Raw genomic sequence first — 55,904 nt, 5'->3', positions numbered from 1 at the left:
ATCGATGAACGCGCCGCCCGACGCCCGCGTCTCCGCTCGGCCCAGCGCCGGAGCCAAATGCACCTTCAACTCGTCAAGCGCCGCTCGCCAATCAACAAGCGTCCCAGCCCACTGCGCAATCCCCATCACCCAACCCTCCGCCGACCACGCACAGAGAATCAGAACTCAGCAACAAATGCAACTGTAGTATTAGTCAACAATGCGGGTTATGGCGATGTTGGCTCCGTCGAGGACACAACGCTGGCCTCCTTCCGGCGACAGATAGAGACCAACCTTTTCGGCACCATCATCATGACCAAGGCCGCGATCCCGATCATGCGGGAACAGCGCTCCGGACATATCATTCAGTTCTCATCCGTGGGCGGCAGGATCGGCGCACCGGGACGTGCCCCCTACTCGGCTGCGAAATGGGGGGTAGAGGGTTTCTCCGAGGTGCTTGGCAAGGAGATGGCGCTGATCGGAGTGCGGGTAACGATCGTCGAACCCGGCGGCTTCCGTACCGACTTCGCAGGGGCTTCGACGACGATTGAGGAAGGTCGGGCGGAATATGACGCGGTGGTCGGGGCTGCCGCCCGAATGCAACGGGCCTATGATGGAAAGCAGCCGGGCGACCCTCGCAAAGGCGCGGCGGTGATCTTGGAAATCGCGGGCTTAGACGAACCACCGCTCAGGCTTCCGCTTGGGAAACACGCCGTCGCGGCGATCGAGGCATCCGATAGCGCGCGCCTCGAGGAGCTGGCTCGATGGCGTGCATTGAGCGAGTCCACCGACTTCGACTGAGCTGCAACATGCATAGTGCCGCCGATCAAGAACAACTCGCAGGACATCCAATGTGCCATTGTTGATATCCCGCAGGGTGAAGCGACATAGCTCGTCCAAACCGCGCCCTAACGCGAAGCCAGGAGCAAAACATGAAGGCGATGGTCATCGGTTCCCCTGCAACCCTGGACACGCTGGCGTTCGCGGATCGGCCCGATCCAGGCCAGCCCGGCCGCGGCGAGATCCGCGTCGCCCTGCGTGGCAGCTCGCTCAATTTCCATGATCTGGGCGTGCTGACAGGCCGCATGCCGGCCGCTGCCGGGCGCATCGCGTTGGCGGACGCGGGCGGAACGGTGGAAGCGGTGGGAGAAGGCGTCACCGAATTTGTGGTCGGAGACCAGGTCGTCTCCTGCTTTTTTCCTTCCTGGCAGGACGGAGCGCCGACTATCGGCGATTTCTCACAGACCCCTGGCGACGGCATCGACGGCTTCGCCACGGAGTTTGCCGTGGCGCCGGCGAGCGCCTTCACGCTTGCGCCGCGCGGCTACGACGCGGTGGAGGCTGCAACCATCACCACCGCCGGCCTGACTGCCTGGCGGGCGCTGGTTGGCGATGGCGGTCTGAAGGCCGGCGATACCGTGCTGTTGCTCGGCACGGGCGGCGTTTCGATCTGGGGCCTTCAGATTGCAAAGGCGATGGGAGCGACGGCGGTTGTGACGTCCTCTTCCGGCGAAAAGCTCGAGCGTGCTCGAGATCTCGGAGCGGACCACGTCGTCAATTACCGCGAGGTGAAGGATTGGGGTCGAGCCGTCGCCGATTGGACCGGCGGCCGCGGCGTCGACCATGTGCTTGAGCTGGGGGGCGCAGGCACGCTCTCCAATTCCATAGCGGCCGTCCGGGTCGGGGGACATATCGCACTCATCGGGACGGTGACCGGAGTCGCTGGCGACGTTCCCACCGCCGCGCTGATGGCCAAGCAAGCCCGGTTGCAAGGACTGATCGTGGGATCGCGGCGCCAGCAACAGGAATTCGTTCGCGCCATCGAGAGCGCAGGAATCCGACCCGTTATCGACCGCCGCTTTCCCCTTGCCCAACTCCCCGAGGCATTCCGCTTCCAGCAGTCGTCCGGCCACTTCGGCAAGATCGGCATCGAGTGGTAGTCCTCTCGCAGAGCAGCTAAGTTAAAAGTCCAACGCGGGTCTGACCAGCTTCGCCAAACTGCTCCAATAGCAGCTCGGTCAGTACGCGCACTTTCCGCGCGAGGTGCTGACCAGGCGGTCGCACGACAAAGATGCCCACCGACGGCAGATCCCAGTCGGTCATGATGGCCTGCAACCTCCCCGTTTCGACGTACGCGGCAGCAATCGCGTCGGGGAGTGCGGCGATGCCGATCCCCTCGGCCGTCCCCTCAGCGATCGCCACCGCGCTGTCGGCCTTAAACCGGCCGTGCGGATGGACCTCGACCACCTTCTTCCCCTGGCTGAATTTCCAGCTCTCAGACGCGATCATCACGGCCGGATGATCCGCAATCTCGTGCGGCACTCGGGGGGGGCCGTGCTCGCACACATAGGCTGGGCTTGCGAACAGGTGGACGGTGAAATCGCCGATCCGGCGCGCAACGAGGTTCGAGTCAGGAAGGTAGCCGACGCGTATGCCGCAGTCGAAGCCCTCGCTCACCAGATCCACGTAGCGATCGCTAAAACGTGTGTGAACGCTTAGAAGCGGGTGCCGCTTCGCCAGACGCGCGAGTGTGGGCGCGAAATATTCGGGCCCGAACGACGATGGCGCTGCCAATCGCAGGCGGCCGCGCAGTTCGCCCGCGGGGAGTATCTCCTCACGCGCAGCTTCGAACTCCGCGAACATGCGGGCCGCGTGGTCCCGAAAGGCGGCGCCCGCCTCGGTCAGCGCTGCGCCGCGGGTCGTGCGCGCAAGCAGCTGGACCCCAAGTTCATCCTCCAGCCTTGAAAGGCGCCGGCTGACGATAGACTTGGCTAGACCCAGCCGACGCGCCGCAGGCGAGACGCCACCCGCGTCTGCAACCTCCACAAACGTCTTGAGATCTTCTACGTCCACAACGTTCCCCAGTCAGCAACGGTGCTTCCCTTATCCGCTGGCTACCTGATCTAAAATGGCAACGCTACCTGTCTTTCATGAGCTCTCCGAGGGAGCCGACGAGGAGCGATCACCATGCAACCGACTAAGATCACATCATCTGTGAAGCGCGGCGACTGGGCGCACGGCTTCGGCGTCGAAGTCTTCTATCCGGGCACTGTGCTGGGCCGCTTCGATAGTGGCATCGGCGCGATCGGTCGCATCGACCGTGCGCTGATTCAGCCCGGCCACGTCATCGCCATGCACCCGCACAAGGACGACGAGATTTTTACCTACAAGCGCGCGGGTCGGATGCTTCACCTCGATACCGTCGGGAATCGAGAAGAGGTCAATCCACGCCGCCTGATGATGATGAACGCCGGCCATAGCTTCCAGCATGAGGAACGGGTCATCGGCGATGAGCCCACCCAGGCCCTCCAAATCTTTCTGCGTCCTCGCGAGGCCGACCTCGAGCCAAAAGTGCAGTTCCACGAGATGGACGCCGGGCGCAGCGAAAATGCCTGGCGCTTGCTCGTCGCACCGCAGGACGCCACCTTCGAGGTCCGGGCGCAGGCATGGGTCAGGGATGCCCATCTGGACGCAGGCCGCTGTCTATGCCTGCCCGAGCGGTCGAGCCCGGGAATAGTGCATCTGCTCTTCCTTTTCTCAGGCGAGGTACGGGTCGGCGACCAGCGAATGGAAGCGGGCGAGTTCTACCACCTCGGTGACAGCACGGCGGTAGTGGGAGCTCTAGCTGATGCCGACATCGTCCTCTTCACCACCGACACGCAGGCGCCCGTCTTCACGGGCGGGATGTTCAGCGGGAACGTGGCGCGTGGCTGAAGTCGGACCCGCTTGCGCCAGGCTTCCCTGGGGAGAAAGGAAATAATTGAGACAGACACCCCCCATGCTGTGAAATCGGTATTGAATGGCGAGGCACGTGGTTCGCCGTGCGTGTTGCGATCGTAGCGACCTAACTCGACTCGGCCATAGGGCATCTGGCCGGACTTTCAGCGGCAGTCGCTGAGCAGGCGCAATTCGGGATATCGGCGCCGGCTTTCACGGCGGTTCTGACGATCACGCTCGAGCTTGTCGGATACCTGCTGATCCTTTCCGGTCGCTGGCTCTAGCTCGGAGCTGGGATGCTAGGCTCGTTCACGCCCTAGACGCTGATAGCGTTTCATCCCACGGTCTTATTCCTATCGTTTCCTGGACCAGAGCCCCTTCGCAGGCTCTGCGTTCCCGGTGCGGCCGCGCTAAGCGAAAATTCGAAAACCATCCCGCGCCGTAGCCCTGGTTGGCCGGACGCTGCGATCTTGTCTGGACAAGAAAGTGTCTGGGGTGCCCCTAGGCGGCAATGATCTTGTCGGCACATCAGGCTAGGTCCGGCAGCTGGACATGACGGATGTGGCGCTGTCCCCGCCGTGCTCGCCACGCCGCGGCGAGCCAATCCATCTCTTCCTTCGCGTGTCGAGTTCGAGGAAGCGGCTTTGGGGGCGGTCATGCAATATCGAGATCGCTGCGCTCGCCATCATCCGTGTCGGCGGCGATCATAGGCGCCGGAATTGTTTGCTTCCACAAGACAGCTGGATTGGAGATGCGACGCTGCCGCACACACAAGAAACGCCGGTCGAGAGATCGACCGGCGTCTTGCGGGGAAACCCTCGGCGACAATCCCGAGGCGAGGATTGGTCAGGCAAGGCCCTTCGCGGTCAGATAGCCGGCAATGTTGTTGCCGGAGAACGGCAGGTATTCGCCCATCAGCTTGCCGTGCGCTTCCCCGACGGGAGAGCGCCAGTCACCGAGCAGTTCCGCACCGACGCCGACCCACGTCATCGGGATGACGCCTGCCTGCACCATCCGAGCGATGGCGGCGTCCTCGACGCGCTTGTCCCAAGTACCCGAGGCATCGAGCACAGCATAAACTTCGTAGCCGGCCTGCTTGGCCGAGAGCGCTACGAACGCGAGACAGACTTCGGTCGAAATGCCGGCCACCAGCAGCTTCTTGCGACCGGTCTTTTCGACCGCAGCGACGAAATCCGCATTATCCCAGGCGTTGATCTCACCGGGGCGGTGAACAATCGCGGCGTTCGGCAGACCCTGCGCCACCGCCGGCATGATCGGACCGTTGGGGCCATCGGCGGCGCTGGTGGTGATGACGGAGGGCAGGCCATGGACGTTTGCCAGCGCCACAAGCGCCTTCACGTTGTTGAGGAACTCGGCCGGGTGCTGGGTCTGGACGCCATTGGCGAGCCCGGTCTGGTGGTCGATGAAAAGCACTGCTGCGTTTTCGGAGGTGATGCGGTCATAGGACATGTTCAATTCCTCGATCTGATGTCACTGTCGGTCGACGTGATCGACATGCACCAAATGACGTTCCTTGAATGCGCCAGCTAGCCAGCGATTGAGGCAATCACTGTTCCTGTTTTAGGAACGATATAGCGTCTAACCTGCTGTGCTTGGGCGAACATTCGCCATGCGCCCGATCCACAGCATGCGCGGATCATGCTGGGGCACAATCCCAATCTGGAGTTGGAGATCGTCGCCACCGACCGTCTGGTTGATATCGTCGACGAGGGATTTGATGCCGGCATCTGGCTGGGAGAAAGCCTGCGCGACGGGATGACCGCGGTGAAGATGAAGCTGCGGCTGAAATTCGCGGCGGTAGGTTCACCAGCCTATTTCGAGGAGAAGGGCATACCCGAGACGCCGGCTGACCTGTCCGGGCACATCTGCGTCCGGAACATGTATCCGAGCGGTGTCGGCTATCCCTGGACATTCGGGCGCGACGGCGAGGAGATCCACGTCGAGGTCACAGGCCCGGTAGCGCTTCATGACCACGAACTGATGATCGAGACCGCGATCGCCGGCGTGGCGCTCGCCTATGTCTGGGAAGACCGCGCGAGGCCCTATGTCGAAAGTGGACGGCTGATATCCTGCCTCGCCGACTGGATCACGCCCGAGGACTGGCTCTACCTTTACTACCCGACGCGCCGTTACATCTCGGCCGGATTGCGCGCCGTCATCGATGCTCTCAGGGCGGCAAGCGACTGATGCGGAGCAGTCGCCGCACACCGTCTGTCGGTCTTATAGAGGTTTCCATAACAGCCCGGGGCGGCGGGAACAGCCCGATCTACGGCATCATTCAGGATCTATCGAAGCAGCAAAATCGCCGAAACTTCGACACAGTATCCGACGCTATTCAAATCTACGACCCGTCACTCCCACTCAATTGTTTAAAACCCAACTAGGTCGTAAGCGCTGTTTCCCACCCACCTTGCACGACGTGGTGATTGAGGCAGACGTTGGGCGGTATGGAAGCCCACAGCCTACGAGCGCACTGGACACTCGCACTGGAGTTGGTCTGGAGCCTGTCCGCCGCCCTGAGGTGCTCCGCAGCATGGCAGGTCGGCGACGGATCTGGACGCTGGAGCAGAAGCTGGCGATAGTCGGGGAGATGGCGCGTTGCGGCAACATCGCCGAGTTCTCCCGCCAGCACGACATTCGCACGTCGCTGCTCTACACTTGGCGCCGGGAGTTGCGCTATGCGTTGGAAGCGGGTCAGGCCACCAGCCATGCGGAACCGATGTTTGTGCCGGTCATGGCCGATAGCCCCAAGCCATTGTCGAGCGATGTCGCAATAGAGGTTGAGGTAGGAGGCGCCGTCGTTCGGATTGGACGTACGGCTAAGGCCGATCTGGTGGCGGCGGTGATCCAGGCGTTGCAGGTAAAGCCGTGATCGGGATCGGTCCGGGCACGCGGGTCATGGTGGCGACACGCCCGGTGGATTTTCGCAAAGGGCCTGATGCCCTGGCGGCGCTGGTGAGCGCCGATTATGGCGGCGATGCATTTTCCGGCGTTATCTATGTTTTTCGGGCCAAGCGTGCCGACCGGATCAAGCTGATCTGGTTGGACGGCACAGGACTGTGCCTGATGGCGAAGCGCCTGGAGCAAGGCGGCTTCAAGTGACCCGGCATTCAGGACGGTGTGATGCGCCTTTCCGCTGCCCAGCTTGGCGCGCTTCTGGAAGGGTTGGACTGGCGCCGGGTCCATGGCGGCCGTCGGCCGCAGGCCCCGCAGATTGCCGGTTGACGGGGCTTTGCCCTACTGATTCACTCTTTCTATGCTGACGCAAGCGGACCTGCCTGACGATATCGACGCGCTCCGCGCGCTCGTTCTGGAGCAGTCCCGGATGTTGGTGGAGGAGCGGACAGCATCTGAAGCCAGGCTGACAGAACTGGGCGTTGCCAAGGGCGAGGCAGACGCTGAGATCGAGCGCCTTCAGTCGATTATCGACGCCTTCATGCGGCACCGTTTCGGCCGCCGGTCCGAACAGCTCGATGCCGATCAGCTCCAGCTAGGGCTGGAAGATGTCGAGATCGCCCTTGGGCATGCCCGTGCTGCCAGAGAGGCTGTCGCACCGCGGTCTCGCAGCGACCAGCCCCGCAAGACTAACCGCGGCTCGCTACCCACGCATCTCGAGCGGATCGAGCAGATTGTCGATATCGAAGACAAGTCTTGTCCCTGCTGCAGCGGTCCGCTTCATCAGATCGGTGAAGACGTCGCCGAGCGGCTAGACGTCGTTCCTATCACCTTCCGCGTACTGGTGACGCGCCGCCCGCGCTATGGCTGTCGCTCCTGTGAAGGTGCGATCGTCCAAGCCCCCGCTCCGGCGCGGATAGTCGAAGGCGGGATTCCGACCGAAGCGCTGATCGCCAAGGTGCTCGTATCCAAGTATGCCGATCATGTTCCTCTATATCGGCAAGCTCAGATCTACGCTCGGCAGGATATCAAGCTCGATCGCTCCACCCTGGCAGACTGGGTCGGTCGGGCAGCATGGTATCTGCGGCCATTGCGTGACCGGACGCTGGAAGAGTTGCGCCGATCCGAACGGCTGTTTGCCGACGAGACTACTGCGCCGGTGCTTGACCCGGGGCGCGGACCGGGTCGCCAACGTCGCGCCGTAGCGTCTTCAGCCGCGCAGCGACCTCGTCCTCCGTCAGCTCGTTTTCGGTCTTCCGATCACCGACGAGGGCCTTCGCCTCAGCCGGTGGAATGTCCCTGTCAGGAATCAGCGCCACAGGCACCGGGATCGCGCTCCCGGTTCTGCGCTGCAGAATCCGACTGTATCGGAACAGGCCACGGTGGCCGACATTGACGAGCGAGACGCCATATCGGCTGAGCGAACGTCCGAGCTTCTCGGCGATCGCGGGCAGCAACAGATGCTCACCGTCACCCTCGACGACGATTAGCGCGCGGGCGAAGAAGAGGTTGGCCTTGGTCGCATCAAGGAACCGGCGCAGAAACTCGTAATCGTCCACTTCGAGCCGGGTGTGCGCGGCCGCCAGCGGGAAGGCGCGGTGACCGACGATCATCGTCATCGCCTCAAGCTCGGCGCCCGCTGCGAGTTGCGGGCTATGAGTGGTGAGCAGGACCTGGACCTGTTGATGCGTTTCGCCCTTCTTGGGGTCCGGTTTGGCGGCGCGGGCTGCAAGTACCTCCATGAACAGCGTCTGGTGCTGGGGATGCAGGTGCGCTTCCGGCTCCTCGATCAGCAGGAACGGAACCTGGTCGGGGTGCGACTGAAGCAGCAGCAGCTCGGCCGCCATTAACAGCAGATTGTTGTAGCCCAATCCGCGCTGCACGCGCTCGGTGCCTGCCTTGGCGTTGAGATAGAGCTCGAACCGTTCCAGGATCTGATTGAAGGAACCGCCTGCGCCCAGGTCCAGCGTCGCGACGAGGCGATCCTCGACGAATGACAGCTTGTCGAGAAAATCGGTGTTCACGCTGCTGGCGACCCCTCCCGCGGCGGGGTTGCCTCGAACCGCGGCATCCGCGGCAGCGAGCGTGTCGTGGAGCGTAGCGTTGGCGCCCGGCGCCGCCGGCTTGCTTTGTGGCCCCATCGTGGGCATCGCGCCGAGGATGCGCGAGAGGCGCGACCGGCGCCCCGCTCGCATTTCGCGTTCCGCGTCGCGCAACGGCTTGAGGTACCAGACCATGGGTACAATCGCTAGATAAATGGTTGTTTTGATTAAACAAAACTGCGCCCACTGACGGTGCAAAGCCTGATTTGCAATCACCGGGTAATCACCGTGTTTAATTGAAATCACGCTCCCAGTCGCCTCCACGAAGCAAGCAAAGGCGCTATTGGTTACAGGCGTCCGGTCGAGGCGGAAGCCGTCCAAGTGGACCTGCCTCGCCGGCCCTTCCCTCCGGATAATGGAGGTCGGACCCCATCCAGTAGGTGCCGCCTGGAAGAACAACCATGGCGTCCGCGCTTTGCGCGGATTGGAGCAACCGGCCTTCGACGTTCAATGAAAGGGTGTCCTCGGTCATGGCGTCCTCCTGCCGAACAACAGGTTCCTACTTCAGAGTGACGCTGACCGGTCCCATATCACCGTCGAAGGTAAAGGGGGCCTGCAAATCGGGCAGCAAAGGCACCTGGATATCGCGCCCGATCCCGACCCAGTCGTGATAGAAGGCGCGAGGTACGGTCGCAGGCAACCGACCACTTCCGGCTGCAACGCCGTCAACGGTGAGCGTGACCGTCGCAGCGCCTCCGGTCTGAGGGCCATCCGCGACCACGTTCAGCGCAAGGAGATGCTCGCCGGGGGGAAGCGGTGTGCTGGCGGCGATCCGGACAACCGGCGCCGGTTGATCGGCGTACACGAACGTTGGAGCCCCGTTCAGAATATAGAGCGCCCACCCTTGCGGATAGCCACCCTGCGCCACGATCGTTCCGTTGGAACGCGCGCCAGCGGTGACAGACACCTGGAGCGACCAGTTCCGGTTCTTGACGTCCGGAAACGCATATTGAGAGATTAGCCGGTCTGAACGATGGAAGGTGAAAGTCGACCGGCCATTCGACAGGAAGGGCTTGAGCTCGGGATTCGTCCTTTGCACGGGTCGCAGATCGACTAGTCGGAAGCCGTTTTGGCGTGCCGCCTCGGCAAAGCCTTGTTGCAATTCGCGGAGCTTTTCCGGGTGGCTGGCGGAAAGGTCTTTCGACTGCGAATAATCGACGTTCAGATTGTACAACGCCCATGTCCACTGATCTGCAGGCGGAACTTCCTTGTTTTCCCAAGGAAGTCGCGGCGGAATCGTAGATGCCATCCAGCCATCCTTGTAGAAGGAACGATTGCCCAGCATTTCGAAATATTGGCTCCGGTGCCTGGTTGGCGCCGTCGGGCTTGCAAGGGTGTAGAGGAGGCTCAGCCCGTCGAGCGGCATTTGCCTTACACCTCCCACGGCTTCGGGAGCCTGGATACCCGCAGCCTCATAGAGCGTAGGAGCGATGTCGGTCACGTAGCTGAATTGCGTTCGAAGCCCGCCGCGATCGGTTATGTGCTTTGGCCAGCTGATGACCAACCCGTCGCGAACGCCGCCAAGATGGGAAGCAACCTGCTTGAAATATTGGAACGGCGTGTCCATCGCCCACGCCCAGCCGACGGGGAAATTCTCCGAACTTCGTGGCCCGCCCAGTTCCTCAAGATGTGACATCATATATTGAAGCGAGCCGCTGGGCTTGTTCAGTCCGCCGGTGACGTGGCCGTCGACCCCGCCCTCGCCACTCGCCCCATTGTCGCCATCGATGTATACGACGAGCGTATTGTCCCACTCCCCGCTCTCCTTCAGTGCCGCAACCACACGCCCGAACTGGGCATCGAAATAGGCACGTTGCGCGGCGTGCACTTCCATCATGCGGGCAGCCAGCCGCTTCTGATCGGAGCTTAACGTTTCCCACGCGGGAATACCGGCAGGACGAGGGGTCAATATTGCGTTAGCGGGAATGATCCCTGCGTTCTTCTGACGAGCAAAGGTCTCCTCGCGGACCTTATCCCAGCCCTGGTCGAATCTGCCCCTGAAACGAGCGATCCAGTCGGCGGGTGCTTGATGAGGTTCGTGCGCGGTACCGGTCGCTAGGTAAGCGAAGAACGGCTTGTCCGGCGCGGCGGCATGTTGCTGTCGCACCCAGTCGATGAGGTGGTCGGCCAAATCCTTGTCCAAGATGTAATCGGGCCCCCGTTTGGGTTCAACCGGCACGGTGTTTTCGACAAGATCGGGTGCCCACTGATCCGTGGCTCCGCTCATGAAGCCGTAGAAATAGTCGAAGCCGAGGCCAGTGGGCCAGCGGTCGAACGGGCCGGCCGCAGTCTGGTCCCATTCCGGCGTGATATGGTTCTTGCCGAACCAGGCGGTGCTGTAACCGGCGTCCCGCAGTACCTGGCCGATCGTCGCCGCCTCCTTTGGTATAATACTGGTATAGCCCGGCTCGTTGATCGCGAAGTTGGTGATCGTGCCCATGTTGACGCGATGCGGATTACGGCCGGTCAGGAGAGCAGCGCGCGTCGGCGAGCACATCGCTGTCGTGTTGAACTGGTTAAATCTTAGGCCTTCTTGCGCCAAAGCATCATATGCAGGCGTGGGTATGGGGCCGCCGAAGGTGCTTGCCGCACCAAAGCCAACATCATCGTTCAGCACAAGCAGGATGTTGGGCGCATCAGGAGCGGCAAGGCGCTCGGGCGCCGGCAAGGGGGGCGGTGGGATGAAAACCGGCTGCCGCGCTTTGGCCGACACGGACGCGATCGCCAGCGATGCTGCACAAGCCGAAAATGTTAAGCTTTTTAAAAAGGTGATCGCCTTGCCTCTCCCCGGAAGCAACGAGGGGTTTACAAGCAAACCTCCGTTATCGGCTCCCGAGCACCTATCGGTACACACGCCCGAAGACTTAAACAGCGTCTTCAGGCGCATAGTTCGAGTAATATTATGGCATGATTCTGTCATCTTCAAGCAGTTCACAGTATTTGCCCGAGGATTAGAGCCGAGTCATTGGCTACACCATACGCTTCAAGCCCAGATCGACTCGGCATTGTCGGCGGATATTTGTGTTTCGGCGCCCGTGGATCGACGGAAAGGCAGCGTCAACAAGAACAAAACCAGCTTGAAATTCAGTAGCTTCAGTGCTTTGCGCACTTCCTCGGGCCGCAGTTCAGCTTCCATGGGCATCGCACCGAAGATGGTGCCTTTGACGATGAGCGTCGATCCACGGCGCTCCAGATTGTCGATCCTTACAAGCTCGCCTGTTTCGGCGTTGAACATTCGCATGGCACGCGCCTCCTTCAAATTTCCCTTGTTGAAGAATTATGCATCGCGGTCAAGGTCCTTAGGATCGCCACCCCAGGGCGGCGGCCCTCTACACGTGGGGGAAAGTTATTGACGCCCGATGATATTTCCCTCTATGGGGAATAATGTTACCGCCCGTGGAAAGCGGTTGAGCGTGGAGAGGACAAGTGGGTAACGGTCCGATCGAAATTAGGGCGTCTGTGGCTTCGTCGAGCGGGCCAGGGGGATGTGTCAGCTCGCGAGGCGAATTTACGCCTGACGCCGTGCGAGCCGCGCTGGGCGTGTGGATCGGATTCCTGGTTGGCCCGAACGTGATGCTTGCATCCACCAACGGCATTTTCATGGCCGATCTTGCGCGTTCTTTCGAAGTCGGGCGGGGTGCGATCTCGGCGGCGTTGGCGGCCTCCGTATGGTGCGTTGGGCTGCTGGTCCCGTTTTCCGGCCGCGCCATGGACCGTTACGGGGCACGGCCGCTCATCGTGGGAGGTGTCGTGCTTTTCGCCCTGTCGCTCGCGGCGATCGGGGCAGCGCAGAACTTCTGGCAGTATCTTGCTCTGCAATTCCTGTTGGCTGTGGCTGCATCGTTACATGGATCGGTGGGCTATTCCAAAGTGGCGGCGCAATGGTTCGATCGGCGCCGCGGCGTTGTACTCGGCCTATGCGTCGCGATGGGATCGGGCCTCGGGCAGATTCTTATGCCCAAGATCACCCTTGCGCTTATTCAGGGCTATGGCTGGCGCGGTGGCTATCTTGGCATTGCTGCGATTGTGTTTCTTCTTGGATTGCCGTTGATCGCGCTGCTGATCCGGACGCCAGGTCATGATGTGCGAATGCCGCGGCGACTGGCGGAAATCGAACAGAGTGGTTTCACACGTGCGGAGGCACTGCGTCAGCCGACCTTTTACCTTCTATTCTTCGGCATCTTTCTAGCATCTCTGTCGCTGATCGGTACGTTACAGCACGCGGTGCCGATGCTGATCGAACGGGGGCTGACGCCTGGGGCAGCGACTACGGTATTGTCGTGCATCTTTGTCGGTGTCCTGCTGGGAGAGAGTAGTTCGGGTTTCCTCGTCGATCGATTCAACTCGCCACGCGTCGTCCTGCCCTATTTTGCAGCCGCATGGCTGGGACTGATGACCGTCCATTCGGCTGCTGGCATGCCGAGCTTGATCGTCGGCGGCGTGCTGATGGGTCTGGGCCTGGGGTGCGAGACGGGGCAGAACGCTTATCTGACCTCGCGCTATTTCGGGTTGAAGTCTTTCGGAGAGATCTTCGGGCTGACTTACCTGGCGGTTTGCGCCGGGATTGGCTGCGGGTTGATCCTGATGGGCGCAATACGCGACTACTTCGGCAGCTATGATCCGACCCTGTACGTGTTCGGCTTCACCATGGCGCTGTCGGTGCTGTGCATCGCGCTGCTTAGGCCCTTTCCTTTCAAACCCGCAGCCAGGCACTGACTGCGGCAAAGGACATGACGGACATCATGAACTACGAACTAGCGATCGTTACAGGCGCCGCACGCGGCATCGGCGAGGTTGTCGCGGCGCAACTGGCTGCGGCCGGCGGCAGGGTCGTGCTCAGCGACATCAACGCCGAGGGCGTGGAAGCTGCGGCGGCCCGGATCCGTGAAGCCGGCGGTGACGCGGTGGGCATGGCGTGCGACGTCGGATCCGACGAGGACGTGACACACTTTCGCGACGCTGTTGTCGAGCGGCTCGGTGCGCCGGATCTGCTCATAAACAACGCTGCTGCCCAGCAGTTCGGATCGGGCGGAGTCGACGAACTCGACCTGTCGCGCTGGCGGGCATCGTTCGAGGTGAACGTGCTGGGCGACGTTCGCATGGTTCATGCCTTCCTGCCGGCAATGCGCGCGGCCGGGCGCGGGCACATCGTCAACACCGCGTCTTCGCTGGCCATACGGCCCAACGCGGTCGTGCAGCACCTCATGCCTTATGTCACCTCGAAGGGCGCTGTGATGACCTTCACCTACGCGCTTGCGTTCGCGCTCAAGGACACGCCGCTGGACGTGTCGCTGTTCTGTCCCGGCCTGACCAGCACGACACCTGACGGCAGCGCCAAGCCCAAGGCCATGGGCTGGATGAAAGACGTGCCCGAAGAACTGACCCGGCCAGGCACGATGACCGACGCCGCGGCCGCTCTTCTCGACGGTCTGGCATCGGGTCAATTCCTGATCTCATCCGACGCGGGATATGCTGCGGCGATCGTCCGCTTCGCCCAAGCCGGACTCGACCCGCTGTCCGATTTCAATAAGGCGCCCTGACGCCGATTTCATTCCCTCAGTTCTGGGGGCGCAAGGAGTGACCGATGGCTAATCAATATGATGTGCTGGTGATGGGCGGCGGCCATAATGGCCTCGTCGCCGCAGCATATCTGGCGAAGGCAGGAAAGAGCGTCCTCGTTCTGGAGCGCGCGCCGACCTACGGCGGCGGCGTGAGCACGCAGGAACTGACCTTGCCCGGGTTCCGCCATGACGTGCATTCATCCTCACACGTCATGCTGCTGGGTAACCCGATGATGACGAACGACGAATTGGGGCTTCAGGGCAAGTTCGGGCTCGAATACAAGATTCTCGACCAGTGCCAGGCCTCGGTGTTCCCCGACGGTAGTTCTTTGATCACGCACCGCGATTTCGACAAGACATGCGAATCGATCGCGCAGTTTTCGCGCAAGGATGCCGACGCCTACGCCAAGTTCGCGCAGATCGGTCACAAGCTGCTGCCCATGATCATGGCGGGCCTTTACGCCCCGCCGGCGCCGATGGGCGCCTTCATGGCAATGCTGCAGTCCAACCCGCAAGGGCGGGACATCTTCGAGATCATGAATCGCAGTCCGCTCGATTTCGTCGACGAATTGTTCGAAGATGATCGCGTCAAGCAACACGTGCTGCGGCCGCCGCTGGAACTGCTCCAGTTCCCCGATGAAATGGGGACTGGCATGGCCTTGTTCATGTTCCCGGCCTTGATGCACAAATACGGTTCGCCCAAGGCGGTCGGCGGGAGCGGGCGCTTCGCTGACGCGCTGGTCGCCGCGATCCACCATTTCGGCGGCGAGGTGCACGTGAATCGCGAGGTGACCAAGGTTCTGACCCGCGGTGGTCGAGCCGTCGGGCTCCGCACCGCCGATGGCGAAGAATACACGGCACGCGACGTGGTTATCGGCGCTATCCACCCCAAGCGGCTCGGTCAGTTTGTCGAAGATATCGACCCTGGCCTAGTCAAGCGTGCGGGGCGCGGCAAACCGTCCGCCCTCAACATCATGCAGGTCCACATGGCGCTGGATCGCCCCGCGACCTTCTATGCCGGCGAAGAGATCGAGCGTACGCAGATGGTGCATTACGCCCCGTCGCTGAGCTTCTCGGACTTCATGAAACAAATGGATCCGCTGCGGCACGGCGAGATAACGAAGGACCTGATCCTTTCCGGGCAGGACCAGTCACGCGTCGATCCGACGCGCGCTCCTCCGGGCAAGGGTGTCTACTTCACCCAGGCATTTGTTCCGTTCAAGCTGGCCGATGGCCTGTCGCGGTGGGATGAAATCAAGGACGAGGTTGCGCAGGACGTGCTGGCGGGCGCTCGCCGGTTCGTCTCCAACCTGGACGACAGCAACATCCTTGGTATGCATGTCAACACGCCTGCGGATTGGGAACGTCATTCGCCCAACAGCTTCGTGGACGGCGACATCCACGGCCTTGGCGGCTATTTCTTCCAGAACGGCGGTGCGCGGCCGATCGCGGAACTCTCCGACTATCGCGTGCCCAGGGTCGAGCGGCTCTATCTGGTGGGTCCCTTCATGCATCCCGGCGGCAGCGTGTTCGGCGCAGGGCGCAACACGGCCATCAACATCTTCAAGGACATCAACCTCGATTTCGACAAGGTCGCCCGCGCGCCGGTGTGATCCTGCGGAACCGCAAAGCGAAAGGCCTCCCGCCGAATTGCCGGAGGGAGGCCTTCTTTTTTGGGTACTTTCGACACCGCAGGAGCGGTTTGCACCCGGTCCGGTGCAAGCCGCTTCAACGCGTGGGTGAATAGGGCATTGGCAACAGCAGTTGCGATTCCTCCTCGCGGGTCATCTGCCGCAGGCGGGCGACGAGAGCCTTGACCTCGAGGTCCTCGCCCGCAGCGGTGCGGCTGTTGTCGCGGGCCAGGGCATCGGCATAGGCGGTCAGCTGGAACAGGCGGTGGTCGACGCCGGTGGTGGCGGTAAACCACCCAAGCACGTCAGGCGCATGCCGGGCCAGCAGCGCCGCCCCTCCCTCCGCCAGCAGCTTGGCCATGCTGTCGTAGCGATCCGGCAGGCACGCCCAGCTGCGCAGTTCGAAGAGTCGCGTCGGCTGGTCTGCCGCAGGCTCGGGCGCGAGATCGTCCGGCGTCTGAAGCGCGGAGAAGGACGTCGGCTGCAAGAGGGTATTCCGCTGTTCCAGCAAGGCATCCGAATCGATCCGCACGAACTCGCCCCAGGCCGGGTCGGCCAGCATACCGCGCCGGCAAGCGTCGCGGTGGGGCGAATCCCGGTACATGAAGAACTGGAACGTCCGATTCTGCAATCCACTCTCCGGCCGGAATATGCCGAGGGTCTTGCCGAGATGCTTGCTCGTGAGCGCGAAGCCGATCTCCTCATAACCCTTCAGGAATTTCCGGTACTTGGACGGAAGGTAGGTATAGACACGAAGGTCGACGATCATGCCAGCAACTCCTTGCTGAGGGGTGCGAGCACAGTGCCGCGCGCCTCGCCGAAACCGATGCGGGCATAGCCCTCACGCTCGCACCAACCGCGCAGGATCACCTCGTCCCCATCTTCAAGGAAAGTTCGGGTCTCCCCGCTCGGCAGCGTGACGGGATTCTTGCCGGCCGAGGTCATCTCCAGCAAGCTGCCGTGACCTTCCGGTCCGGGGCCGGATACCGTGCCGGTGCCGAAGAGGTCTCCGGCCCGCAGATCGCATCCGTTCGAGCTGTGGTGCGCGACCATCTGTGCCGGCGTCCAGTAGAGATCGAGGCCCGAAGAGCGCGCGAGCACGACCGGCGGACGCCCGTGCTCCCGCATCGCGGGAGTGAGCAGGAGCACCTCGATCGTCATGTCCAGCGCGCCGTTTGCCTGATCCTCCTCGTCGAGCAGATAGGGAAGCGGGCGAGGGTCACCCTCTGCGCGGGCCGGCTGCGCGCAGCGGAACGGCGCCAGCGCTTCGCTGGTGACGACAAACGGCGACACGGTGGTCAGGAAGTTCTTCCCCAGGAACGGCCCCAGCGGCTGCGTTTCCCACGCCTGGACATCGCGAGCAGACCAGTCGTTGAGCAGCCCGAAGCCTACGATCTGTTCGGCCGCGCGGTCGATCGGGATCGGCTCGCCGAGCTGGTTGCCGCCGCTGATCCAGATCGCGATTTCAAGTTCATAGTCGAGCCGGCGACTGGGTCCGTAGTCAGGCGTGGTCCCGCCGTGGACAGCACGTTGCCCGACCGGGTGGACCACGGGATGACCCGACGCCCGCACCGATGAACTGCGCCCATGGTAGGCGATCGGGACGTGCTTGTAATTGGGCAGCAGGGGATTGTCAGGCCGGAACATGCGACCTGCCGTCATCGCGTGGTGAATGCCGGCAAAGAAGTCGGTGTAGTCGGGAACGTCGGCAGGGAGATGGAGCGTCGCCTGGTCCATTGGCACCAGCAGGCGTTCCGCCTGGTGTTTGGCGGGGTGACCCGCCGTCAGCAGGCCGGACAGGACCGAGCGAAGCTGGCGGCGCTGCGCCGATGCGAGCGCGAAGAAATCGTTGAGCTTCGGCTGAGCGGCGGTGGCGACGATCGGCAGGTCTTCCCGGTCAACCAGACCGGCTTCGGCGAGCGCCTGCAGGTCCAGGATATAGTCGCCGATCGCAACACCGCCTCGCCGTACACAGGAGGCATCGGAAAAGCTGCACAGCGGGAGGTTCTGGATTGGGAATTCAGGGTGGTCGTCCGCCCCCTTCACCCAACTGCGCAGATGCGCGTCGTGGGTATGATCCAGCATCATTCGGCTGCTTTCTGCGGAATGGTGGTATGCATCAGATTTGCATCCTTGAGTTGTTCCGCCAGCGGGCCGGCGAAATAACCATCAATCAGAACGAAGGCGATCCGCGCGGTTACCGTCTCCGAGCGGTTCTCCCAGCCGTGATCGGTGCCGCGCTGGATCACCACGTCACCCGGCCGCAGCGTCACCTCCGAATCGTCGAGCAGCATCGTGATCTCCCCTTCGATCATGATGCCGTAGTCGATCGTCTCGGTGCGATGCATTCCCGGGTGCCGGCCGTCCTCGCGCGGTGCGATCTGCCTCAGGTGGCCCGGATGAATGTCCAGGATGCGTACGATCGTCCCGCCCTTGTCAGGCGGTATGCGCAGCGGCAGCCGCTCGTTTGGCTCGCTTTCGGTCGGGTAAATCGGCGCAGGCGTCTCGCTCGTGCTCCATAGCTCATGAAACTGAACAAGCCCCTCGGTGCGGTGGTGAAGCTGCGGCGCCTCGCCAATCGACAGAAAGATCGACTTGCCGTTCTCGTCGTGGCCGGTGACAATTCTTCTCACGGGTTCCATAATACTATTCCTCTTGTCCCTTGCGGGCTGGTGGGATCCATCAGATCGCGGCCCTGATGTTTGAACGGTCAGCTTGTGCTTCCGCACGTGCGGCCGGCGTGCGACCGCGCGTTGTGCAGCCCTGCTTCGTCGAGGCCGAACAAGGCCAGTGCATTGCCGCCCAGGATCGCTTCGCGCTCGGCCGAGCTCAGGCCAGCGACGCGCTCGACAACCGCTTGGACATCGTAGGCTCCCATGTCGAAGGGGAAGTCCGTGCCGACGACCAGGCGTTCGACGCCAACCCGATCGATCAGGGCCCTGATCGCTTGGGGGGTGTAGACGAGATTGTCGAACCAGATCCGCTTCAGATAGCTCGTCAGCGGCTCGGCCATGCTATGCGAGTCGGGTCGTGCGCCCCACGCATGGTCCGACCGGTCCGGGTAAGTGGGGAGGTACCCGCCGCCATGGGCAGCGACGATCTTCAGCCCTGTATAACGGTCGAGCACGCCGCCGAAGATGAGGTGGGAGAGCGCGATCGTTGTTTCGATGGGCTGACCGATGACGTTGGCGAGGTAGTGCCGATCAAGGCGGGCGCCGAGGCTTGATCCGAGCGGATGGATGAAGACGACGGCGCCAAGTTCTTCGGCCTTTGCCCAGAACGGTTCGAACGATGGATCCCCCAATTCGCGCGTACCGTCCGTCGAGGAGATTTCCACGCCCCTCAGCCCCAAATTTCGTACCGCATGCGTCAACTGCCGCACCGCGAGATCGGGATGCTGCAACGACACGGCCGCCAAACCGCGGAACCGGTCCGGATGGTCTGTTACCGTCCGGGCGATATGTTCGTTCTGGAGGGCAACAATCCGGTCGGCGAGATCAGGCTCGGCCCAATAATAATATTGGCCCGGCGACGGACTAAGTATCTGAACGTCCACCCCCATCGCATCCATGTCCGCAATCCGGCCGGGGAGGTCCGTCATTCTGCGGACACATGCGGGGAGCATCACAGTGCGATTATATTCTGTCGACGGGCCACCTTGCAGGACGTGAGTGGTGGTCATCTCGGCGTCCCGCGCAGGGTGCCCCGCGACCAGCTTTTCGACCGCCGGTGTGGCGATGTGGCAGTGCACATCGATGACCGGCATTGGGCGCACTAGGTCTGCCCCCGCATCTGGCGTGCGTGGTGCCGTTGACGCGCAGGTGTGATCGTTCATTTTGGCTCCGTCAAAAAGGCTGCGCGATCGCCTCTTGCGACACGTTCATGATCTCGTTGATCCGGTCCGGCTGGTGCGCCATCTCGACGCGGCCGATCTCTATCGAGTTTTCGACTACGAGGCGGCACCGGTCGAAGCGGCGTTCCATGAACGCGGCGAGCGCTTCCTCGACCGTTTCTGCCCGGCAGAGTTCCTGAGCGATAACCACGCCATCCTCGATCGCCAGCCCGGCGCCTGAAGCAAGGTGCGGCGTGGTTGCGTGGGCGGCGTCTCCCGTAAGCAGCACGCGGCCAAGGCACCAGGGGGATGGCATCAACACGGCCTCGAGCGGACGATACACGATGATCGATGCGGGATTGAGATCATCGCGGATTTTCGCCACGCCGCCGCCGAAATCCTTCAGCAGTTCGCGCACCTGTTCGTGCTGAGTTGTCGGATCGACCCAGGGGTTGTCCGGCACGTGTTCCAGCACCCACACATACATTTGCTGCTGCGACACGGGAACGACACCGACGGTGACGGGGCCACCCACGTAAAAGCTGCTGCGGACGATGTCCGCTGGGCGATCGACAACCAGTCGCCAGCAGCCCTGTCCGGTAAAGGTGGGAACCGGAGCATCGGGGAACAGCTGCCGGCGCACCGAGGATTGGACGCCATCGGCGGCAATGATCAAACCATAGCGTCCCTCGGACCCGTCTGAAAAGGTAACGCGGACAGCGTCGCCCTTTTCCTCAAGGTGCGTGTGATGAAGGCCCAACCGGACGGTAATATTCTCCTGCTTCACCCGCTGCGACAGGATGGTGTGGAGCACCGGGCGCAGGATCCCGCCGCCACTCGGAAGGTCCGGCGCGTCAGGCATCCGCATCCCGGGGCGCTGGAACAGCAGGTTCCCCTTGAAACTGTAGATATCGTTGCCGCGCGCGAAATAGCCTTGGCGCTCGACCTCCTCGAGGACGCCGAGGTGGCTGAGCGCGCGCAAGGTCGAACCGAGCACGGTAAGCCCGGCGCCCAGCACCCGCCATTCAGGATCCGCCTCTACCAGTTCAACGGCGTAGCCCGCTTGCGCTAGCGCGATCGCGGCGGACATGCCTCCGATGCCGCCACCGACCACCAGCACCCTGTCGATCTTCACCACCTGAGTCCTATCCTCTCGCCGGCGGCACTCGCAGCCGCATTGACCCAAGCCGTATATTCCTCTATGCAGGAAATATGCAAGGCCCTAATATGGTGGGCCTGTTGGAGGATTGTCTGTGGCGTCACAGGATCGGCTAGGAGAGAGGATGCAAACTCCCATCACACACGTCCGTTATGTTGCCTTGGCGGTGGAGGACTTCGCCGCCGAGCGGCAGTTCCTCCAAGAGCTATGGTGTCTCAACGAAGAGGCAGCGCAAGACGGCGTCGCCTACTTCGCGGGCCGAGGCTCGACAGAGCCGTTCATCGTCAGGCTGCGCAAGGCCGAAGACCGGCGCACCGACCTCTTCGCGTTCGCTGTAGGCGACCGGACCGATGTCGATCACCTTTATGCCTCCCTTCGAGACGACGGCGTAAAGCTCGCCGGCGAGCCCGCTGAACTCCACTCCCCCGGCGGAGGCTATGGTTTTCGATTCTTCGACCTAGACGGGCGACTGGTCGAGATTTCGGCCGACGTAAAGGAGCGTGTTGCCGAAGTGCCGGCCGCCAAAGCGGCCATTCCGCAAGGGCTATCTCATGTGGTGTTTCACACGCCCGACGTGAAGAAGGCGGTGGCCTGGTACGAGCGTCACCTCGGGCTGCGGGTCAGCGACTGGCTGGACGAGTTCATGTGCTTCCTGCGCGGCAAGGGCAGCAAGCACCACTGCATGGCTTTTCTGGTCGGCCCTCCTACGCTGAACCACGTAGCGTTTGAAATGGTCAATGCCGACGAGATGATGCGCGGCCTGGGGCGCATGCTCAAGAACGATGTGCGGTTGACGTGGGGGCCGGGCCGTCACACGGCGGGAGACAACACCTTTGCCTATTTTCAGTCTCCGGCCGGCAATAATCTCGAATATACCGCTGAGTTGGAGCATCTGCCTGACGACTGGCAACCCCGGACCTTTCCGCGCTCACCGGAGATCATCGATCAGTGGGGTACCGGCCGCATCGCCGGGCCCCCAACCTATCCGCCTTTGAAGCCGGATCCAGCGTTGTGGGCGAATGACCCGGTTTAGGCCAATGTGCAGGCGAGAAACTCTTCTTCTCAGGACGCGATCATGAAATTTGTTCTCTATAATGCAGAGCTTGGGCTCGAGCGTCTGCCGGGCCTGCTAACCGACCGGGGGGTTGTGGACATCTCCGATCTGGTAAGAAAAGGCCACGATCCTCAGCGAACGATGTGCAACATCATCGACGACTATGAGACGTTACGTCCCCGACTGGCGGAAGCGGAGGCGCAGGGCACCGCGGTGCCCTTGAAACAGGTGTCGCTTGGCCCTCCGCTGCCACGCCCCGGCAAGATGCTGAACTGTATCGGGAATTATTGGGAGAACCGAGATCGTGATCCCGGCCCCCTGAACATGTTCCTCAAGAATCCCGACGCGGTGATCGGCCCAGGCGACACGATCCGCTTGCCGAACTTCGACGAGCCGAGTTCATTCATGCACGAGGCGGAACTAGCGCTCGTCATGAAAGGCCCCTCCAAGGATGTACCGGCGGAGCGATGGCGCGATGCGGTATTCGGCTATACAGCGGCAATCGATGTGACCGCGCGTGGTGAGGGCCGCTACACCTGGAAGAAGATGAGCTGGCTTGGTAAATCATTCGACACCTTTGCTCCGCTCGGTCCGTGCATCGTCACCGCCGACGAGATCGAGAATCCTAACGACTTACATGTGCGCTTCTGGAACGATGGTGAACTCCGCCACGATTACAGCACCTCGGACATGGAGCACACTGTGCCCGAGCTTGTCGCATTCTCCACGAAGCTGATGACTATCAATACCGGCGACGTGATCTCGTGCGGTACCAATCACGAGGGATTGGGTTATCTTCAGGATAGCGAAACAGTGCGGATCCACATCGAGGGGATCGGCGAAATGACTTTGGGCGTGGTCGATCCGCTCAAACGCAGGTGGGAGCGCGGAGTGTACATGGGGAAGGACTCGACAAACCATGCAGCGATCCGTCAACACAAACCCGAACTTGAAGGGACTTTGCGGTGCGGTCAGCACGGGGGCGGCGCTGGCTGACGCCGCCCGGACGCGAAATTTAGTGAGGGGGACTGGCCATTACTGACGAACAAGCGCCGATGAAACGAGCCCGCGGCCGGCCTCGCGCCAAAGCGAGCGATAAGGATGCAACGAAGCCTACCGCAGGAGGTGTCGGTCGAGAGGCGCTTATCGAAATGGCGCTGGAGTTGCTGAGCGACCAGGCGCCCAGCGAGATCACACGCGCATCCCTGGCCCGCAAGGCGCAGGTCGACCCGGGGCTCATCCGTTATTATTTCAAAAACCGGGACAGCCTGATGCGGGCGGCGGCCGAGACCCTGACCGACCGCCTTCAGGCGCGAGCGTCGTCCGCGCTGGCCCATGATCTGTCGCCCGATGAGCAGGTTTGCGCTCGCGTCAAGGCACTGCTGGCGTTCAAGGTGGATAACCCATTCTACCATCGATTGATGATGGAAGAGACGGCCCGGTCCGGCGATCCCGCCTCAAAATCCTTGTACGAACAAATCGCCGGCAACGCGATAGCGCGCTATGCCAGCTATCTGGAGGCGGGCAGCAAGGACGGCTCGCTGCGTAAAGTCGATGCGGCCATGTTGTACATGGCAGTGATAGGCCTGTGCGACTTCTTCGTCATAGCGTCTCCGGTGCTCGCGCCTATGCTGCCATACGACGATCCTGAAATGATGCAGCAGGCCTATGGGGACTTTATTTGCGACCTGCTGATCAACGGTCTCCGGCCGAGATAGTCAGGCGGGGAGCTCTCTTGCCCCTGTCCTCCACCCACTACGAACCATCTGCGATCTGGGAGCCTGACGAGTGACTGCGCCAGGCATGGCGAGCGTGCGGACGGCTTCGATCAGCGTATTTCGCCCACGGTGTCGCCAGAAATAAGGCACTCCGAGCGGCGGGCGTAAAGCGCTCCCCGGCCCGGATGGCACTCAGTATTTATTCCCTCTTAAGGGAATTGACTATTCCCGCAACGGGGAATAAGACCGCTATGAAATCTGAGAGCCACATGCCGAGAGCAAGGCAGAATGGCGATTTGCGAGAGGGTGCGTCCCAGTGACGGCAAGCGAAGAATCCTCAACTTCCATCGATCAGTTCGCGCAGCTGCAAGCAGAGCTGCGCTTACCTCGACAAGAAGATGACGGAGGAGCGACGGGCGGCCCGTGCCACCCCGCTCCCTGTAGCCCACGTCGGTCTATCAGCGATTTCAGCATAAACATTAGGGGAGGAGTGATCACCATGAGTGGCAACAACTTACTTGAAACACGTCGTCCACGGCCATTGAGCCGGAGAACGTCAGCACTTCTTCCATTGCTGCTCGCTAGCACTGGTTGGGCGGCGGGGGCGCACGCGCAAGCCACCGGTTTGGTGACGACTTCACCATCGGCCACCGTCGCCGCTCCTGGGGCGCAAGCGTCCAGCGGTTCGGTTCTACAGGCCTCTGACGGCACTTCGGGCGGGAATGGGACAGCGCAACCGGTGGCTGCGGAGAACCCGGCGCAGGCTGAATCGACCGGCCTTCAGGAGATTATTGTCACCGCGCAGCGGCGCAGCGAAAATCTGCAACGTGCAGCGCTTGCGGTGTCTGCGGTCTCGGGTTCCGATCTGATCAAGCGGGATATCAGCCAGCCGGACAATCTGTCCAAGCTTGTACCCGCTTTGGTCGTCCAGCCTTCGGGAGGGTCCGCAAGTAATTTTTATGTCCGCGGCGTTGGCGGTCAGGCGGGTAGCCCGGCCAACGAGAACGCGGTCGCCTTTGCCGTCGACGGTGTCTTCATCGGGCGGCCGACCGGTGTAACCGGTAACTTTTACGATCTTGAGCGCGTAGAAGTGCTCAAGGGACCCCAAGGAACATTATATGGCCGCAACGCCACGGGCGGTGCGATCAATCTCATCACCCGCAAGCCTTCACTTTCCGAACTCGGCGCTGATTTGACGTTTCAGTATGGCAACTACAACAATATACGCGTCGTAGCGGCGGCGAACCTGCCCGTTAGCGATACTCTCGCCTTGCGGGTCGCGGGCCAGATCAATCGACACGACGGGTATATTTCGCAGGGCTATGATGATGAAAATAGCCAGTCCGTGCGCGGTGGGCTTCTTTGGAAGCCCTCATCCGCCGTGTCGGTCCTGCTGGCTGCCGACTACTCGAATCAAGATTCTAAGGGGCAGGGCAGCGTCGTCGTGCCTGACAGCCGCGTGCCACTGGCGCCTCCTCTCGACGCTCGTATAAGCGGTGCGGATCCGATCAGCATAGCGGCTGTCCGGGCCGCCTTCCCGGGGCTACTGAATTCCGGAGTAGTGCGCCCGCCTAAAACCGATGGTTTCAACCGAGGCGACACTTACGGCGTTTCTGCAACGGTCGAGGCTGACCTCGGTTTCGCTACATTGACGGTCATACCGGCCTATCGGAAGTCTTCTCCCAATTATCTTTATTATTCGACCGGATTCTTTGGCCTAACTGACGAGGATAATAAGCAGTACTCGCTGGAGACACGTCTCTCGTCCCCGGACAACCAACCGCTACGTTATGTCGTCGGTGGCTACTTCTTCGATCAGCAGCAAAATGCCCAGACTCTGTTCTCCCAGGGTGACACAAACAACACTGCTAACATATACGACACCAAGACACGGAGCTATGCCGCTTTTGGGGAAGCGTCATATGAGATATTCAGTAACTTCCGAATCGTTGCTGGCGGTCGGTATACGAAAGAAGAAAAGGACCAAGATCTTCAGCAGAAGGTCTTTACTGTCGCAAATCCCAACATTCCCTATAGCAGGTTTATTGAGAGCGCGACTTTCAACAAATTCACCTGGAAAGCTGGATTTACATATCAGGCAACACCAAGAAATTTGATATATGCTAACGTCGCGACGGGATTCAAGGCCGGCGGTTTATCGCCGGTGGCGGGCAGCGCTGGCGTCTATAAACCCGAACTTCTGACGGCCTATACGTTCGGTAGCAAAAATCGATTTCTCGATAACAAGCTGCAGCTGAACGTCGAATTATTCTATTGGAAATATAAAGACCAGCAAATTGCGGCGTTGACGCCTATCCAAACATCCCCGGGAGTCTTCATAACAGCGCAGCAGGTGCTGAACGTCGGGCAGGCCAGAATGTACGGCTTTGACATCGACGCGCAATACCAGCTGTTCACCCACGGCCTGCTGAGCTTAAACGTCTCCTACTTGAACTCGAAATACACGGATTTCCGCTACTCCGCCGCAAGCGCAAACGGGCTGCCGCCGGCGACTGGCTGCGCCACGGCGGTCGACCCATCGGTCACCCTGACCGCTCCGGCTCGGCTCTATACCATCGACTGCAGTGGCAAGCCTGCCCAGAACGCACCCAAATGGTCGATTAACGCGGGCTATGAACATACGTTCGAGTTGAGCAATGGCTATGCCATTATTCCGAGCGTGAATACCGCGTTCCAGTCCGGCCGCTATCTGCGCGCCGATTATCTTCAGGGTCAGTATCAGAAGGCCGCGACCACGACGGATGCCTCGATTACCCTACGGTCGCCGGATCGCGTATGGTCGCTGACGGCCTGGGTGAACAACATCGAGGACTCGATTATCAAGAACCAGGCGGTAAATCGACCGATCCTGAACATCGTTTACGCGAGTCTTCGCCCGCCACGTACGTATGGCTTGCGCGCGAACTTCAAGTTTTGATGTATGATCACAAGCTGGTCGGGTTCATGCTCCGTCCAGCTTGTGACCCTTTATCGTGGAGTGGAATGCCTCGATGGCGAAAATGACGTCTAGGCTGCGGTCATGGACGGTGTGCGCTGGCGCAATTTTGCTCGCTGCACCTTCTAGAGTGCCTGCTGCGGCGCCTGTGGACGAGCGGCCGAACATCATTTTCATCATGGCTGACGACATGGGATATGCTGATCTCTCCTGTTACGGCGCGCAGGGTTATCAGACGCCGGCTATCGATAGGCTGGCGGCGGAAGGTGAACGGTTCAGTCAAGCCTACGTCAGTTCTCCGGTATGTTCCCCGAGCCGCGCCAGCCTGCTGACCGGCCAATATCCCGGGCGCTTCAACGCCGGCCTGAACGAACCGAACACGGCCTACCCGGCCGGCCAGGAACTGCCTTTGGCGACGCCGACGATTGCCTCGACGCTGCGTAGCGTCGGATACCGAACATCGCTGATCGGCAAATGGCACCTTACCGAGATTCCGCAATTCAGTCCGACCAGATACGGCTATGATCATTTTTTCGGTATCAAAGGCGGCGCGGCGGATTACTTCACGCACAAGGTAAGAGCCCGGACCGATGATCCCGCGCTCGGGTTATATGAGGATGACAGACCGGTCAGCCGCGATGGATATCTGACCAATGTCTTGACCGACGAGGCGGTGAGACAAATACGTGCTCCCGGTCCAAAGCCGCTGTTTCTCAGCCTGCATTTCAACGCGCCGCACTGGCCTTGGGAAGGTCCTGAAGACGGTGAGCGTCCGCGAAGCCTGAAGGACCTATGGGACCGGAGCGGTGGTTCGCTGGAAACCTACGCAGCCATGATGAAGAACATGGACGCTAACGTGGCTCGCGTGCTCGACGCCATCGACGCTGCAGGGAAAAGACGAAATACCATTGTAATCTTCACCAGCGACAATGGAGGCGAGCGTTATTCGAACATGTGGCCGCTGACCGGTTACAAAGGGGAGTTGCTCGAAGGCGGCATTCGCGTGCCTTTCATCATACGCTGGCCCGGACACATCCGCGCGGGGTCGCGCTCCGACCAGGTCATCAGCTTGATGGATATGTTGCCAACCTTCGCGGCGGCAGCGCGCGCACCCGTCCCTACTCGGCTGGACGGCGAAAACATGTTGCCGCACATGATCGGGCGATCCCCCGACGCGCCCCGCACGATGTTCTGGAGGTTCAAGGCCAGCGAGCAGGGGGCGGTTCGGCAGGGCGACTGGAAATACCTCCGTCTTGGCGGAAAGGAACATCTGTTCAACGTCCGCAAGGATCCTCATGAACGGGCGGATCTGAAGGAGGTCTATCCGCAGGTTCTTGCCGAGCTGAAAGCAAAATGGGCCGCCTGGAATGCCCAGATGCTGCCGTACCCGGCGGGCAGCTTCAGCGAGTCGGTGGCCGATACCTTTGCAGATCGTTATCCGGAAGCGCCAACCGCGAAATAGAGCATCAGGCGATGTGCCAAACAGGCTGCGTCGATGTTCAGCCATCGGGGTGTGACGGCAAGTCGGCGTGTGCAGACGAAGGCGCAGGCCTCGCCTCGACGAATTCGATCAGGTTGCCGGCCATGTCGCGGATGAAGATGTTCGCCCCAAACGAAAAGCGCTTGACCCATACAATGTCGGCGCCGCGCGCACGCAACGCTTGGGCGAAGGCCTCGACATTCTCCACGCCAAAACAAAAATGCTTGTTGCCCCAGGTGCGCAGGTCGGCATCCGGCTGGCTCCGATCTTCGGCTGGCGCGCTGGCACCGGGGACGGCGAACAGCTCGATGCGGAGGGGGCCGTTGCGAACCATCGCCATTTCGCAGGGTACGTTGGAGAGTGTCACGCGCTTTTCGACCTGGAAGCCGAGCACCCGCGCGTACCAGGCAACAGCAGCATCAAGATCGGGAACGCTGACACCCCCATGGTGATGCCAGAAGGTAGGTGCCGAAGCCGGTTCGGCTTCCTCCACGCTCATCGCGGCATCTCCGCCGCTGCGCTTTCGCGCGTTAGGAAGCCCAGGAACAGACCGTCCGGATCATGTGTCCGCGACAGGGTCCTAAGTCTGTGCTCGGCATGCTCGGACAGATAGCGATCCGGCCGCAGAAACATCGCCTCGTCGTTCATCTGCGCGCCCTGTGACCATGGCGATAGCGCGCCGATTCCGGATGTCGCCCAGCTCTCCATAGCCGCGTCGTCCGCCGCATGATCCCAGATGGCATAGGCGGCCACGTAAATCTCGCCCCACGCCGACAGCGCCATGTCCTCGCCTAGAGGGGATTTGCCCTGGTACAGCCAGAATACGTGGCTGCGCGGCGTCGGCATGGTCCTAAACAACTCGGCGATACGCGGCATTGCGTGGCGCGCGCCGTCTGCACTCAGATAAAGGTTGTCGGCGGCATAACGATGGCCTGGCGGATCGGCGGCCGTCGACAATGCGTAGCGTTCTTCCAAGGTGGTGGGCAGGTTGATCCTACTCAAAACCGCGCGGTCGGCAAGGGGGCAGCGCCGGAACACCGCCGAGACAGCCTCCGCTTCCGCTTCTGTGTTGGAGAAGCTGAGCGCGCTCACCACGAGCCGGGACGGCGCCCAACCGCCGTCTGGCGCATAGGAGGACGCGGCGGCAAGCAGCTCGGCATAGGCCGGCATCTCGGGGCCGGCGGTAAGCAGCCAGTCAAGAACGGGCTCAAGGTCGTTCAGATCGAACACATAGGTGTTAGCGCGCATTACGGCCGGTCGCGGATAGGCGCGGACCCGAAATCCCGTGATGACCCCGAAAAAGCCGGCGCCACCGCCGCGTGCGGCGAAGAACCAGTCGCTATGTTGTGTCGCGCTTGCGCGGAGAATGTCTCCCGCCGCTGTCACGACTTCGACCTCGACAACATTGGCGCAGCCATTGCCCCACTGGCGGAAATTCCAGCCGAAACCGCCGCACAGCAAAAAGCCGCCGCATGCAACGGTGTCATGGTGCCCTGTCGGCGCCATCAGGCCCTGGACAGCAAGACGATCGTTAAGCTCACGTCCCTTCAGACCCGGCCCGACCCATGCGGTGCGGGTCGCGGCATCGATGCGGCAGTCGCGCAGGCGTGAAACATCGATCAGCATGGCTCCGTCGCGAAGATGCGCGGAAGTCCAGCCGTGCCCACCCGAATAGGCGCTGATCGGCAGCCCTTCCCGGCGCGCGACAGCGACCGCCTCGGCGACCTGGGTGGCGCTATGCGCCTGAGCAATCGCAGCAGGATAGCGGTCGGGCACGTTCCGCCGCCAGACGGCTGCACGACGGGCGCCTTCATAGTCCGGTTCGCCATGCCGGATGATGCGCAAGCTGCCTGTTGCCATAGCGATCATCCTCTTCAGTTGGCCATGACGCCGCCATCGACGGGAATGTCGGCGCCAGTGATCCAGCCTGCTTCATCAGATGCGAGGAAGATCGCGCAAGCCGCGACATCCTCGGGGGTGCCCAGTCGCTTGATGAGCATGCGTGACAACAAGCGCTCGCGCGTCTCGCCGGGCTCCAGCGCGCCAGCGGCGGCGGTCGCGTCGCTTGCTATAATCGCTGGTGAGATGCTGTTCGCGCGCAGGTTGTACGGCCCGCCCTCGACCGCCATTTGTCGGGTGAGCGCGAGTACGGCGCCTTTTCCGGCGCAATGCGCGGCCATGCCAAAGAGCCGGCTCCCGCGAAAGGCATTCACCGAAGCGAAGTTGACGATCGATCCCGCCCCGCTTGCCGTGAGATGCGGCCAGGCGTGACGCGTAAGCAGATAGACCAAGTCCACTTCACCCTTCATTGTCGCGATCCAGTCGTGCTCTTCCAGCGTAGCGATGGAAGCGAGGCGGGGTGCGATGGCGGCGGCGTTGACAAGGATGTCGAGTTGGCCGTGCCGAGCATGGACGCGCTCAAGGAGGGTGCGGCACTGCGCGTCGATCGTCAGGTCGCAAGGATGCCAACTGTCGATGGAAAGTCCTTCCGCAGCCGCTGCTGCCAGACACTGCTCGGCTGCGGCCGGGTCGAGGTCACAGCCGAAAACCGACGCGCCCTCTCGTGCAAAGGCGAGCGCACACCCCCGCCCGATCCCCGATCCGACGCCGGTGACCAGCGCAACTTTTCCCGCAAGCCTCGGGGTTCGGATACTCCCGGTTTTGCCGGGTGCACCGTCATCTGGTCTTCCGGTATTGCGCGTCAAAGGCCGCGTTCCTTCAGCTTGGCGTCGAGCCGTGGGAACACGCGGCGGGCATTGCCCTCGAAGATTGCGTGACGTTGCGCCTCGCTGATCGGCAGTCCATCGACGTAGCGTTTGGTGTCGTCGAAATAGTGACCCGTGTTCCGATCGATGCCTCTGACCGCGCCCACCATCTCGCTGCCGAACAGGATATTCTTGGTTTCGATCACGTCCGCCAACAGATTTATACCCGGCTGGTGATAGACGCACGTATCGAAGAACACATTGTTCATCAGATGCCCCTCGAGCGCCGGCTTCTTGAGCATGTCCGCCAAACCGCGATAGCGACCCCAGTGATAGGGCACCGCACCGCCGCCATGCGGGATGATGAAGCGTAGCGTCGGGAAATCGGCAAACAGGTCGCCCTCGATCAACTGCATGAAGGCAAGCGTATCGGCGGCGATGTAATAGGCCCCCGTCGCGTGCATCGCGGGATTGCATGAACCGGAGACATGAATCATGGCCGGTACATCCAACGCAACCATCGCCTCGTAAAAGGGATACCAGAAGCGATCCGTGAGCGGAGGATGATCGAACCTGCCTCCCCCGGGATCGGGGTTGAGGTTGCAGCCGACGAAGCCGAGCTCCTCGACACATCGATGCAGTTCTGCCACCGATCCCGCCATGTCCGCTCCGGGCGATTGCGGCAGCATGCAGACGCCGACAAAGGTCTCCGGATACAGCGCGACGCAACGTGCGATCAGGTCGTTATTCGCGCGCGTCCACTGCGTAGCGACACTTTCGTCCCCAACGTGCGGTGCCATGGCCGACGCGCGGGGAGAGAAGATTGTCATGTCCGCACCGCGCTCGCGGATCAGGCGGATCTGGTTACCCTCCAACGTGTCGCGGATCTCGTCGTCGGAAATATACGGATAGGAGGGCGGAACCTCGCCGACTTGATAAGCGGCTTTCTGTGCTTCGCGCCAGTCGTTATGAGCGGCGGGCGCGGTGGTATAATGGCCGTGACAGTCGATGATCATTGTCGCGAGGCATCCTGTGACTGATGGTTCGTGATTGATCCCGAAGAAAGAAGGACGGCGAGTTTGGCGAGCAACCCTTCGGGCGGAGAAATGCGAAGCTGACCGATCGCCCGGTGCCGGTCCACCGTGCCTCGTGACATGAAGGAACCTGTGCCAAGGGCGTCGAGAGTCTTGACAACTTCCTCGACCTCCTCTGCACGGCGCAGTCCGTGAACCATCATCCGGTCCAGATTATAATCTGCGTTCTTCGACCAATCGACGCCGGGCCAGCTCGCGTTGATCGAGGCAGCTACCTCCGCGCGTACGCCGGCTGCCTCCGCGGCGAGAAAGCATTCAGCGCTCAGCGCCTCGATGCCCTTGACCATGACCGAACGGATCATCTTGATTGCCGAGGCGGATCCAACCTCGTCACCGAGATTGCGCACGTGACCGAAGCCGCACGACTCCAGCGCCTCGACGGCTGCTTGGGCGTGGGGACCGGCTACGAGGAGCGGTACGTCCAGACGCGCAGGCAACACAGGGGCCATCACAGCGACGTCGACATATCGTCCGCCAATTGCTTCGATGACCTTTGCCGCGTGGCGTTTCGTATCGGGCGCGACGGAGTTGAAGTCGCAAAAAATCGCCCCCGGTTCGAGAAAGGGAGCTGCCGCGCCTGCGGCGTGTAAAGCCTGGTCGGCGGTTACAACGCTGATGATCAGCAGCGCGCTCGAGCATGCGTCACCGACCGAGGCGCAAACCGCTACGCCTGCCCTTTCACCCGCCCGCTCGATCTCCAACCGACTGCTCGCATCCAGCACCTTGAGGTCGAACGTCTGCGCAACGCCGCGCCAGGTCGGCGCGCCAGCGAAGGCTTGCGCCGCTTCTCCAAACCCGATGAAAGCTACACTTGACACGCCCGTGACGCTAGCGACTGAGACCCGCATCGGACCAATCGAAAGCGTGGCACTCTTATTAGATTTTACGAAAGGCTCTCAGCCGAGGCAGCAGTAAGTTCGGCGATAAAGGCGCGCTGGAGCGCCGTGGGGAACCAGTCAGCGCGCGTCGTCAAGCCGATTACACGCGCGGTTGCCTCTGGCGCTAAGCCGATGGCGGTCAGCAGCCCGGCGTCCAGTTCCACCGAAACCTGATCCGGCGAAAGAAGCGTCAGGAAGTCGCTGTCGCGCAACAGCTGGCGGATCGTCATGACGGAACCGCACTCCACCGGGACGCGCGGGCGCGATATTCCTGCTGCATCGAACATCTGCTCCCAGTGCTCTCGCAGTGGCGTTCCACGGCCCGCGAGCGTCCACGGATATCGCGCCATTGTCGCAAGGTCAGGTTCGGTGCCCGCCAATGGGTGGCCCGCCCGGCCGATGATGATCGGCCGATCCTCGAACAACGGTATCTGGTGCAGATCGCGAGCGGGCGGCGGGAAGCGAAGCGCGCCGACGAGCAAATCGACATCGCCGTTGCGAAGTGGAGCCAGCAACTCTCCGTGGCTTCCTTCAACGATGGTCACGGACGAATCCGGAAAGCGCTCGCTGAAGCCGGCGAGGGTTCGAGGCAGTAAGCGCGCGCGCGACAATGGCATCGCACCGATCGCGATGTGTCCAGTCTCTCGGCCAGTTTCGGCGGCCATCTCATCCAGACCCGCCGCCAGTTCCGCGCGTGCAAGGCCGAAGCGGCGCGCTGCCCGCTCGCCCTCCGCCGTGGCTATGATCCTGCCGTGCCGGCGCTCAAACAATGGATGGCCCAGCGCGATGGAGAGATCGGCCACCGCACGGTGCAGCGAGGCCTCGCGGAGCCCGGTTGCTCGAGAGGCGCCTGCATAGCTGCCTGCCTTCGCGACCGCGAGGAACGCCCGCACCTGTGTAGCGGTCACCCGCTCGCTTTTGATCAAGCCCAGGGCACGTTCGATGCGCCCGGCGAATTTCAAGGCCGCGGGCGTGGCTGCCATGCCATCGCTGCGCCGGTCAAACAGCCGCTGCCCCAACGTCGCCTCCAGCTTCGCAATACCTTGGGTGATTGCTGGCTGTGTCAGGTGGATCTCGCGCGCAGCTGCCGAGATGCTGCCGCGACGGGCCACGGCGAGCACGGAGCGCAGGTGGCGAAGGTTGAGATGCTCTGCATTCATGGGTCAACGCTATTAGCAATTTCTTATACCGCGTGAAAGGATCTGACTTCTTCTCAGCCGGCCGTTCCGCCATGCCGCAGATCAAGACTAAGGAGTCGAGACGGCATGAGCGGACGAGTTGTACGCGACGTGAAAAGAGCCGAGCGAACCGTGGTGGACGGACTGGCAGCCTGCGGCGTCGCTACAGTGCATGAGGCGCAGGGGCGCACCGGCCTTCTGGATCAGTATATGCGTCCCATCTTTCCCGGCGCGCGGATCGCCGGTTCCGCGGTCACCATCTCCGCGCCGCCCGGTGACAATTGGATGTTGCACGTCGCTATCGAGCAGCTGCAAGAGGGTGACATCCTCGTGCTCGCACCGACCAGTCCGTGCGTGGATGGCTATTTCGGCGATCTGCTGGCGACCAGCGCGATGGCAAGAGGTTGTCGCGGACTCGTGATCAACGCAGGCGTGCGCGATGTGCGCGACTTGACGCAGATGGGTTTCCCCGTCTGGTCCAAAGCCGTCTTCGCCCAAGGCACGGTAAAGGCCACACTGGGGTCGGTGAACGTGCCGATTGTCTGCGCGGGTGCCGCGATCCTGCCGGGTGACGTGATCGTCGCGGACGATGACGGCGTGTGCGTGGTTCGGCAGGAAACTGCTGCAAAAGTGCTCGAAAAGGCGCTGGTCCGGGAGAAGAACGAGGAGTCGAAACGCAGCCGGCTGGCGGCAGGAGAACTCGGGCTCGACATCTACGATATGCGGGGGAAGCTCGAGGCGATGGGATTGCGCTATGAATGACGGCCTGCGGTGCATGTGGATGCGCGGCGGCACATCCAAGGGTGCGTTTTTCCTCGCTGAGGACCTGCCGGGCGACCCGGCCGAACGTGACGCCCTTCTGCTACGTTTCATGGGATCGCCAGACCCGCGACAGATCGACGGAATAGGGGGCGCCGACCCCCTTACGTCAAAAGTGGCGGTCGTGAGCAAATCTGCGCGCGACGAGGTCGACGTCGATTATCTGTTCCTTCAAGTATTTGTTGACCAGGCGATCGTCACGGCTAGCCAGAATTGCGGCAACCTGCTGGCGGGGGTCGGGCCGTTCGCTATCGAACGGGGCCTCGTGACCGGCCTGGATGAGAAGACCCCGGTGACGATTTTCATGGTCAACACCGGGCAGATCGCAGTTGCAACAGTGCAGACGCCTCACGGTGTTCCAACCTATGCCGGCGATGCGCGGATCGATGGAGTGCCGGGCACAGCCGCGGCGGTGCCGCTTGAATTCCGCGACACCAGCGGATCGTCCTGCGGGGCGCTGCTGCCGACCGGCAATGCGGTGGACATCATTGACGGTGTGGCGTGCACGCTGATCGACAATGGTATGCCGTGCGTGGTGTTGAAGGCCGAAAATGTGGGGGCGAAGGGCTATGAGGATCGCGAGACCCTGGATGGCTGGACAGATCTCAAAGCAAGGCTCGAAACCATCCGGCTGCAGGCCGGGCCTCTGATGAACCTCGGCGACGTGACGGAGCAGAGTGTTCCGAAAATGATGCTCGTTGCGCCGCCCGCCTGTGGAGGAGCCGTAACGGTGCGCAGCTTCATTCCGCATCGTGCGCACGCTACCATCGGCGTACTCGGCGCGGTGACGGTCGCCACCGCCTGTCTTGTCGCTGGATCGCCAGCGGCGGATGTGGCGCAGATTCCGGCAGGGCGCAGCAAGACGCTGTCGATCGAGCATCCGTCCGGGGAGATGAGTTGCGTTCTTGAAACTGATGACGAAGGCAGGGTGATCTCGGCGGCACTGCTGCGGACCGCGCGCAAGCTGATGGACGGAATGGTTTTCGCATGAGCGTCGATGCCGAGGGCCGCATCCGCAGCTGGACGCTTGAGCCAAGCCCTGCGCGCTATAAGCCGCCGGCGGGTGCCGTCGATGCACATTGCCATGTCTTCGGGCCACAGGCGCTGCACCCCTTCAGTTCAAGGGCCAAATACCTCCCCCAGGACGCTGGCCCAGATCTGCTGTTCGCATTGCGCGATCGGTACGGCTTCGCGCGCAATGTCATCGTGCAGGCGAGCTGTCACGGTACTGACAACGGCGCCGTACTGGACGCCATTGCCCGCTCGAACGGCACGGCGCGGGGCGTGGCCGTGGTCGATCCTGCGATCGACGATATCGCACTCGCCGCGCTTCACGATGGAGGCATCCGCGGCGTCCGCTTCAACTTCCTCAAGCGTCTGGTGGACGACTCGCCCAAGGACAAGTTCCTTGACGTCGCCGCTCGCCTTCCGCTGGGCTGGCACGTCGTTGTTTATTTCGAAGCGGCTATCCTGCCCGAGCTTCGACCATTTCTGGAGGCGCTGCCGGTGCCGGTGGTCATCGACCATATGGGTCGCCCGGATGTGTCGCAGGGCGCCTCCGGTGCGGATATGCGCGGTTTCCGCACATTGCTCGACAGTCGACCGGACATATACTTCAAGGCCACGTGCCCTGATCGTCTCGACCTTTGCGGGCCGCCATGGGATGATTTCGCGCATGCCGTCGCGCCGCTGGTCGCCGATTATCCCGACCGGGCCCTGTGGGGAACGGATTGGCCTCATCCCACAATGGAAGCAGCCATTCCGGACGACGGAGCGCTCGTAGATATGATACCGCGGATCGCGCCCACATTGGAATTGCAGCACAAAATTCTGATCGACAATCCAATGGCGCTGTATTGGGCCGACGAGCGCTCTCAACCAAGCTGCCTACCGGCTATTTGAGGAGTGAAGAGCTGAGAAGCTGACGGTCTGCTCGTGGGCATCGAATATTGGCGGCTGAGCGGTCGACAGCGTCGGGAGGTGACAATGCTGATCACAAGAACCGTCCGACGCATGTGTGCGGCGCCGCAGGGAAAATCCCTCAGTCTTCGAATGCGTATGTACAAGAAGGGACGGAAAGTGTGTCTGCGCTTCAGCTCGTCGATTTCAAGAGCCCACCCGTCTTGCGACGATGACGTTTCAAATCGGCCTTCAAACCGTTCGAGCCGAGGCAGCACGAAGCAAAAAACCTTATGACCCATCTCGGGTCGAGTAATCACCGGGCAATCACCAACCGGCGTTTCAATCTATTGATTATAGGCAATAAAAACCGTTAATCCGCTGACGTAGGCTCTATCGGCGGCGAAATTTCATATACGTAGCCTTCAGATACTCCCGCAGCTCTCCGTCTAGCGGCAGCCCTTCGCCTTCGGCGCCAGCGCGGTGCTGGCTGGAGATGATGCTGCCGCCGCCTGGTGCGACGCGCCGAGCGCCGCGCATGCATACGTGCAGCCGAAGTTTTCCCTTTTCGTTGGTGCACCATTCGAGAAAGCGGGCTTCCTCGTCTGCGTTGAGGTCGTCGAAGGTGCAGCGCACGATGAAGTCGCATCCACGAACGCCGTCCGCGCCGACATGGAAGTCGTTTTCGTCAGGGCGAATATAATCGTCGCCGCGCGTCCAGAGGACATAGCGCGCGGCGTCGATGATCGCGCTCTTGCCGGCGTCGTTCGTCCCACGAGGATGTTGAGACCGGGTGAGAGCTTCAACTGCAACGGGGCATTTGGATCAAAGCACCGGAAGCCGCTCGCGTAGATCTCGGAAATGTACACTGCTTCCCCCCAAGCCCCGTTTTCTTATTCTGCCGCGCTGTTGGCCCGCGCGGCCATGTCTGCACAGCGCTCCATGAGCGTCTCGAAAGGCTCGGCTTCCTCAAGGAGGAGCCCATCGTCGACCATCTGGGCGTAATCTTCTGCGAGGGCTTTGGCGCCGTCACCGGCTGGGACGAGCTGCAAGCCGCCGTTCACGGCTGCCGCGTAGTCAATCTGAGAGCGATCCGCGGCCTTCTCGGCGAAGAACATCGTCTTGTGACGGGCCACGGCGTGGGCCAGGTCGCGATCAGCGAAGGCAGCGGTGGCAAAGCCGGCTTCGTCGAGACGCACAACGTCATGCCAGTGCCGCGCGAAACGATCACCACGGAGTCGTTCCTGGAGGCAGAAGACGTGGATCGCCGTCGCCTTCTCCCAGAAGGTCCGCTCGGCATGCATGACCCTTGGCCGAGCGGTTGGAAAAGCGACGCCATCCACCAGCCCGGCAGCATCGCAGGCGACATCCCGCAGGCTGGCTGGCTCGCCCGTCGAACGCGCGCCGAATTCGAGCATGACGGTCGGCGACACATAGCCCGAGCCCGTCGTCGTCGCCTCGTAGTCGATGAAGAGCTTCTCCCCTTCGACTCGGACCGCCGCTGACAGGGGACCGCCCGCCAAGGCCTCGGCGACGACCGGCTGAACAGCCTCTGCCACCCATTGCGGCAGGCGCTTGCGTACCTCGCTCGTCCAGCGTTTTTCTTCGCTTCGCGTCTTCGGCAGCGCCTCGCCGTTGTCTCCGACGAGGTCGGGGGCGAGTGCACGAATGTCGTATGTCAGGTCGACGTCCTCGGAAAACCGCCGGATGACGCCGTAGGCCTTCGACAGCGAAGTGCCGCCCTTGAAGACCAAGTGTTCGCCCAGCGGCGAGCCGTAAAGCGTCGAGAGCGCCCACACCACCCACGCATCCTTCTCCAGAAGGTGCGCCGATCGGCCCGAGCGGTCGGCGGCCACGCTCAAGGCTTCCCGGCGATCCTCGGCCGGAAGGAGGAGGAAGGCGTCAGCCATGCGCGACCTTCCCCACGCTGCGCGCGAGCCAGGTCGGAAGCTGAGGCGCGGCCGCCACCAACTCACTGAAGGCGGCGGGTGGAAGCTTGCGCTTCAGGGTCTGGAGGGCCGACTCGGCCCTTTCCGGGCCGAGCCAGGCCAATGCTCGCACCGCCAGTCCCGCTGGCCGATGCGCCATGGCGAGCTGCCAGCGCGGAGCGTGGCGAAGCTCTACGATCTGCTTGCCGAGGCTCATCTTCCGGGTCCGTCCCGACGTCAGATAGACAGATCGGACCGGCACCTGCGTCGTAAGGCCGAGGCTGTTGGCAGCGGCCGCACCGCTTGAGACGATGACCTCGCCGCGCTGGGCGGCCAGCGCCTCGACCGCCTGTTCTACAGACGGCGCCCGGGTGCCGAACCGGCTCGTGACCGGCAGCAGATACACGCCGCGTCCGGCTCGAATCAGTTGCCCCCGCTCAGCAAGGCGCGACAAGGCCTGATCCACCGCGGCACGATTGCCAAGGTGGAGCAAGCTCTTAGCCGCGACGGGCGTGCCTTCCGGCAGCCGCTGCGCGTGCTCAAGGATCTGTTCGGTCAAGCGCACCATCGCGATTCTCCTGTCAGAAATATACGCAGTTTTCTGACAGTTTTCAACCGGGCGCTGGTGATGCTGGCTAGAGGAGAGGCGCACCCTTATCGAGCAGGCCGTCGAGAAAGTCCTCGCGCGAGGAGATAGGCCCGGCCTGGGTGGTGAGGATCAGCGCTTCCACAACCTGCCGAGCCAGCGACCGGGCCATGACCCGTTCCTTGGTCGAAATGGCCGTCATCGCGCGGCCGTGCAGGAACGCGCTGCGCAGGTCGAACAGCCACTCGTATTGATCGGCATACCTTCGACCGCCCAGCAGACCGGCGACACGGCCTCGCATCTTATCGGTGGCGCGCAATCTCTTGTGCCGGTCGGGTGCCACCCGGAAGCTCTTCTGATAGTCGGCGCGCAGGCCCAGCGCCGCTTCAATCGTCGTGATATGGGCCAGGAATTCGTCGACGCCTTCGGCCAGGAACGCGCGGACCAGAAAGTGCGTGATCGGCGTTTCGAACAGAACCGATTGCTTCGCCTGCTCGACGATCGCCCAGCGGCTCTGGTCCCAGATCGGCAATTCGGTTGCGACGTCGTCTTCGAGGCGCAGCTCGACCGGTCGTTCCTCCTCATAGGTCCCGCCGTAGCCGTCGTCGTAGATCCGATCCTCCCAACTCAGCGTATCGGGCGACGGGGGCGTGTTGGGGCGAACGAAGATGTCGCTGTCGACGGTGTAGACCCACGGGACCCGGAAGCCGCGCCAGTCGACCTCCGCCATGGTCGACCAGCTTTCCCACGGCGCCAGCAGCAGGAAGAACAGCGCCTCTTCGACCGCGACCGGAAACCGTCCCTTATGGGGTTCGATCTGTCCCAGGTCCCGGCTGAGGTCCATGAACAGTACCGGGACAGCGCGTGCCTCGGGTTCGTGCTCGAGCGCTACCGTCTCCTCGACAACCAGCCAGTGGAACTCAGAAAAACGCGCGGCGTCGAAGTCCTGCCGCGGATAGAGCCGCTTCAGCCTGGCCTCATCGACCAGGGTCCGCAGTTCGTCCGCGGTCGGCCGGCCCAACCTCGCCGAGCCGAACGCAATCGACGGCAGGTCAGCAGCGAGGTCGAGCGGCACGAGGTGGATGCGCTTGGCATGGGTCGCCCTCAGCGCCGCATCGAGGTCCTTTGCCGCCTCCTCTACCGGCAAGGAAAGATGGAGCGTCTCCTTCTGCAGGCCACAGGGAAGACCAAGGGCCCGCAAAGCGGTCGAGAGCGCGAAAGCCGGTCCCTTCTTGCCAGCGTTCGGATAGCCGTCGCGACAGGCTTCGCGCAGTCGCTCGAAGGCTGGATACGCGAGAATGTTATCAGGCCCCGGGGGACGCAGCCGCCACAGGTCCGATATCGCGGAGATCATCGCGTCGCTGGGACCGGTCGCCTCACTCATCAGGCGATCCGAAGCCGTCGCAGGAGCTTGGCCAGCACCGCTTCATACTCCTCAGGCTTCGAGAAGTCGGCGTAGAGCTTGCCCTTCAGGAACTCCGGTAGCTCGCATTCCTCATAAAGCAGCGGCAACACCACGACTTCGCCGCTCGCGATCTCGCGGTTCATCGCCACATCGAGCTCCTTCTTCACCCAAGGCGCCCCATCGACCTCTTGGAAAGGACGACGGCGATGTAGCGGCTCAGCTTCATGCCCTCCTCGATCTTGGCGATCAGCGAATCCCCGATGTCAATTTCAGCCTCGTCCAGCCACACGCGCTCCACGCCATGCGCGAGCAGATCCTTGCGCAGTTGACGCACAAAAGGGTTGTCGACGCCGGTGTGGCTCAGGAAGATGCCGTGGTACTTCTCATGCGCAGGGTCGGTCTTCTCCAGCGCCAGGCTGTCGCGAACGAGCTGGTTCTCGGCGTCTTGCGATGTCGGCGGCGTCAGCAGCCAGCCCGTTGTGGTCCCGAGCGTGACTTGACCGCCCAGGCTATAGCCCTCGACCGCCTCCGCAGCTGCAGGACCACGCTCGGTATCCCGAGCGGCCAGAAACACATGATGTCCCGCGCCAACAAGGCGCCGAACCGTTTCGAGACCGATCCCCCTGTTCGCGCCTGTGACCAAACTCACCGGCGCTCCGTTGAGCGGCGTTGCCTTGCCGGCCATGCAATACTCCCTCAATGCCGGCCAGTTCACCGTTAGCGACGCCTCGCTCGCTTCGGCCATCCAGGCTTCAGCGTCCGCGCCGGCCGCGACGCGGAATGGCGACGCCGGATCGCTGGCGAGCCGCCAGATCGCTTCCGACACTTCGGACGTTTTCCGCATGCTCGCCACGAGGCGCTCGATTATCCGCGCACCAATCTAGTCAAGGCGATCGAGACCAGCTATGTTTAAACGTCTCGATTTCTTTAGCTTTAGTCCTGCAATGACCACAGATCCTCTCGCCGAGGTCGTCACACTGCTCCAACCCGCGGCCCGCTTCTCCAAGCTGGTGGAATGCGCCGGCTCCTGGAAAATCCACCGCGCCTTGACAGGAAACCCTTTCTATTACGCCGTGCTGGACGGGGCTTGCCAGGTAGCGGTCGATGGCCAACCGCCTGCGATATTGCAGGCAGGAGATTTCATGCTGGTCCCCGCCCCGCACGACCTCATCCTTGCAAGCGTGGACGCGCCGCCGGAGGAAGCCACCAGAGAACGGGTCGAGATCGCCGAGGGCTGTTTTCGCGTCGGCCGCGGAGACGGGCCGGCGGACCTTCGGATGCGGATCGGGCATTGCTGCTTCGGTTCGCCGGATGCGGAGCTGCTCGTGCCCCTGCTGCCGCAGGTTGCTCTCGTACGCGGAGAACCGCGGCTTGCGACACTGATGCAGTTGGTCGGTGACGAGACCCGCGCGCATCGGCCCGCCCGCGAGCTCGTTCTCGAAAGGCTGCTGGAGGTGCTGTTAATTGAAGCGTTTCGATGCGGAGGTGAGACAGCATCGGCACCAAGCCTGGGCCGGGCGCTTGCCGACGATCGGCTCGCATCTGCGCTACGCGCCGTTCACGCGCGCCCCGAACATCCGTGGACAGTCCATGAACTCGCTTCCGAAGCGGCTTTATCGCGTTCGGCATTCTTCGCGCGCTTCAATCGGGCCGTAGGCATGCCGCCTATGGAGTATCTCGTGGCCTGGCGCATGGCTCTGGCCAAGCGCCTCCTGCGCGACCAGGGCTTCACATTGGACCAGGTCGCAGAGCGCGTAGGATACAGTTCCGCCAGCACCTTCAGCGTCGCTTTCGCGCGATATGCGGGTGTGCCGCCGGCTCGCTATGGTCGGACAAACGTGTAGCCGACGCTACCGCCGATCGGCGAACCTGTGCGTTCATATCATGTCATCGGTGGTGCTGCTGCACTCGCCGGCGTCGTCTGCGCCGAGATTTTCCGTCGGCCGCTGCGCGGTGCACCTCCCGCGATGCCAGACATTGTCGAATGAATGGGGCGGAGACCCTGCGATCGAACGATGTTGCCGCTCAGGTAGAAGCGTCGCTTGGCTGTTCCCGAAGACTGGATAGACCCTGCCGACAGTATCCATTCGCCCAACGGCTGACAGTTGCCGTACGAACGCCATGCTCGGCCGGCGCGGATCGGGGCATCGCGCATCTTTCTCAGCGTCTGAACGGCCGCTCAGCCTCCCGACCCGTATGGGAACGAAGATCCGCATTGGCGCAACCAAGTACCCTCCCCTTCCGTATAGCGCTGCTATAGACACAAAGCTATAGCAGCGCTATACAACGGCATGGACACGCGTGAAATCCTGATAGCGGCCGCCCTGAAAGTGCTCGAAGAAGAGGGCGAAGCGAGATTCTCGACCCGCGCCGTGCTCGCGATCGCGGACGTATCGGCCCCGACGCTCTACCACCACTTCGGCAATGCCGACGGCATGTTGAGCGCGGCGCTTGAAGAAGCTTTCTCGCAGTTCCTCAAAGCCAAGCAGTCCGCGGAGCGGGCTGCCGATCCCATCCTCGCCCTGATCGAGGGCTGGAACGACTATGTACGCTTCGCAGCGGCGCGGCCGCGTCTCTACGCCGCGATGCTGAGCCGAGTGCTTCAGGGCGGGCGCATCCCGGCAGCGGAGCAGGCGTTCGATCTGTTGCGTGAGCAGTTGCGGGCGATCGACCGGCAGGGACGTCTTGCAATGGATGTCGAGACGGCGGCGGACCGGATGTGGGCATCCGCGAATGCCGCATCGCTGCTTCATGTCACGGCCCGCCTTCGCAAAGCGCCCGCGCCCGGCGAGGCCGTCCTGACGGACCTGCGCGAGAGCGCGCTCAAGACCATCCTGTCTCCTACCGAGAAGGGAGCTAGACCGTGAGGATTCTTGTTACAGGAGGCACTGGCTTCCTCGGCAGCCGTCTCATTCCGACGCTAGTGTCACGCAGCCACGAAGTCGTGGCGATTACCCGCTCAGGTGCGGACGCGGAGCATCTTGCCGCGAAGGGCGCGCACCCGATCATCGGCGACTTGGCGAATAGCGGGTCGATACGTCTGCCCGAGATCGATGCCGTCGTGCATGCAGCGGCCTACTTCCGCTTCGCAGGCCCGAGAGCGCCCTACTTCAAAATCAACGTCGAAGGGACCAATACACTCTTGCGCGCGGCAGAACAGGGAGGCGTGAAAACCTTCGTCCATATCAGCGCGGCAGGCGTGATTATGGATGATGGCGGCACGCGCATCCGCAACGCCGATGAGCGCGCGCGTACCTATCCTGAAAGTTTTTCGGGCTATGTGGCTAGCAAGGCTCAGTCCGAAGCCCTTGTTCTCGCCGCCAACAAGCCCGGCTTTCGGACCATCGCGTTGCGGCCGCCTGCCTTGTGGGGTCCGGGTGACACGTTCAGCAAGCAGCTTCCTCAGGCCATCGCCTCCGGCCGTTTCGCGTTCTTTCATCGCGGCGACTATCCTTTCGCCACGTGCCATGTCGATAACCTGATCGAAGCAATTCAATGCGCTCTCGGGCACGGGGAAGGCGGACGCCCCTACTTCATTCAAGATAAGGAAACGAACACCTTCCGGGATTTCATTGGACTCATCGCCACCGCCCTGGGCGTATCCATTGACCGCGTGCGATCGATACCGTTTCGGCTGGCCTTCCTGATTGGCTGGATCATGGAGGTGGTCGCAACGCTGACCGGCAACAAGGCGGATCCTCCGCTGTCGCGGTCATTGGTACGGATGATCGGCCGCGAGTTCACGATCGACGACCAAGCGGCCAGGCGCGATCTCGGCTATGTCGGAAAAACGAGTCGGAGCGCCGGCAGACAGATGTACATCGAGGCTGCGGCAGCAGCGGGGATGGCCGATTCGCAAGTCGCCTCGTAGGTACGGAAAAGGTCCGTGTTTCAGGCTCACGAAGCCGATGCGTCTCGCTCGCCCTGCCCTGCAACAAGTTTGGCCGAGCTCGCGGGGTAACCCCTTCGCTACTGCCGATCGGCGACCGTCGCGCCGAATGCCCGCGCGTCATGACGAATCCGTGGTCTCGAACAGCGCGCCCCCTGTTTGGTGTCGTTCGAAGCTTCGCTTGGCTGTTTTCCGAAGACTGAATAGAGACCCCGCCTATGTGCCGCCTACGGTATCCATTTGCCCGATAGCAATGTAGACCCGCTTCCGCTCAGAGCGGTTTCAATGCGTCAACCTCCGTGAGGCTGCGTGGGCCAGCGGATCGAAGTGGTCCCAGCAGTGATCCAGGGCGCAGAGGGCCGGGCAACACCTGCGCCCGGATGTTGACCCAAGCTGGAGACGAGCTCCGCCCGGTGACGCTGAAGGAGGCGTTGATGACGCACAGCAAATTTCTAACCCCAGATGAAGTGGCGGAACGCTATCAAGGCGGCCTTTCGGTTGGGACACTCCGCAACTGGCGAGCGATGCGAATCGGCCCTTCGTTTGTGAAAGTCGGGAAAGCCGTGCTTTATCCTGTCGAGGAGCTCGACGCGTGGGACGAGAAGAATAAGGTGCAATGCCGTGCATCAAAGCGACTCACCGAGCAGCACGGTGACCACGCATGATGATCACAGCTGGGCATCAGGAGCAGATCCCAATTACCGGCACCTTCTGAAAGGAGTCGCCCATTTTCAGGCGGTGCATCAATGGGTTACGAGAATCGCAAGCCTGGTCCATAACCAGACCACCTTCTTCGAGAAACGGCACCGCCCCCGTCTCGATGCGGAAATCCGTGGGTTTCGGCATTCCCACCGGTCGGCGGGCGAGGATAAAGCGGCGATTTTCTGTCATGGCTGTTGTCATCCGTCGTGGATTGGCGCCGGCACGGCATCCGGCCGTCAAAGGCATCCTCATTGGATGGCGGTCGGCTAGGTTGCCGCGAAGCCGCCATCGATGTTCAGTTCCGAACAGGTCACATAACTTGCGGCTTCGGAGCACAGGTAGATCACGCCGCCAGCCAGTTCCTCGGCGCGGCCCATCCGACCGATAGGATGCGTGGACTTCACCCATTGAAGAACGGCATCCCGCGATGGCGACATGCCAAGTTCGATCAGACGGTCAGCGACGTGGTCCGTCATCGCTGTCTCGATGGCGCCGGGATGCACGCTGTTAACGCGAATATCATAGCCATAGGCGGCGAACTCCGCCCCCATGCATTTGGACAGCATCGCAACCGCCGCCTTGGAGGCGCAGTAGGCGGCATTAAGGGGCGAGGCGCGCTGCCCATAGACTGAGGAGAAGTTGACGATCGAGGCTCCCCCGGGACGCGCCTTTCCGCCCGCCTTGAGCAGCGGCAGCATCGCCTGGCATCCGATCACCATGGACTCGACATTGACCTGCTGAATCTGCCGCCACTCGTCCAGCGAGGTATCTTCAAACTTCTTGACGATGGACACGCCCGCATTGTTCACCAGAACATCGAGGCGCCCATGGGCTTGTTCGATGAAGGTTGCGATACGATCCCAGGCAGCCGGATCCGTGACGTCATGGTCGAGATGATGATCGGCCACGACTTCCTTGCCGACCCCGCCGAGACCGGTGGCGACGACTATCGCCCCGGCCGCTTTCATCGCCTTGCAGAGCTCGCGGCCGATCCCGCCGGAAGCGCCCGTCACGAGGGCGACGACGTTGGTCAGAACATGTGTCATTGCGCGGTCCAGCCTCCGTCGACGACCAGTTCCGAACCGGTCATGTAGCTGCTGTCGTCGCTAGCCAGGAAAAAGGCCGCGCCGGCGATTTCGGAAGGATCGGCAAGACGCCCCATCGGTGTCGCCGCCGAGACGTTTCCGATTAGCGCGTCTACACTTTCGCCCATGCCCTGATCGACCCAGCGCTGAAATCCCGTATCGAGGAAGGGTGTCCTGACATAGCCCGGATGGATGGAATTGACGCGGATGGGAAGTTTTCGCGCGGCCATCTCGACGGCAACGCATTTGGTGAACGTGCGGATCGCTCCCTTCGACGCGCAATAGGCGCTGGTCTCGCTATAGCCAACCATGCCCGCGATGGAGCTGACGTTGATTATGCTGGCGCCTCGCGGCGCATCGGCCTGAGGCCGCGCCATTAGCGGAATGAAATATTTGGTTCCCAGGAATGTACCGTCGACGTTGACCGCCATCTGCCTGCGCCATTCGTCCAGCGTAAGCGCCTCGACTTTGCCGGCTACGCCCATGCCGGCATTGTTGACGAGGATGTCAAGCCGGCCATGCTTCGACTCCACGAAATCGCGGGCGCCGCTCCAGTCCTTTTCGACCGATACGTCCGCCCGTACATAGCTGGCCGCGCCATCGAGGCGAGACAAGACCGCCTCGACGACGGGGCTCCCCTCGGCATCCAGATCTGAGAGGACGACCGCCGCCCCTTCGAGAACAAAGCGCTCCACGACGGCAAGGCCGATTCCGCGCACCCCCCCGGAGACAAACGCGACCCTGTTTTCCAGCCGCCTCGAACCCAACTCGCTCATCCCAGAAACTCCGTCGACGGTAATGGGTGCTGTCAGCTGGCGAGCACCGCCGGCCGTTCGCCGGGAGGGAACGACCTGCGGTCATACCCTCCCGTTCATCGTCATTCGGGCCGGTATTTTTCGGCGGCCTTACATCCTATACTTCAAAGTCGCGCCGAAGGTCGCGGGCATGCCCGTGAACCGGGTGGTGAAATCCGCAATCCGGCTGGTGCCCGTGCTGTAATATTTGTTGGTGACGTTCCGTCCCCATATTTCCAGCCGCCATTGCTCGTCCGGCGAGCTGATCCCGGCCCGCAGGTCGATCAGCACATATCCCGGCACCTCGAGCAGCCGCTCAAGCGGTGCCACCGCCGGATCTTCGCTGAGAAGCGAAGACACTGTGCCCGTGCGTGCCGTGATCGTGGTCCCGACAAAGGCTTCCAGCGCCCCGCTGACAGGGAAGCGGTATTGGGCGTCGGCAGTGCCCTGCCATTTGGGCGTCAGCGGGAACGAATGGCCGACAAAGCTCGTGGGATTGCCGTAAGGGCCCGTTGGATTTACGGGGTCCCTGTCCACACGCGTCAGGATATGCGTCCCGTTCAGCGTGAGGCTGAGGCCCGAGAAAGGAGCAAAAGCCAGCGAAAGTTCCGCGCCCTTTACATGGGTTTTGGGGATCGACACCAGCGCCGGCAGAGGTCCGAATGCGCCCACGAAGGTGCCCAGCAACTGCTTGTCGCGATAGTCATAATAAAATACAGCACCGGATAGTTGGATCTTGCGTTCCAAGGCCAGCTTCGTCCCGAGTTCGTAAGCCAGCACGGATTCCTGGCCGATCGGCTCGAACTGCTGAACCAGCAGCGCGCCGCTGAGCGACGGGAAGCTGCCCGACTTATATCCCTTCGTTATGTTGGCATAAACCAGCGTGTCGCGATTGGGCTTCCAGTTGAGGCTGGTGCGGAAGGAAACATTGTCCTGATTGAGCTGATTCCTGACGATCGGCTGGACGTTGGCCATATTATCCAGAACCACGCACCCGCCCGGTGCGACCGTCTGCGGATTTCCCAGGAGGCCGGTGAGGAAGGAAACGCTCGCGGCGAGAGTGCCGTCGCCCGAATCCCTGCTGCATCCGGCATAGTCCCGATCTTCCTTCGTGTACCGCGCCGAACCCTGCAAGGTAAACTGTTCATTAATATGATAGTCCAGACTTCCGAATACGCCCCAAGATTTCACATTCTGGTCATTATCGATTGCGAAGCTGGAGAATGGAAATCCGAACAGTGCCGCCCCCGATGTGGTAAGGGGATCGACGATAACGGTCTCCTTGACCCTATCATGTTTGTAGTTGCCGCCGATCATCCAGGCCACCGCATCGCCGATCTTGCCGTTGAAGCGAAGTTCCTGGGAAAAGGTTTCGATATCTCCGGGTCCGATCGAATAGGCCGCGGGATAGATGGTCGCGTCGATGTCGATCGGCACGCGTTGATGATAGCGGGCATAGGATGTCAGCGACGCTAGATGAAGGTTGTCGTTGATATCGGCTTCGAGGTCGCCGGAAAACTGATACAGCCAGTTGTCCAGCCGAAAATCGTTGTTGGGCCCCCAGGACCCTGCGCGGGGATTACGCGGGGCGGTCGGGAAGGTGTCGATCGGGAACGGCACGGGGTTGGCTCCCGGGCCGGTCAGAAGCGGTGTATATTGCACCAGCTGCGGCTGCTGGGCATCCGACCTGTCGCGCCATCCCGAGGCCGTGAGGAGCAAGCTTACCGCAGCCATAGGCTCCCACTTCAGGGAAAGGCGACCATTCACGAAATCCGTGTTGCCGTTGGTGCTGCCATTGGCATAGTTTGTCTGCCAGCCGTCGCGATACTCCTTTCGGGCCGCAGCGCGGATGGACAGGGTTTCGCCGATTGGCGCGCTCAAGAACGCCTCAGCGTCCACCTCGTTGAAACGACCGTAAGTAAGATCGAAGCCCGCTTTCACTTCGCGCGTCGGCTTTGCCGCGATGTAGTTGATCGCACCGCCGGTAGAGTTCTGTCCGAAGATCGTGCCCTGCGGCCCCTTCAGCACCTCGACGCGCTCCAAATCGAGTATGGCGCCACGGGCCATCGGCGAATAAGTGAGAGGCTGCTGATCGATATAGATCGAAACGGCCGGGCTGACGCCCAAAGTCGTGTCGTTGAAACCGATGCCACGAATGAAGAAGACCGGATTGCCGAATGCCGTTTTCTCGGCGGTAAAGCCGGGAACCAGCTTCTGCAGCTGGTCAGTATTGGTGATGCCGGCTGACTGTAGCTGGGCGCCTGACGCCGCGTTGATCGACAGTGGCGCGTCCTGCAGGCGCTCAGACCTCTTCTGCGCGGTGACGATGATGTCTTGGGTTTCGCTTTGCGAGGGCTGGTCCGCCGCTATGGTCGTAGCCGCATTGTTGCCTTGCGCGGAAGCTGTCCCCGCCAGCGCTAACAAGGATACGAACGAACTGAATTGGATGATGTGCTTCATTTTACCCCTCCATCTTAGTGGCCGCGATGTGCTCGCGCTCTGGCTTATTCCGTTCCGCGCAAAGCGCCGAGGTCGCGTCGCAGAATGACGGTCAGTTTCCTGACAGGTCACGGCAGGCCGCGAAATGATACCGGTACGCGTCGCGCAGTCGGGCTTTCGAGAGCTTGCCCGTCGCCGTGTGAGGCAGACTGTCCACAAAAATGATATCGTCCGGCAACCACCAGCGGGCGAGCCGATCGGCCATGTATGCCATGAGATCCTCCGACTTGAGCACCTGCCCCGCCGCCGCGCGAACCAGCAGCAAGGGCCGTTCCTGCCATTTCGGATGCGGCACGCCGATCACGGCGGCTTCCGCAACGCCCGCATGACTGACCGCAACATTTTCGAGATCGACGGAACTGATCCACTCGCCTCCCGACTTGATGACGTCCTTCGAACGATCGGTGATCCTCATGAACCCATCAGCGGAAATCCGCGCGACATCGCCCGTCGGAAACCAGCCCTCTCCATCTACGGCAGGTTCGTCACCGCCGAAGTAACGGTTGGCGATCCAAGCGCCTCGAACCTGGAGATCGCCCGTGCTCACGCCGTCCCGAGGAAGTTCATCGCCCCGGTCGTCAACGATACGCAGTTCCGCTCCGAACAAGCTGCGGCCTTGGCTGGCGCGGAACTCATACAGATCATCCTCGGACATGCCAGCATGGTGCTGGAGCGGTTTGCAGACCGTCACGAGCGGGCTGGTTTCCGTCATGCCCCAAGCGTGGATCAGTTCCACACCCAAAATCTTGTCGAACTTCCGGATGAGATCGACCGAAGCCGCCGATCCACCTACGAGAACACGTTGCAACGGTAGCGCCTTCAGTTCTCCCGCGCTGACGTCCGAAGCGAGATATTCGAACAAGCCCATCCATAGCGTAGGGACGCCGAGAGTGAACGTGACCTTCTCGTCACGTAGCAAGGTATAAATTGATTTCCCGTCCAACCTCGGTCCGGGCAGGACGAGTTTCGCGCCACTCATCGCGGCAGCGAAGGGAACACCCCAGGCGTTGACGTGAAATAGCGGCACCGCCAGCAACACCGTGTCCAGCGCGGAGAGCGCCATGCCATCGGCAATGAGGGCTCCGAATGCGTGCAGGACGGTGGAACGGTGGCTGTAGAGGACTCCCTTGGGATTTCCGGTAGTCCCGGACGTATAGCAGAGCGTGCACGCGCTCTCCTCGTTCAGCCGCGGCCAATTATATTGATCGGTCTCGCGGGAAAGAAGCGCCTCATAATCCAGGCAGGTCACCTCCGCATCGTGCGGGGGATGGGCGTTCAGAACAATGACGGCTTCTATCCGGGGTAGCTTCGTGGCGATATCGATCGCCAGGGGTAGGAGGTCGCGATCGACGAAGAGGAATCGGCTGCCGCCATGATCGATGACATAGTTGATCTGCTCTTGAAACAGGCGGGGATTGACAGTGTGCAGGACACGACCCGATCCGGGAACGCCAAAGTAAAGTTCGAGGTGGTCGGAAGTGTTCCAAGCAAGCGAAGCCACACGGTCGCCCTCCTCAACCCCGAGCCTATCGAGCAAGTTTGCCACCTTACGCGCCCGCGCCGCAACACCCGCCCAATCGGAGCGCCGGACAACCCCATCACAGTCACGCGACACCACCTCGGTCGCCCCGTGATTGCGAGCGGCATGCTCGATCAGGGTCGACAGCAGGAGCGGATAGTCTTGCATCAGCCCGTTCATCGGCTTCTCGCCTGCACGGGGGCGCAAGGAGCGCGATGGCCTTGGATGGACGGTTGCCCGTCTGTCCCGAAGAACGAACTTATTTCAATCACGCAATCCGCTCCGAAATTTATTCATGCTGGCGTTTTCACTTCGGGTGTCTTCTCAGCCCAGCCAGTGTTCTCGCCGCTCATCCAGGAACGTCGTACACCCAGGGTCGGCGAAGATGATCCAGCCGCTGATATTCCTCGATTTTATCGTCTCTCAGCAGTGTCACACCGATCTGATCTAGGCCGCCTAGAAGTCGCTGCCGATCGATGTCGGAAAGGGTGAAGCCAGTCACTCTCCCGTCCGGTGAGACGACTCGCATATCTTCAAGGTCGATGGACATTTCGGCGCCCTGCTCGGTTAATGCCTTCGAGAGCGCGGCTACCTCTTCCTCTGGAAGAACCAGGGGGAGCAGCCCATTGTTATAACAATTCCGCATGAAGATAGCACCGAAACTCGGGGCGATGATCGCGCGGATACCGAAATCCCTTATCGCCCAGACCGCATGCTCGCGCGAGCTTCCGCAGCCGAAATTATGCCCTGCGACAAGGAACAGCGCCTCGTCGAAGGGCGGTCGGTTGAGAACGAAGTCGGGGTTGTTGGAGCCGTCCGCCTTATACCGCCAGTTGGCAAACAGCCCGTCACCAAAGCCCTGCGTGCCAACCTTCATCATCATATGACCGGGTATGATCTGGTCCGTGTCGACATTATCGAGCATCATGACTGCACCGATCCCCGTTTCTCGTGTGAACTTCTTCATCCCGCGGCCTCCAGTTCGCGGACGTCTGCAATGCGCCCCAGGACCGCCGAGGCCGCAACCGTCTGCGGGCTCGCCAAATGGGCTTTTACGCTCGTTCCCATCCGGTCTTCGAAATTACGGTTCGTGGACGCGATTACTCGCCCGCCGAAGGCAAAGCTTTCGCCGCCGGCCGAGCCGCTCGCGCAGAGAGAACAGCCAGATTCACGCCATTCGAAACCGGCCGCGACGAAGATCAGGTCTATGCCCTCAGCCTCGGCTGCCCGCTTTACGCTCGTCGACCCGGGGGTGCAGATCGCCTTTACGCCTGAAGCGACTTTTCTGCCCTTCAGGATCGCGGCCGCCGCGCGAAGATCGTCGAGACGGCTGTTCGTGCACGATCCTATAAAGGCGCCATCGATGGGCAGGCCTAACACCGGCATATTGGGCGTGACCCCGCTATACTCGATCGCGCGAGCATAGGATGCGCGGCCGACACTTGTAGTTCGGCGCGCGTGGACCGGGACCGGGTCCCTTAATCCGCCAACCTGCTCGGGCGTGATACCCCATGTGACCTGCGGATCAAGGGTCGAGCAATCGAGAGTCAGTTCCAGGTCATAAACCGCGTTTGGGTCGCTAGGCAGCATACGCCAATAGCTGACTGCCGCGTCCCAAGCCCCACCTTTTGGTGAGAACTCCCCAGCCTTCAAATAAGCAAACGTGGTTTCGTCCGGCGCGATCAGCCCCGTTCTTCCCCCAAACTCCACGGCCATGTTGCACAGCGTGAAACGCCCGGACATCTGCATGTCGTCGACAACAGAGCCCGCAAACTCGACCGCGTAGCCAGAACCACCGTCCACACCGTACCGACCTATCAGCGCGAGGATCACGTCCTTCGCAGTCACACCGTCGCGGAGCGCCCCCTCAAGATTGACGCGCATCGTCTTGGGCCTGCTTGCGATCACCACCTGAGTGGCGAGAGCGTGCTCGCTATCGCTTGATCCAACACCCCAAGCGAATGCGCCAACGGCTCCCACGGTGCAGGTATGGCTATCGCCGCAAATAAAAGTCATCCCAGGGAGCACGACGCCAAGTTCCGGAGCGATCACATGAACGATTCCCTGCCGCGGGTCGTCCAAGTCGAAGAAGCGAATTTCGTGTGCAACAACCCGGGCCGTCATCTCCCGTAGGAAGTCGTTGCCGCCAGGTATGCGCGTCGCCATGCCTCGGCCAGGCGTGGTTTCAAGCACGTGATCAAGAGTTGCAAAGGTTAGCTCACGGTTGCGCACCTTGCGCGCCGCCTTGTCGAGATTCATCAGCGCCGCAGATCCGCTCAACTCATGTAGGAAATGCCTATCTATATGGATTAGACACAACCCGTTCCCGAGTTCATCTACCACGTGATCGTCCCAGATCTTTTCAAAAAGAGTTCTAGGCATAGAATGCTGCACCCGCTCCTCTCCTTTTGTCTTCCGCTGCCACGTAATTATGACCAGGTTGCGAAGCGACCTTCGAGGGAGATAAAGCCTGACAGCGGCGGCGTCCAATAGCGTTCTCTAGCCGGATGATAATGCATAGGTATCGATCTGCCGGTACAGACACCCGCCGATAGCGGTCCACCTGAGGCCGCGCGCATTATAAATCTAGCCGGCGAGTTCGGGCGCTGTGGCTTGACACTTGTTCGCCAGCAACGCGACCCTGGCGATGACTGCCTTCGTTTATGGACAGACACCGTGCATAGAGCTCCACTCTGGGAAAGCTGCGCCACCATCCGATCGATAGTGTCGCGCTATCGATTTTGAGGATAACATTATTGGACAAGCGGCTGGCCATCGTTAGTCGTGGCCCGTCACCGGCGAAGCTGAAGTGGGCGGCGATTCCAAGAGGCGAGATGAGAAACCAACAACTTGCTGGGCTGTCACGCGTGCGGTGAAGTAGCGAATATTGGACGTCCCATGGAGTTGGAGAAACGATGAGAAGAAGGATCGTGAGCCTTTCATCCTTGCTTTCCCAGCAGGATCCGCTCGTCGTACCAATCGGCTATGATGCAATATCGACCCGCCTGATAGAACGCGCAGGCTTCCCCATCGCGGGTCTAGGTGGCTTCGGCATTGTTGGATTTAGGTATGGTCTGCCTGATCTCGACCTTGTTGGGTTTGGCGAGATGAGCGCAGCCGTGCGAGATATTGCACAGGCGACAAGCATCCCACTCATCGTGGATGCGGACACCGGCTATGGCGACGTCAAAAATGTTTATCGTACCGTCCGGACGTATGAGGACATGGGGATCAGCGCCATCATTCTGGAGGACCAGGTCAGCCCCAAGAGTTGCGGTCATATGGGTGTGCTGAAGCGCCTGGTGTCGGCCGATGAGCATGCGTTGAAGTTGCGAGCTGCGGTGGATGCGCGAACCGACGGGAGCTTTTCGATCATCGCCCGGACCGATGCGCGCGGTATAGAGGGTCTTGAGGCCGCGATTGATCGTGGAAAACGATATGCAGATCAGGGTATCGCCGGCCTCTTCATCGAAGCGCCACGATCAATTCAGGAGTTGGAAGCCATAGGAAAAAGTTTCGATATACCTCTTATAATCAACGCGGCGGAGAGCGGTGGCACACCGATCCTCACACCGAATGAATATAAAGAGCTGGGCTTTTCGATCGTGTTCTACACGTCCAGCCTTTTTCTCCGCGTCATCGAAGTAATTCAGTACAGCCTGGAGTTCATAAAGCGTGGCGAATTTCCCGAGGGCAGGCTCTTGCCCAGCTTCAAAGACCTCACAGACATAATGGGATTGCCGGCGTGGGCGGAAATCGGGGAACGATACTCCTAAAGGCAAGCGCCGCCCGGGTTGAGTGCGGCCTCCATGACCGCCCCCAATATCCTGTAGCGCACGATCGAAGAGGCCTCTTCAACCTGCTGCCACGCGGCAGCAGTCTCACAAGTTCCGCCAGCGCTTCGAATGCGAAACGTTCAGAGCATATATAGGAAGGGTGTTGGAATGCGGACGCGGATTACCGACCTGTTAGGCATAGAGTTCCCCATCGTACAGGGCGGGATGCACTTCGTGGGCTTGGCTGAACTAGCTGCAGCAGTTTCCAATGCGGGTGGGCTAGGCATGATCACGGGTCTGACCCAACGCACTCCGGAGCTATTGTCTCGCGAGATATTCCGATGCAGAGAGATGACGGATAGACCGATCGGAGTAAACCTGACATTCTTGCCGACCTTTTCTAGTCCACCATATTTAGAATATATTCGCGCGATAGCTGAAAGCGGTGTCACGATTGTTGAAACCGCAGGCCGGAGTCCAGAAGAATATATACCGGCGTTCAAAAGCGCAAAGATCACCGTTATTCATAAGTGCACCTCGGTCCGACACGCGCGCAAGGCAGAAGCCATCGGCTGTGACGCGGTGAGTGTCGATGGCTTTGAATGCGGTGGCCACCCCGGGGAAGATGATGTTCCCAATCTCATCCTTCTGCCTCGCGCTGCCGATCAACTGAAGGTTCCCTTTCTCGCCTCCGGCGGTATGGCCGATGCTCGCAGCCTCGTAGCGGCGCTCGCGCTGGGAGCTGACGGCATCAACATGGGCACCCGTTTCATCGCCACTCAGGAAGCGCCGGTACATCCCAACGTGAAGCGGGCGCTTCTTAACGCGACTGAAATGGACACGCGGCTGATTATGCGCTCGCTTAAAAATACCGAACGAGTCCTCAACAACGCGAGTGTCTCGCGCCTCCGGGACATTGAGACGGAAAAGATTCCATGATGAGAGTTGGATAGCGGCCTGAGGAAGATCAGAGTCGGTTTGCTACCAACCACTCTGAAAGGATTTGCCATGTCAGCAGACCTGGTCTCGCAACCTGCCGCCAT

51 protein-coding genes and 3 pseudogenes are annotated in these 55,904 nt (G+C 61.5%); 25 read left to right on the top strand and 29 right to left on the bottom strand.

Annotated features, from left to right (window positions below; translation table 11 throughout):
* The coding region (locus GQY20_RS31140; protein WP_157221067.1) for an SDR family NAD(P)-dependent oxidoreductase at positions 1 to 780 on the top strand (780 nt) is incomplete at its 5' end.
* A 131-nt stretch (positions 781 to 911) separates the two neighbouring features.
* Entirely contained in the window at positions 912 to 1,919 is a 1,008-nt protein-coding gene (locus GQY20_RS31135; RefSeq protein ID WP_157221066.1) for a zinc-dependent alcohol dehydrogenase family protein, read from the top strand.
* 16 nt (positions 1,920 to 1,935) lie between these two features.
* Here GQY20_RS31135 and GQY20_RS31130 read toward each other — a convergent pair whose 3' ends face one another.
* Positions 1,936 to 2,832 carry a LysR family transcriptional regulator gene (locus tag GQY20_RS31130; protein WP_157221065.1) on the bottom strand — a complete coding sequence of 299 codons (897 nt, stop codon included), beginning with the start codon at positions 2,830 to 2,832 and terminating at the stop codon, positions 1,936 to 1,938.
* A gap of 114 nt (positions 2,833 to 2,946) precedes the next feature.
* Between GQY20_RS31130 and GQY20_RS31125 the strand changes: the two genes are divergently transcribed.
* Together GQY20_RS31125 and GQY20_RS32985 are read left to right on the top strand one after the other, a co-directional pair.
* Positions 2,947 to 3,693, top strand: a complete 747-nt coding sequence (locus GQY20_RS31125; protein ID WP_157221064.1) for a pirin family protein — start codon at positions 2,947 to 2,949, stop codon at positions 3,691 to 3,693.
* A 146-nt stretch (positions 3,694 to 3,839) separates the two neighbouring features.
* The gene (locus tag GQY20_RS32985) at positions 3,840 to 3,980 is read left to right on the top strand and encodes a DoxX family membrane protein (RefSeq protein WP_157221074.1); all 141 of its coding nucleotides are present in this window, start codon (positions 3,840 to 3,842) and stop codon (positions 3,978 to 3,980) included.
* Positions 3,981 to 4,542: 562 nt separating this feature from the next.
* Here GQY20_RS32985 and GQY20_RS31115 read toward each other — a convergent pair.
* Entirely contained in the window at positions 4,543 to 5,166 is a 624-nt protein-coding gene (locus GQY20_RS31115) for an isochorismatase family protein (protein WP_157221063.1), read from the bottom strand.
* A gap of 189 nt (positions 5,167 to 5,355) precedes the next feature.
* Here GQY20_RS31115 and GQY20_RS31110 point away from each other — a divergent pair, with 189 nt between their 5' ends.
* From GQY20_RS31110 to tnpC, 4 genes and pseudogenes are all read left to right on the top strand, one after another.
* Positions 5,356 to 5,904, top strand: a complete 549-nt coding sequence (locus GQY20_RS31110; protein ID WP_157221062.1) for a LysR substrate-binding domain-containing protein — start codon at positions 5,356 to 5,358, stop codon at positions 5,902 to 5,904.
* 346 nt (positions 5,905 to 6,250) lie between these two features.
* Positions 6,251 to 6,589, top strand: coding sequence for a transposase (locus GQY20_RS31105; protein WP_157221061.1), 339 nt, complete (start codon positions 6,251 to 6,253; stop codon positions 6,587 to 6,589).
* Positions 6,586 to 6,819: an IS66 family insertion sequence element accessory protein TnpB gene (gene tnpB / locus GQY20_RS31100; RefSeq protein ID WP_157221060.1), complete on the top strand. Its 234-nt coding sequence runs from the start codon at positions 6,586 to 6,588 to the stop codon at positions 6,817 to 6,819. Before GQY20_RS31105 ends, tnpB begins: the two co-directional genes overlap by 4 nt.
* Before the next feature lie 154 nt (positions 6,820 to 6,973).
* Positions 6,974 to 7,885: pseudogene (tnpC, locus tag GQY20_RS31095) on the top strand (IS66 family transposase); the annotation flags it as partial.
* A 34-nt stretch (positions 7,886 to 7,919) separates the two neighbouring features.
* On the opposite strand, the pseudogene GQY20_RS31090 reads toward tnpC, so the two are convergent.
* The 3 genes and pseudogenes from GQY20_RS31090 to GQY20_RS31075 form a co-directional block, all read right to left on the bottom strand.
* Positions 7,920 to 9,035, bottom strand: a pseudogene (locus tag GQY20_RS31090) (AAA family ATPase); the annotation flags it as partial.
* A gap of 178 nt (positions 9,036 to 9,213) precedes the next feature.
* Positions 9,214 to 11,601 carry an arylsulfatase gene (locus tag GQY20_RS31080; protein WP_198351325.1) on the bottom strand — a complete coding sequence of 796 codons (2,388 nt, stop codon included), beginning with the start codon at positions 11,599 to 11,601 and terminating at the stop codon, positions 9,214 to 9,216.
* Between the two features lie 96 nt (positions 11,602 to 11,697).
* Positions 11,698 to 11,955 (bottom strand): hypothetical protein, encoded by a 258-nt coding sequence (locus GQY20_RS31075; RefSeq protein ID WP_048578484.1) that lies wholly within the window; start codon positions 11,953 to 11,955, stop codon positions 11,698 to 11,700.
* A 299-nt stretch (positions 11,956 to 12,254) separates the two neighbouring features.
* Between GQY20_RS31075 and GQY20_RS31070 the strand changes: the two genes are divergently transcribed.
* From GQY20_RS31070 to GQY20_RS31060, 3 genes are read left to right on the top strand one after another with little or no spacing between them, the layout of a single operon-like run.
* Positions 12,255 to 13,430, top strand: coding sequence for an MFS transporter (locus tag GQY20_RS31070; protein WP_157221058.1), 1,176 nt, complete (start codon positions 12,255 to 12,257; stop codon positions 13,428 to 13,430).
* A 14-nt stretch (positions 13,431 to 13,444) separates the two neighbouring features.
* A complete protein-coding gene (locus tag GQY20_RS31065; protein WP_048578486.1) occupies positions 13,445 to 14,254 on the top strand; it encodes an SDR family NAD(P)-dependent oxidoreductase in 810 nt (269 codons plus the stop codon).
* Between the two features lie 44 nt (positions 14,255 to 14,298).
* A complete protein-coding gene (locus GQY20_RS31060; protein WP_157221057.1) occupies positions 14,299 to 15,888 on the top strand; it encodes a phytoene desaturase family protein in 1,590 nt (529 codons plus the stop codon).
* Positions 15,889 to 16,003: 115 nt separating this feature from the next.
* Here GQY20_RS31060 and GQY20_RS31055 read toward each other — a convergent pair whose 3' ends face one another.
* The 5 genes from GQY20_RS31055 to GQY20_RS31035 form a co-directional block, all read right to left on the bottom strand.
* Complete coding sequence (locus GQY20_RS31055) at positions 16,004 to 16,675, bottom strand: NIPSNAP family protein (RefSeq protein WP_157221056.1); 672 nt, start codon at positions 16,673 to 16,675, stop codon at positions 16,004 to 16,006.
* Entirely contained in the window at positions 16,672 to 17,994 is a 1,323-nt protein-coding gene (fahA, locus tag GQY20_RS31050; RefSeq protein ID WP_198351324.1) for a fumarylacetoacetase, read from the bottom strand. Before fahA ends, GQY20_RS31055 begins: the two co-directional genes overlap by 4 nt.
* Positions 17,991 to 18,548 carry a cupin domain-containing protein gene (locus tag GQY20_RS31045; protein WP_048578489.1) on the bottom strand — a complete coding sequence of 186 codons (558 nt, stop codon included), beginning with the start codon at positions 18,546 to 18,548 and terminating at the stop codon, positions 17,991 to 17,993. Before GQY20_RS31045 ends, fahA begins: the two co-directional genes overlap by 4 nt.
* Positions 18,549 to 18,616: 68 nt before the next feature.
* Positions 18,617 to 19,741, bottom strand: coding sequence for an amidohydrolase family protein (locus tag GQY20_RS31040; RefSeq protein ID WP_198351323.1), 1,125 nt, complete (start codon positions 19,739 to 19,741; stop codon positions 18,617 to 18,619).
* A gap of 10 nt (positions 19,742 to 19,751) precedes the next feature.
* Complete coding sequence (locus GQY20_RS31035; RefSeq protein ID WP_232476355.1) at positions 19,752 to 20,876, bottom strand: FAD-dependent monooxygenase; 1,125 nt, start codon at positions 20,874 to 20,876, stop codon at positions 19,752 to 19,754.
* 145 nt (positions 20,877 to 21,021) lie between these two features.
* Between GQY20_RS31035 and GQY20_RS31030 the strand changes: the two genes are divergently transcribed.
* From GQY20_RS31030 to GQY20_RS31010, 5 genes are all read left to right on the top strand, one after another.
* Entirely contained in the window at positions 21,022 to 21,930 is a 909-nt protein-coding gene (locus GQY20_RS31030; protein ID WP_157221055.1) for a VOC family protein, read from the top strand.
* 42 nt (positions 21,931 to 21,972) lie between these two features.
* Positions 21,973 to 22,947, top strand: coding sequence for a fumarylacetoacetate hydrolase family protein (locus tag GQY20_RS31025; RefSeq protein ID WP_157221054.1), 975 nt, complete (start codon positions 21,973 to 21,975; stop codon positions 22,945 to 22,947).
* 155 nt (positions 22,948 to 23,102) lie between these two features.
* A complete protein-coding gene (locus tag GQY20_RS31020) occupies positions 23,103 to 23,669 on the top strand; it encodes a TetR/AcrR family transcriptional regulator (protein WP_198351322.1) in 567 nt (188 codons plus the stop codon).
* 499 nt (positions 23,670 to 24,168) lie between these two features.
* Positions 24,169 to 26,607: a TonB-dependent receptor gene (locus tag GQY20_RS31015; RefSeq protein WP_157221052.1), complete on the top strand. Its 2,439-nt coding sequence runs from the start codon at positions 24,169 to 24,171 to the stop codon at positions 26,605 to 26,607.
* Between the two features lie 73 nt (positions 26,608 to 26,680).
* Positions 26,681 to 28,087 (top strand): sulfatase family protein, encoded by a 1,407-nt coding sequence (locus GQY20_RS31010; RefSeq protein ID WP_332836123.1) that lies wholly within the window; start codon positions 26,681 to 26,683, stop codon positions 28,085 to 28,087.
* A 37-nt stretch (positions 28,088 to 28,124) separates the two neighbouring features.
* Here GQY20_RS31010 and GQY20_RS31005 read toward each other — a convergent pair whose 3' ends face one another.
* The 6 genes from GQY20_RS31005 to GQY20_RS30980 all read right to left on the bottom strand — a co-directional run bounded on the left by GQY20_RS31005 (position 28,125) and on the right by GQY20_RS30980 (position 33,942).
* Positions 28,125 to 28,604, bottom strand: a complete 480-nt coding sequence (locus tag GQY20_RS31005) for a VOC family protein (protein WP_157221051.1) — start codon at positions 28,602 to 28,604, stop codon at positions 28,125 to 28,127.
* Complete coding sequence (locus GQY20_RS31000; protein ID WP_157221050.1) at positions 28,601 to 29,965, bottom strand: FAD-binding protein; 1,365 nt, start codon at positions 29,963 to 29,965, stop codon at positions 28,601 to 28,603. The genes GQY20_RS31005 and GQY20_RS31000 overlap by 4 nt, the downstream gene beginning before the upstream one ends.
* Before the next feature lie 14 nt (positions 29,966 to 29,979).
* On the bottom strand, positions 29,980 to 30,810 hold the full coding sequence (locus GQY20_RS30995; RefSeq protein WP_232476353.1) for an SDR family NAD(P)-dependent oxidoreductase: 831 nt from the start codon (positions 30,808 to 30,810) through the stop codon (positions 29,980 to 29,982).
* On the bottom strand, positions 30,807 to 31,826 hold the full coding sequence (locus tag GQY20_RS30990; RefSeq protein ID WP_157221049.1) for an amidohydrolase family protein: 1,020 nt from the start codon (positions 31,824 to 31,826) through the stop codon (positions 30,807 to 30,809). The genes GQY20_RS30995 and GQY20_RS30990 overlap by 4 nt, the downstream gene beginning before the upstream one ends.
* Positions 31,823 to 32,722, bottom strand: coding sequence for an NAD(P)-dependent oxidoreductase (locus GQY20_RS30985; protein ID WP_232476352.1), 900 nt, complete (start codon positions 32,720 to 32,722; stop codon positions 31,823 to 31,825). The genes GQY20_RS30990 and GQY20_RS30985 overlap by 4 nt, the downstream gene beginning before the upstream one ends.
* 65 nt (positions 32,723 to 32,787) lie before the next feature.
* Positions 32,788 to 33,942, bottom strand: coding sequence for a LysR substrate-binding domain-containing protein (locus GQY20_RS30980; protein WP_157221047.1), 1,155 nt, complete (start codon positions 33,940 to 33,942; stop codon positions 32,788 to 32,790).
* A 105-nt stretch (positions 33,943 to 34,047) separates the two neighbouring features.
* Between GQY20_RS30980 and GQY20_RS30975 the strand changes: the two genes are divergently transcribed.
* From GQY20_RS30975 to GQY20_RS30965, 3 genes are read left to right on the top strand one after another with little or no spacing between them, the layout of a single operon-like run.
* Positions 34,048 to 34,722: a 4-carboxy-4-hydroxy-2-oxoadipate aldolase/oxaloacetate decarboxylase gene (locus GQY20_RS30975; RefSeq protein ID WP_157221046.1), complete on the top strand. Its 675-nt coding sequence runs from the start codon at positions 34,048 to 34,050 to the stop codon at positions 34,720 to 34,722.
* Complete coding sequence (locus tag GQY20_RS30970) at positions 34,715 to 35,770, top strand: 4-oxalomesaconate tautomerase (protein WP_157221045.1); 1,056 nt, start codon at positions 34,715 to 34,717, stop codon at positions 35,768 to 35,770. The genes GQY20_RS30975 and GQY20_RS30970 overlap by 8 nt, the downstream gene beginning before the upstream one ends.
* Positions 35,767 to 36,681, top strand: coding sequence for an amidohydrolase family protein (locus tag GQY20_RS30965; RefSeq protein ID WP_157221044.1), 915 nt, complete (start codon positions 35,767 to 35,769; stop codon positions 36,679 to 36,681). Before GQY20_RS30970 ends, GQY20_RS30965 begins: the two co-directional genes overlap by 4 nt.
* Positions 36,682 to 37,071: 390 nt before the next feature.
* Here the strand turns inward: GQY20_RS30965 and GQY20_RS30960 are convergent, their stop codons facing one another.
* The 6 genes from GQY20_RS30960 to GQY20_RS32355 form a co-directional block, all read right to left on the bottom strand.
* Complete coding sequence (locus GQY20_RS30960; protein WP_157221043.1) at positions 37,072 to 37,314, bottom strand: hypothetical protein; 243 nt, start codon at positions 37,312 to 37,314, stop codon at positions 37,072 to 37,074.
* Between the two features lie 257 nt (positions 37,315 to 37,571).
* Positions 37,572 to 38,588, bottom strand: coding sequence for a nucleotidyl transferase AbiEii/AbiGii toxin family protein (locus GQY20_RS30955; protein ID WP_157221042.1), 1,017 nt, complete (start codon positions 38,586 to 38,588; stop codon positions 37,572 to 37,574).
* The gene (locus GQY20_RS30950) at positions 38,581 to 39,174 is read right to left on the bottom strand and encodes a DUF6088 family protein (protein ID WP_157221041.1); all 594 of its coding nucleotides are present in this window, start codon (positions 39,172 to 39,174) and stop codon (positions 38,581 to 38,583) included. The genes GQY20_RS30955 and GQY20_RS30950 overlap by 8 nt, the downstream gene beginning before the upstream one ends.
* Before the next feature lie 67 nt (positions 39,175 to 39,241).
* Positions 39,242 to 40,576, bottom strand: coding sequence for a hypothetical protein (locus tag GQY20_RS30945; RefSeq protein WP_157221040.1), 1,335 nt, complete (start codon positions 40,574 to 40,576; stop codon positions 39,242 to 39,244).
* Complete coding sequence (locus GQY20_RS32360; RefSeq protein ID WP_198351321.1) at positions 40,576 to 40,764, bottom strand: hypothetical protein; 189 nt, start codon at positions 40,762 to 40,764, stop codon at positions 40,576 to 40,578. The genes GQY20_RS30945 and GQY20_RS32360 overlap by 1 nt, the downstream gene beginning before the upstream one ends.
* Positions 40,761 to 41,423 (bottom strand): SDR family NAD(P)-dependent oxidoreductase, encoded by a 663-nt coding sequence (locus GQY20_RS32355; RefSeq protein WP_198351320.1) that lies wholly within the window; start codon positions 41,421 to 41,423, stop codon positions 40,761 to 40,763. Before GQY20_RS32355 ends, GQY20_RS32360 begins: the two co-directional genes overlap by 4 nt.
* 79 nt (positions 41,424 to 41,502) lie before the next feature.
* Between GQY20_RS32355 and GQY20_RS30930 the strand changes: the two genes are divergently transcribed.
* The 4 genes from GQY20_RS30930 (at position 41,503) to GQY20_RS30915 (ending at position 45,151) form a co-directional block, all read left to right on the top strand.
* Entirely contained in the window at positions 41,503 to 42,441 is a 939-nt protein-coding gene (locus GQY20_RS30930) for an AraC family transcriptional regulator (RefSeq protein WP_232476351.1), read from the top strand.
* 447 nt (positions 42,442 to 42,888) lie between these two features.
* Positions 42,889 to 43,464 (top strand): TetR/AcrR family transcriptional regulator, encoded by a 576-nt coding sequence (locus GQY20_RS30925; protein WP_157221039.1) that lies wholly within the window; start codon positions 42,889 to 42,891, stop codon positions 43,462 to 43,464.
* Complete coding sequence (locus tag GQY20_RS30920; RefSeq protein ID WP_157221038.1) at positions 43,461 to 44,468, top strand: NAD-dependent epimerase/dehydratase family protein; 1,008 nt, start codon at positions 43,461 to 43,463, stop codon at positions 44,466 to 44,468. The genes GQY20_RS30925 and GQY20_RS30920 overlap by 4 nt, the downstream gene beginning before the upstream one ends.
* A 431-nt stretch (positions 44,469 to 44,899) precedes the next feature.
* A complete protein-coding gene (locus GQY20_RS30915) occupies positions 44,900 to 45,151 on the top strand; it encodes a helix-turn-helix transcriptional regulator (RefSeq protein ID WP_232476350.1) in 252 nt (83 codons plus the stop codon).
* 16 nt (positions 45,152 to 45,167) lie between these two features.
* On the opposite strand, the gene GQY20_RS30910 is transcribed toward GQY20_RS30915, so the two are convergent.
* The 7 genes from GQY20_RS30910 to GQY20_RS30880 form a co-directional block, all read right to left on the bottom strand.
* Positions 45,168 to 45,377, bottom strand: a complete 210-nt coding sequence (locus GQY20_RS30910) for an MDR/zinc-dependent alcohol dehydrogenase-like family protein (protein WP_157221036.1) — start codon at positions 45,375 to 45,377, stop codon at positions 45,168 to 45,170.
* Positions 45,378 to 45,454: 77 nt separating this feature from the next.
* The gene (locus GQY20_RS30905) at positions 45,455 to 46,234 is read right to left on the bottom strand and encodes an SDR family NAD(P)-dependent oxidoreductase (protein ID WP_157221035.1); all 780 of its coding nucleotides are present in this window, start codon (positions 46,232 to 46,234) and stop codon (positions 45,455 to 45,457) included.
* On the bottom strand, positions 46,231 to 47,049 hold the full coding sequence (locus tag GQY20_RS30900; protein ID WP_157221034.1) for an SDR family NAD(P)-dependent oxidoreductase: 819 nt from the start codon (positions 47,047 to 47,049) through the stop codon (positions 46,231 to 46,233). Before GQY20_RS30900 ends, GQY20_RS30905 begins: the two co-directional genes overlap by 4 nt.
* Positions 47,050 to 47,178: 129 nt before the next feature.
* A complete protein-coding gene (locus GQY20_RS30895; RefSeq protein WP_157221033.1) occupies positions 47,179 to 49,527 on the bottom strand; it encodes a TonB-dependent receptor in 2,349 nt (782 codons plus the stop codon).
* A 91-nt stretch (positions 49,528 to 49,618) separates the two neighbouring features.
* Positions 49,619 to 51,265 (bottom strand): long-chain fatty acid--CoA ligase, encoded by a 1,647-nt coding sequence (locus GQY20_RS30890; RefSeq protein WP_157221032.1) that lies wholly within the window; start codon positions 51,263 to 51,265, stop codon positions 49,619 to 49,621.
* Positions 51,266 to 51,434: 169 nt separating this feature from the next.
* Complete coding sequence (gene leuD / locus GQY20_RS30885; RefSeq protein WP_157221031.1) at positions 51,435 to 52,052, bottom strand: 3-isopropylmalate dehydratase small subunit; 618 nt, start codon at positions 52,050 to 52,052, stop codon at positions 51,435 to 51,437.
* Positions 52,049 to 53,467: a 3-isopropylmalate dehydratase large subunit gene (locus tag GQY20_RS30880; RefSeq protein WP_157221030.1), complete on the bottom strand. Its 1,419-nt coding sequence runs from the start codon at positions 53,465 to 53,467 to the stop codon at positions 52,049 to 52,051. Before GQY20_RS30880 ends, leuD begins: the two co-directional genes overlap by 4 nt.
* Before the next feature lie 533 nt (positions 53,468 to 54,000).
* On the opposite strand from GQY20_RS30880, the gene GQY20_RS30875 reads away from it, so the two are divergent.
* Positions 54,001 to 54,861, top strand: a complete 861-nt coding sequence (locus tag GQY20_RS30875) for an isocitrate lyase/PEP mutase family protein (RefSeq protein WP_157221029.1) — start codon at positions 54,001 to 54,003, stop codon at positions 54,859 to 54,861.
* A 168-nt stretch (positions 54,862 to 55,029) separates the two neighbouring features.
* Positions 55,030 to 55,791, top strand: a pseudogene (locus GQY20_RS30870) (NAD(P)H-dependent flavin oxidoreductase); the annotation flags it as partial.
* Between the last annotated feature and the right edge of the window lie 113 nt (positions 55,792 to 55,904).

Source organism: Flavisphingomonas formosensis (genome assembly GCF_009755815.1).
Lineage (GTDB): Bacteria > Pseudomonadota > Alphaproteobacteria > Sphingomonadales > Sphingomonadaceae > Flavisphingomonas > Flavisphingomonas formosensis.
The sequence above is the reverse complement of the archived record's forward strand: the minus strand, read 5'-3'. Positions and strand labels throughout refer to the sequence as shown.

Excerpts from the sequence above, each read along its gene's own strand:
- GQY20_RS31135 (WP_157221066.1), top strand. The coding sequence starts at position 912 with ATGAAGGCGATGGTCATCGGTTCCCCTGCAACCCTGGACACGCTGGCG.
- GQY20_RS31125 (WP_157221064.1), top strand. The coding sequence starts at position 2,947 with ATGCAACCGACTAAGATCACATCATCTGTGAAGCGCGGCGACTGGGCG.
- GQY20_RS31115 (WP_157221063.1), bottom strand. The coding sequence starts at position 5,166 with ATGTCCTATGACCGCATCACCTCCGAAAACGCAGCAGTGCTTTTCATC.
- GQY20_RS31110 (WP_157221062.1), top strand. The coding sequence starts at position 5,356 with ATGCTGGGGCACAATCCCAATCTGGAGTTGGAGATCGTCGCCACCGAC.
- GQY20_RS31105 (WP_157221061.1), top strand. The coding sequence starts at position 6,251 with ATGGCAGGTCGGCGACGGATCTGGACGCTGGAGCAGAAGCTGGCGATA.
- GQY20_RS31080 (WP_198351325.1), bottom strand. The coding sequence starts at position 11,601 with ATGCGCCTGAAGACGCTGTTTAAGTCTTCGGGCGTGTGTACCGATAGG.
- GQY20_RS31075 (WP_048578484.1), bottom strand. The coding sequence starts at position 11,955 with ATGCGAATGTTCAACGCCGAAACAGGCGAGCTTGTAAGGATCGACAAT.
- GQY20_RS31065 (WP_048578486.1), top strand. The coding sequence starts at position 13,445 with ATGACGGACATCATGAACTACGAACTAGCGATCGTTACAGGCGCCGCA.
- GQY20_RS31060 (WP_157221057.1), top strand. The coding sequence starts at position 14,299 with ATGGCTAATCAATATGATGTGCTGGTGATGGGCGGCGGCCATAATGGC.
- GQY20_RS31055 (WP_157221056.1), bottom strand. The coding sequence starts at position 16,675 with ATGATCGTCGACCTTCGTGTCTATACCTACCTTCCGTCCAAGTACCGG.
- fahA (WP_198351324.1), bottom strand. The coding sequence starts at position 17,994 with ATGATGCTGGATCATACCCACGACGCGCATCTGCGCAGTTGGGTGAAG.
- GQY20_RS31045 (WP_048578489.1), bottom strand. The coding sequence starts at position 18,548 with ATGGAACCCGTGAGAAGAATTGTCACCGGCCACGACGAGAACGGCAAG.
- GQY20_RS31040 (WP_198351323.1), bottom strand. The coding sequence starts at position 19,741 with ATGAACGATCACACCTGCGCGTCAACGGCACCACGCACGCCAGATGCG.
- GQY20_RS31030 (WP_157221055.1), top strand. The coding sequence starts at position 21,022 with ATGCAAACTCCCATCACACACGTCCGTTATGTTGCCTTGGCGGTGGAG.
- GQY20_RS31025 (WP_157221054.1), top strand. The coding sequence starts at position 21,973 with ATGAAATTTGTTCTCTATAATGCAGAGCTTGGGCTCGAGCGTCTGCCG.
- GQY20_RS31020 (WP_198351322.1), top strand. The coding sequence starts at position 23,103 with ATGGCGCTGGAGTTGCTGAGCGACCAGGCGCCCAGCGAGATCACACGC.
- GQY20_RS31015 (WP_157221052.1), top strand. The coding sequence starts at position 24,169 with ATGAGTGGCAACAACTTACTTGAAACACGTCGTCCACGGCCATTGAGC.
- GQY20_RS31010 (WP_332836123.1), top strand. The coding sequence starts at position 26,681 with ATGGCGAAAATGACGTCTAGGCTGCGGTCATGGACGGTGTGCGCTGGC.
- GQY20_RS31005 (WP_157221051.1), bottom strand. The coding sequence starts at position 28,604 with ATGAGCGTGGAGGAAGCCGAACCGGCTTCGGCACCTACCTTCTGGCAT.
- GQY20_RS31000 (WP_157221050.1), bottom strand. The coding sequence starts at position 29,965 with ATGGCAACAGGCAGCTTGCGCATCATCCGGCATGGCGAACCGGACTAT.
- GQY20_RS30990 (WP_157221049.1), bottom strand. The coding sequence starts at position 31,826 with ATGATCATCGACTGTCACGGCCATTATACCACCGCGCCCGCCGCTCAT.
- GQY20_RS30980 (WP_157221047.1), bottom strand. The coding sequence starts at position 33,942 with ATGAATGCAGAGCATCTCAACCTTCGCCACCTGCGCTCCGTGCTCGCC.
- GQY20_RS30975 (WP_157221046.1), top strand. The coding sequence starts at position 34,048 with ATGAGCGGACGAGTTGTACGCGACGTGAAAAGAGCCGAGCGAACCGTG.
- GQY20_RS30970 (WP_157221045.1), top strand. The coding sequence starts at position 34,715 with ATGAATGACGGCCTGCGGTGCATGTGGATGCGCGGCGGCACATCCAAG.
- GQY20_RS30965 (WP_157221044.1), top strand. The coding sequence starts at position 35,767 with ATGAGCGTCGATGCCGAGGGCCGCATCCGCAGCTGGACGCTTGAGCCA.
- GQY20_RS30955 (WP_157221042.1), bottom strand. The coding sequence starts at position 38,588 with ATGGCTGACGCCTTCCTCCTCCTTCCGGCCGAGGATCGCCGGGAAGCC.
- GQY20_RS30950 (WP_157221041.1), bottom strand. The coding sequence starts at position 39,174 with ATGGTGCGCTTGACCGAACAGATCCTTGAGCACGCGCAGCGGCTGCCG.
- GQY20_RS30945 (WP_157221040.1), bottom strand. The coding sequence starts at position 40,576 with ATGAGTGAGGCGACCGGTCCCAGCGACGCGATGATCTCCGCGATATCG.
- GQY20_RS30930 (WP_232476351.1), top strand. The coding sequence starts at position 41,503 with ATGTTTAAACGTCTCGATTTCTTTAGCTTTAGTCCTGCAATGACCACA.
- GQY20_RS30925 (WP_157221039.1), top strand. The coding sequence starts at position 42,889 with ATGGACACGCGTGAAATCCTGATAGCGGCCGCCCTGAAAGTGCTCGAA.
- GQY20_RS30910 (WP_157221036.1), bottom strand. The coding sequence starts at position 45,377 with ATGACAGAAAATCGCCGCTTTATCCTCGCCCGCCGACCGGTGGGAATG.
- GQY20_RS30905 (WP_157221035.1), bottom strand. The coding sequence starts at position 46,234 with ATGACACATGTTCTGACCAACGTCGTCGCCCTCGTGACGGGCGCTTCC.
- GQY20_RS30900 (WP_157221034.1), bottom strand. The coding sequence starts at position 47,049 with ATGAGCGAGTTGGGTTCGAGGCGGCTGGAAAACAGGGTCGCGTTTGTC.
- GQY20_RS30895 (WP_157221033.1), bottom strand. The coding sequence starts at position 49,527 with ATGAAGCACATCATCCAATTCAGTTCGTTCGTATCCTTGTTAGCGCTG.
- GQY20_RS30890 (WP_157221032.1), bottom strand. The coding sequence starts at position 51,265 with ATGAACGGGCTGATGCAAGACTATCCGCTCCTGCTGTCGACCCTGATC.
- leuD (WP_157221031.1), bottom strand. The coding sequence starts at position 52,052 with ATGAAGAAGTTCACACGAGAAACGGGGATCGGTGCAGTCATGATGCTC.
- GQY20_RS30880 (WP_157221030.1), bottom strand. The coding sequence starts at position 53,467 with ATGCCTAGAACTCTTTTTGAAAAGATCTGGGACGATCACGTGGTAGAT.
- GQY20_RS30875 (WP_157221029.1), top strand. The coding sequence starts at position 54,001 with ATGAGAAGAAGGATCGTGAGCCTTTCATCCTTGCTTTCCCAGCAGGAT.